This is a genomic window from Bacillus sp. GbtcB14 (genome assembly GCF_019091205.1).
Taxonomy (GTDB): domain Bacteria; phylum Bacillota; class Bacilli; order Bacillales; family Bacillaceae_G; genus Bacillus_A; species Bacillus_A cereus_AG.
In genome coordinates this window covers 302,264-359,934 of sequence record NZ_JAGXJT010000006.1, presented here as the reverse complement: position 1 = coordinate 359,934, position 57,671 = coordinate 302,264, and the positions used below count along the sequence as shown (strand labels likewise).

The window sequence follows — 57,671 nt, the reverse complement described above, 5'->3', positions numbered from 1 at the left end:
TTGTTTTTGTTTTAATAAATAAAAGTAAATTGATTTGGAGTGAAATACATTGGGACAAAATCAGTTTAGATGGAGTAACGAACAATTACGAGAACATGTTGAAATAATAGACGGTACAAGAAGCCCGCACATGTTATTAAAGAATGCAACATACTTAAATTCCTATATGCGTGAGTGGATGCAAGCGAATATTTGGATCTATGATGATCGCATTGTATATGTAGGAGAAAAATTGCCAGCACCACTACATGAATGTGAAGTCATTGATTGTGATGGAAAGTATGTAGTTCCTAGTTACATAGAACCGCATGCACATCCATATCAATTATATAATCCGGAGACTTTGGCAAATTATGCGATGCAATTTGGAACGACGACATTTATTAATGATAATTTAACTTTATTTTTCACATTACAACGTGAAGACGCATTTCGTTTATTAGATGAGTTTGAAAAGATTCCAGCAAGTATGTATTGGTGGTGCCGTTTTGATGGTCAGACTGAATTGCAAGACGGGGAATCTTTGTTTAATAGTGAAGAAATAATAGAGTGGCTTAAGCATGAAGCAGTTCTTCAAGGTGGCGAGCTAACAGCGTGGCCAAAGTTATTACATGGCGATGATGAAATGTTACAGTGGGTGCAGGAAACAAAACGATTACATAAAAAAGTGGAAGGGCATTTTCCAGGAGCATCTGAAGCAACGTTAGCGAAATTAAAACTGTTAGGTACAGATTGTGATCATGAAGCGATGACAGGGCAGGAAGCTCTCACTCGTCTTATGCAAGGTTACACGGTTTCCCTAAGAAATTCTTCAATTCGTCCAGATTTAGAAGTGTTACTGAAAGAATTGTTGGAACTAGGAGTAAAGCAGTTTGATAGATTCATTCTTACTACAGACGGCTCACATCCTTCGTTTTATGAAAATGGAATGACAAACGTAATGATAGCTACCGCGATAAAACAAGGAGTGCCAATAATAGATGCTTATCATATGGCAAGCTATAATATCGCTCGTTATTATAATATGGAATATCTACATGGTTCAATTGCGACAGGTAGAATAGCTAATATTAATATTTTGGAAAGTAAAGAAAACCCGGTTCCAATAAGCGTAATTGCAAAGGGGCAATGGGTGAAGCGTGACGGTGTAAATACACATGAATCATTACATATAGACTGGAGTAAATGTAAAGTAACTTCATTATCATTAGATTGGTCCATAGAAAAAGAGGATATGATTTTCCCTAATAAAACAGGTATACACTTATTAAATAACGTTATAACAAAACCATATACTAGTGAAATAAACATAGACTGTGATGAATTGTCCACAGATCATGATGAATGTTTCCTTATGATGATTGCTCGGGATGGCAGTTGGCGAGTGAATACAGTTGTGAAAGGTTTTGCGAAAGAACTAGGTGGGCTTGCTAGCTCTTATTCTGGTACGGGAGACATCATTCTTATTGGAAAGAGTAAAGAAGATATGCTTACAGCTTTTCATAGAGTAAAAAAGATTGGCGGGGGAATGGTAATAGCTGAAAAAAATGACGTATTACACGAAATAGCATTACCATTGCTCGGGATTATGTCTAATTTAAAAATGAGTGAATTAATACAGAAAGAGAAACAGATGGTGAAATTATTACAAGAGCGTGGCTACGCGTATGACGATCCGGCATTTACCATTTTGTTCTTTTCTGCTACGCACTTGCCATTTATAAGGGTAACGCCAATAGGACTATTTGATGTGAAAAGTAGTAAGGTAATTGCTTCACCGGTGAATTTGATAAAGCAATTTTAATATGAAAGGCCCTATAAAAGTCCAATTTATAGGGCCTTTCACATTGTTAGCATAAGAATATTGTAAACCTCAAATAATATAGTATATAAATTATTTGAGGTGAAACGTAAGTATGAAAAAAATATTGTACATTTTAAGCGTATTTGTATTATGTGTATCTATTCAACACGTTGTACATTCTCAAACGGATGCGCCAGAATTATCTTCTGATTGTCTTGAAAAAAGGAAAATTCGTGATGAGAAGTATGTGAAAAACATTATGAGGGACATTCAATCTACGTTTGATTTAAATATTGATGAACACAGTTTTTGGGAAGTTAGCCAAAGAGACCTGGATGCTGCACATTTAATGTATGGCGGAAGAGAAAATGATTCTTATTATAATTCGTTAACTAAAATTTATGATAGTGGTGGATTTAGAGAGCAGCCTAGTTTATTTGTGGCAGTGCAAGAAGCATTTTTTCTTTATAAAGAAAAAGATAATATCAATGTAATGAAACACTTAAAGCTAGATGGTGAAAAAGGGGAATGGATCGTTATAGAAACGAAAAAGAAGAAAGGGAAAAAAGTGAAATTCAAGCCGTTACAATGTGAAAAAGATTATTTGAAAAAGAGAAATGAGTACCATAATCTAAAATGAAATAACGGAAATTTTGAAGGAGAAAAATTTCGTTAATAATTGTAAATGAAGCGGTAGAAATTCCTAGTAATTTCGCCATAAAAAACGTCATTTTTTATTTTAAAAATGACGTTTTTTTTATATACTTAAAGCTTTTGCATCGCACTTTCAATCCTCTTCACCAAATCAGCAGACACTTTATGAAAATACCCTAAAACGACCTTTCTAATATCATCGGATATAACTTTCAAATCACGAGCTAAGTTTTCAGCAAGATGTTCTTTTTCTATCGGTTGTAAATTCGTATAAAATTCACCAGCCTGCGTAAAGTCATCTTGTTTCGTTATAGAAGTTCTCTCAAGTTTACCTTCAACGTACCTTCCGTCACCGCTTGTTATTTGATTAGCGGGTGTCCAATTTTGTTGCTGGTTAATTGTTAACTTACGAAATTCAGGACCAATTCTTCTTCTTTGTGAATCACTATAAATGTTCGCACGTCCTTGCAACATTTTATCATCTGATAATTCGGCGCCGTCCAGTAAATTAGAAGGGGAGAAGGCGACTTTTTCTACTTGCTCCATATAATTTTCAGGATTTTTATTTAATACCATTTTGCCGACTGGTATGAGAGGATACGCTTTTTCATCCCATACTTTTGTATCATCTAAAGGGTCATAAGTAAGATATGCTTCATCTTTCGGATCCATGAGCTGTACATATAAACCATATTCCACTAGCTTACCATTTGCAATTGCATCATATAAATCTTTCCCGCTATAATCAGGATTTTCGGCAGCGAGTTTATTTGCTTCCTCACTAGTAATGAATTGTACACCTTCAAATGGGTACCAATGATACTTTACATACTTTCGATTACCTTCAGCATTTCTCCAAACATATGTATTTACACTATGCCCTGGAATGTGGCGAAGACTTTTGGCTGTACCAGCATCAGAGTATAAATGGACAACGAAATGAATGGATTCGGGTGCTCTAGCGACAAAGTTCCAAAATCGATTAGGGTCTATTAAGTTATTTTTAGGTGAAGGTAACAATGCTTGAATCGTTTCTGGGAAACGCATCGGATCACGAACAGAAAAGACAGGAATGTGATTACATAGAAGATCGAAAATGCCTTCATTTGTATAAAATTTTGTAGCGAAACCGCGTACATTTCTAGAAGTATCAGGTGTTCCTTTCGTACTGACAGCTAATGAAAACCGCACCATAACAGGAACTTTCTCATTAGAATGTTGTAAAAAATGTAGTCTAGTATGTTCAGACATTGGATAGATCGTTTGAAAATAACCGAACGCACCAAATCCTTTTACATGAACAGGTCTTTCTAAAATTTTTTCGTGAATAAATTCTTGTAACGACTCGTGAAGCACACTATCTTGCTCTAGAACAGGTCCACGTGAACCAACTGTTTGAGAGTGAAGAATAGCTTGTTCATTACGTTCTCCATCTTCGTTAAAGTCTTTCCCTAGTAAAGGTTGCCTCTGTTTATCATAGTTTTCATCCATCGATATAGCCTCCAAATCTTTTTTGTCCATTGTTACTAAATATGATTTTATAGCGTTGATTATGTATGACACGCAAAGTTCAAACTAGTAACAGACCGCTAGATGAAAAAAACGCGTATGTAGTGGACCTGTTGAAATAGAAGAAATTATGGAAAAATGAATATCGAGAAGAAAATTACTATTAAAATTTCAATCTTAAAAATAAATTTATACATGACTTTATAGAGAATGAACAGAAATAAACAGGGAAAATAACTAGGAGGAATTTAACATGTCGGATTGGTTTCAATTAGATAAAGAATATATGATGCCTACGTATTGTCGTACGAAGGTTGCGATAGAAAGAGGAGAAGGTTGTAAACTGTATGATGTGGATGGTAAAGAGTATGTAGATTTATTTTCTGGTGTCGGAGTGAACGTATTAGGATACAATCACCCGAAAATCGTGCAAACAACAATGGATCAAGTTACGAAATCGTTGCATCTACCGTTTCATTTTTTAAATCCAGTTGCGATTGAGTATGCAAAGAAATTAGTTGAGTGCTCTTTAGAAAATGGAAAAGTCTTTTTTACAAACTCTGGTACGGAAGCGACAGAAACAACGTTGAAATTAATTGATAAATATAGAGCTAATACACATGAAGAACGTGAAGGAATCGTAGTGCTGAAGAATAGTTTCCACGGGCGGACGTTAGGGGCACTTCATTTCACGAGACAAGAAAGTGTATATCAAAATTTCCCTAAAACATCGATTCCTGTATATGAAGTAGAGCGCGAGAATATAGAGCAATTAGAAGAAACAATTGTTAAAGAAAATCCAATTGCGATTATGCTAGAGCCTGTATTAGGAAGTGGTGGTATCTACCCTTTATCAGGTGAATATTTACATGGTGTTCAAAACTTATGTGAGAAATATAATGTACTTCTTATCGTTGATGAAGTTCAAAGTGGTATGGGGAGAACTGGTAAACTATTTGCTTATCAAAATTTCAATATTACACCAGATATTATTCAAATTGGTAAGGGAGCAGGAGGCGGGATACCACTAGGTGGAATTATTGTAGGTGAAAAGTTATGTGATGTATTTTCACCGGGAGATCATGGCACAACATTTGCTCATTCATCCATGGGAACAGCTTTAGGTTTAACGGTATTACAAACATTGATTGACGAGGGTTTAATGCAAGATGCGTATGAAAAGTCGCTATATTTAAATGATAAATTGCAAGAAATTCAGAAAGAAAATTCTTATTATATGCAGGAAGTACGTCATGCTGGTATGATGTTTGGAATTAGTTTGAATGATACGAATGAAAATGTGAAGAAATTACAGGCAGAATTAATGGAGAAAGGGATGTTAGTTGACGTTACACAAGGGAATATTATTCGATTACTTCCGCCGTATATTATTACGAAAGAGGAGATTGATACATTTGTCTATGAGTTTATTTCCTGTATTCATAATGTAGCAGCTACAAGAGTTTAAAAACCGTTATAAAAAAACACCTTATTTACAACTCAAATAGGAGGAAAATAGGGGTGGGAAAAATAAATTTGCATATTAAAATAAAAAGCTGAAAAAGGTACTCGTATAGCGCCTTCTTCAGCTTTTTTAAAATAGTAAATTACTTAACCTAAAGAGCATCTCATTGGACAAATAATTAATTATGTGAAACAATAATAACAGATAAGGAGACATTAATTTTCCTTAAGTGCTTCGAATTAATTTTATTCAATAAGAGAAGGTGTGCTTAAAGAAGTTAAATTAAATAAGGAGCTGTTTTATTATATGCAACAAAATAATGATTTAAATTTTGAACCTCAAGACGTTAATATTGTCAATCCTAAACAAGCCAGGAAAGCAGTTGTTGCTACTGGTATAGGAAATGCAATGGAGTGGTTTGACTTCGGATTATACGCGTATTTAGCGGTTATCTTAAGTCAATTATTCTTCTCAGGTGTTGATAATAGTGGATTGCAACTTGTACTTACATTTGCTACTTTTGCAGTGGCCTTTCTCGTTCGACCAATCGGAGGTGTATTCTTTGGTAGAATAGGAGATAAGTACGGCCGAAAAATCGTGTTAAGTACTACTATTATTTTAATGGCACTTTCTACATTATTCATCGCATTACTACCAACCTATGAACAAATTGGTGTATGGGCACCAATACTACTTTTAGTTGCCCGAATGATTCAAGGCTTCTCTACAGGCGGCGAATATTCAGGTGCAATGGTTTATATCGCAGAATCTTCTCCAGATAAAAAGCGTGGTATACTCGGTAGTGGTCTTGAAATTGGAACACTCTCAGGTTACATTGCTGCATCGGTAATTGTTACCATTTTGACGTTATTGTTAACAGATGAGCAAATGCTCAGCTGGGGCTGGCGTATTCCTTTCTTAATAGCTGCACCAATTGGTTTGGTCGGTTTATACTTACGCCGTCATTTAGATGAATCTCCCATCTTTGAAGAGATGGAAAAAGCACAAGAGGAATCTGAAGACAACGAACAATTTTCATTTATGGACATATTAAAATATCACAAAAAAGACTTCTTATTAAGCACAGTAATTGTCGCCTTCTTTAATATTACAAACTATATGATCCTTTCGTATATTCCTTCTTATCTAACTCAAGTACTTAAAGTCAAAGAAACAACTGGCTTATTAATTATTTCTATTACGATGGCACTTATGATTCCGCTAGCCCTTTATTTTGGTAAATTAAGTGATAAAATTGGTAATAAACGCGTCGTGCAAATTGGTTTACTTGGTTTAACAGTATTTGCAATTCCAGCATTTTTACTAATAGGTAACGGACATATTGCAGCTATATTTGCAGGTATTTTCGTTTTAGGATTCTTCCTAAGCGTATATGAGGGAACATTACCTTCATTATTACCATCACTATTTTTCACCGATGTACGTTATCGAGCACTTTCGATCTCATTTAATATTTCTGTATCGATATTCGGTGGAACAACACCGCTCGTATGTTCATACTTAGTTCATGCAACCGGTAACCCGCTAGCACCGGCATTTTATTTAGCAGGTGTAAGTATTATTGGGTTAGTCGTATTTAGTGTATTATTCGTTACAACTTCAGGACGCGCACTAAAAGGTTCATATCCTACAGTAGAAACGAAAAAAGAAGCACACCAGATTGCTAAAGAAGACCCTGAAGAAACACTTTGGTGGCATGAAGAGTCATTAGAAATAGAAGCAGGGAAAAACGCTTCAATTTAAAAAATAACGTAGAAGTATAGAAAGACTCCTATGAAAATAGGAGTCTTTTTGTTGTGTTATTTCTTTCTTTTCTTTAAACTCTTCTGATACACATAAAGCTTATGAACCTCTTCCTTAAATTCCTGAAGTAGCATCATATCCTCACCATTTGAATAACGCACTGTATTATAAGCATCTATAACAATATGACTCTCAATATTTACATCTTCTTCACGATTTATTCTTCCTAGCCATGCTTCAACAGTTTCTCCTCGTTTTCTATTTAAAGGAGGAATTAACTTACTTTCAAGCTTAAAAATTTCTTTTCGAATTTCGTTATGTGGCGGTATGTTTCGTTTCAAACGTTTTTGATTCATTCCTTCTTTATCAGTGATGATAGTAGATTCGAAGACAGGCATATTTGGTAAACTTAAATATTTTCGTTTTTTTATTATTTTCCAAACGACGTAAATAGCGATAGATGCACAGGCTATTATTGTAATGCTATTTATGAGTGTTGGATCAAAAGAGTGTTGCCCCAATTCATCTTTAATTTGAGGATCCTTTAAATTCCCTTTATTAGACCAAAAATCGTCAGTTTCTTTTGATTCAGCTGCCGAAAATAACGGATTAATGGCGTATCCAAATCCTAAAGCAACTACTTGTACGATATAAGAAAAAAGAAGCCGAATGTATGGGAAAATAGGAATAAGGAAAGCACTAATTATTCCAATCGTGATAAGAGAAGCGAAACGTAATAACTGTTGATTACGATTTGCACCAGTTAACCAAAAAGTAATCATAATGTGTAAAACTAAAAGTAATAGTTTCCACAAAGGTGGAAAGGGCGTATAAAATATAGCTGAAATACCAAACCAGACAATACCACCTAATGACTTTTGAACTGGATATCCAGGCCCAACTACATGTACGATAAAGAAGAAAAGCGGTAACATAATTGTGCCAAACAGAGAGAAAGAGAGAAAGATAGAACAACCGATTATTTGAGTCATTAACAGAATGACAAAACCTGTCGTTTTTTTCTTCATTAGTTTATGGATAAGAAATAATCCAGTATAGCCTGTTGCTAAAAATATAGTAATACCGATGAGTTCATCTCTTTCCGTTAATAACGAAAGGAGGAGCAGCAGAATAAAGTCATTAACGTGATAGAGCCAAGTTTTCAAGCTTTTCTACCATCCCTTCGTTATTAATGAGAAACGTAGGCTGAGAGAGAAGAGGGAGTTCATTTCTCTGTAAACCAATGTATATCATTGTAGACGATCGTTCCCTTTTTCTCGCTACATAATGAAGGAATCCTTGTTTCGGAAGTAACGTACTATCATCTGAAATACGCGCTAATTCCTCTAAAGCCACTCCATAATGTGTTTGTCCTTCGTTTAATGGTAAGTGCAGAGGACCACCTTCAGCTAATACACTAATAAATAGTTCAAATGGTATTTGATGCTTCGTTGCGTATTGACAAATGTATGTTGCAAATGAAATAAGGTCTTCTATATTATCCTTCCAACCAAATCCGCGATCAGCAGCTAAAGAAAGACAAATCGTCCAACTATAATTTTTAACAGGTTCATATTGCTTCGCCTGTAATTCCTGCATTTTAGCAGATGCTTTCCAATGAATAGAACGGAAAGATTCACGCTCATATCGTTTAACACCGATAATAGATGTTTCATCATTGTAAAAAGAAAAATTCGTTCGATAAGAACCATTTAAAAGTTGCTGAAGTTCTTGTAAACCTGCTACTTCTTTAGGTGATGGATACACAATAATTTCAGTTCTTAATTTATCAAATACAGGTAAATGTACAGATAATAAATGAAAAGGATCTTTCAAAACGCATTCGAACTGTTCAATTTGAAATACGCCACGCTTCGTAGCGGTTAATGTTAAATCCCATTTTTGTGCCGAATGAGCAGGCTGTGAAAACGGACAAGAGAATAACGTTTTTGATATTTGATCAATTCCTTGCTCTTTTTGCGGTAGTAGGGACGGGTCTAAATGAAAATAACAAACGCCATTAACGAGTGGTATGTTTGCACCGTTTTTCAAATGAATAAAAAATTGTCCAGATTCATTAGGGAATAGCCGAGTTGTTTGTTTCTCATTTACCACTTCAAATGTTTTCTCTATGTAAGCGACATATTTATAAATAAAAATCGCAAATAAATAGTAGAAGAAAAAGAAAAACATAATGATTCGTTGTGGCATAAAAAAAGTAAATAGTATAGCGCCTGGCACACTTAATTGAATAATATGAAGTTGGAAAAATAAAGGTACAGTTACAACGCGCTGTCCATTCATGTTTGTTCAATCTCCACTGGTACGTCAACTTCTTTTAAAATCCTTTGCATAATTTCATTTTTTGTCGTACGTAATGCGCCTTCCATTGATAAGACGATACGGTGATTCCAAACAGAAGGAATTAAAAATTGTATATCTTCAGGCGTACAATATTCTCTCCCGCGTAAAAAGGCTAATGCCTGTACTGCACGCACTAAAGCAAGTGTGGCACGTGGACTTACACCGTTAGCGATGTAATCATGATTCCTTGTAGCATGAGTAAGTTTAATAATGTAATGTTCTAACGGTTCTGATACGAAAATTTCTTTTACTCGTTTCTGTGCTTCTAAAATATTTTCTAAAGAAATAACAGGTTTGACGCTTTCTAGTGGTACATCCCTACGAAAACGTCGCATCATTTGTAGTTCATCTTCTGGAGATGGATAACCAATTGAAATTGTCATTAAAAAACGATCAAGCTGTGCATCTGGTAGAGGGAAAGTTCCTTGTGATTCAATTGGATTTTGCGTCGCAATAACAAAGAACGGTTTCGGAAGAGGAGTAGATTGCTTTTCAAGCGTTACTTGTCGTTCTTCCATCGATTCTAATAAACTAGACTGTGTTCTAGGCATAGCGCGGTTAATTTCATCCGCAAGCAAAATATTAGTCATAACTGGTCCAAGTCTTAACTCAAATTCACTCGTTTTCGGATTGAAATATTCAATACCTGTTACATCACTTGGAAGTACATCCGGTGTAAATTGGACGCGAGAAAAATTACCACCAATACTTTTAGAAAGTGTTTTTGCGAGGAGTGTTTTCCCAGTACCAGGCACATCTTCAAGAAGCACATGACCGTCAGCAAGCAAGGAAACGATTAATAGATCTATAACATGTTCTTTACCTACAAAAACTGATCCTATATTTTCTTTTAATTTATGTATCATATGTATCATTCCTTTCAAAATATAAACGGATATTTCTATATTTTAACAAATTATTCAGAAAATTGGTATGATTTTTCAATCCAAAGAAATAAATATTTAATTATTAAATTATACTTGCATATTTTGGAATGTGATTATACAATATCGATATACGATGTATCGTTAGTCGATATATCAGGAAACGATGTATCGGAGGTAGTTATAATGAATGAGAAAGTACAAAAGTATATTCCGTTAACAGAGGCGACATATTACATTCTGTTGTCACTAGTGAAGCCAATGCACGGTTATGGAATTATGCAAATGGTAGAAGAGATGACAAATGGGGAAGTAAAGCTCGGCCCTGGTACTTTATACGGGAATACGACGAAATTATTAAAAGAGAAGTTAATAGTTGAAGTTGCCTCTACAGACAGAAAGAAGTGCTATGAGTTAACAACGTTTGGGAGAGAAGTGTTAGAGCTAGAGTATAACAGGTTGCAGAGATCTGTAAGAAATGGAAACAGTATATTAGGGGAGTGAATGGGTGATGGAGACAAAGAAGATATTTAAATTTTTCGCTGGATGGAGTTTGGAAAAAGAGGAAGCCTTTTTAAGAAAAATGCATCAACAGGGCTGGGCACTGCAAAAGTATAATGTAATGTATACGTTTAATAGAACCGAGCCGAAAGATGTAATATATAAAGCGGATTTTAGGTTAGATTATAAAGATACAAAAGAAAAACAAAAAGAGTATATTGAAATATATGAAATGTGTGGTTGGAAACATGTAACGAGTTTTGCGAAATGGAATTATTTTTGTAAAGAAGTAGAAGAGGAAAATGAGTTACCTGATATATATTCAGATAAGGAAACGAGGATACAAAAACTCACTGAGTTATTACAGGTCTTTGCATTTATGTTTGTGACGTTAATGCCAGCGCTTTACTTATGTTTTCTTGGAATATCAGAATCTGGATTATATAAAGGTATGGTAGGGTTTTTCAGTTTCTTGTATTTATATATACTTATTAATTTATATTTGAAGATTAAAAAGTTAAAAAAGGAAATATTGTAACAAAGAGTAGAATTCTTAAAGAAGATTAATTGTATGGGGAATGATGGGGAACAGAACATCTTCTTTAAGTTCTATGTATGTTTATTTTGTTGACTCTTTTTTATATAATAAAAGACTGTATATTTAAGTGGTAAAATGATAAACGAGGACAATACCTGGAAGATAATAAATAAGTAACGATTCATAATAAGGAACTACCAATTAATTTTATTTGAATTTTTATATTTAAAATAGTAACAAAGTAAAAGACTGCAAACAGTAGAAACAATCCATATTGCTAGAATGGAAGGAGTCATTATTTTCTTACAATTGAAGATCCAAAAATAAAAGATAGCTAACAGGTGTGAGGTGTAACATATAATAAGAAAGAAATACGTTTTTTATTGACGTATAAACAGAAAAACCCCTTATAGAAAAACCTATTTCTATAAAGGGTGGTAACAATATTATGAAAAAGACTGATTTTGAGCAGGTTTAATAAATTGCTCCGGGTTTTCAACAAGTCCGCATACAGCGCATTGGACGCGATAAGTCGGTCCTTGATAGGCCATATGAAAAGCATTCATCGTTTCATTTGTGTATTCTTCTTCTACTTGGCCAGTTTGTGGGTTTAACTTGACTGGTTTTACTTGTTGCTCAAGAATATTAAAGCGAGTACGGTTCGTTTTACAACTTGGACATAGCATTGGTTCCATATGTATACACCTCCATTTGTAGCATTTCTTAAACTCTTTAATTTTATGCAAGCAAAAAAACTTTCTCAATATAAATGGGTGTTTAAAGTATTCAAAATTCAGAAAAAATAAAATATAATAAGGGTACGAACTGGTTATGTCCAAACCAAATCTCCTGTTTTATGCCAATAAGCTGGGGGCCGAGAAATCGGCCTCATTTTTTTGTGCTCATTACTATAGAAAACAAGGTTTTTTGAGACTTTTGTCGAAATTTTAGGGATGGATATAAAGGGGGATGTAAAATGAATTTAAAAATGAAGTACATTATTTTATATGTAGAAAAGTTTGAAGAATGTTTAAGGTTTTATAGAGATATTTTACAGTTACCTATAAAAGCAGAGCATGGTACATATATTGAGTTTAATACTGGTTCTACAATTTTAGCGATGAACACGAGGCAAGATGTAAAAGAATTAACAGGACTACCACTTACAGAAGGTGAGTTACAATCTTCTCATTTTGAATTGGGATTCGTTGTTGATCATGTACAAGAAACAATCGAACAGTTTAGGGAGCAAGGTATTAAAATCTTAGTTGAACCAATTGTGAAACCGTGGGGACAAACAATTGCATACATTGCCGATCCAGATGGAAATTATATTGAAATTTGCAGTTCATTAGAATAGAAGGAGAAAAAGAGATGGGGTTTCCGAAACTAGAAACAGAACGTTTACAATTAAGAGAATTAACACTGTTAGATGCAGAAACAATGTTCCGTTATTTTTCAAAAGAATCTGTTATACGTTATTTCGGAATGGATTCTTTTGAAAATATTGAGCAAGCGAAAACAACAATTCAAACGTTTAAAAATCGTTATGAAGAGGGAACAGTATTTCGCTGGGGAATTGAGAAAAAAGGCACGGGCCAATTAATCGGAACGTGCGGATTTCATTTAATAAATAATCATCATAAGCGAGCTGAAATTGGTTATGAATTAGACGATACATATTGGGGCAAAGGGTATGCAACGGAAGCGTTACAGGCAATTTTAATTTACGGATTTGAAACGCTGCAACTGATAAGAATTGCAGCTGTTGTATATGTAGAAAATAAAGCTTCTCAAAAATTATTAAGTAAAGCAGGATTTCAAGAAGAAGGATTACTTCGAAAACATATGATTCAAAATGAAGTTGCTCATGATACGATTTTATATTCTTTATTAAAAGAAGAGTGGAAGAAGTAATGAGTACAAATGAGCTTATAAATATAATGAAGAAACATAAAGAAAATAGGTTTATTCTAGGTATAGATGGTTTAAGTCGATCTGGTAAAACGACATTTGTGGCAAATTTAAAAGAAAACATGAAACAAGAAGGTATTCCGTTCCATATTTTTCATATTGATGATCATATAGTAGAACGTAATAAACGGTATCATACTGGATATGAAGAATGGTATGAGTATTATTATTTACAATGGGATATTGCATACTTGCAGAAGAGATTTTTTCAAAAGTTACAAACTGAAACAAAACTGACATTACCGTTCTATTATGATGAGACAGACTCAAGTGAAATGAAAAAAGTACAGATTCCTATAGTAGGTGTAATTGTAATTGAAGGTGTTTTTCTACAGCGAAAAGAATGGAGAGATTTCTTTCATTATATGGTGTACTTGGATTGTCCAAGAGAGACAAGATTTCTGCGCGAGAGTGAGGAAACGCAGAAAAACCTTTCAAAGTTTGAGAATAGGTATTGGAAAGCAGAGGATTATTACTTAGAAACGGAATTGCCGAAGGACCGGGCGAATTTAGTCATACAATGATTGGAAAATAGAAGGTGAACAGAATGAATATTTTATGGGATTTTGATGGGACGTTATTTGATACGTATCCTGCATATACAATGATGCTATCTGAAATATTAGGTGATAGTGTAGATAAACAAGAAATATACAAAAACTTAAAAATATCATACTCTCATGCAATTCAGTATTATAATATTTCATGCGAACAGGAAGAAAAGATTAAAATTTTGAAGGAGAAATTCACTCCAAAAGATATGAAACCTTTTGCAGGTGTCGAAGAGGTTTTGAAATATGCGGATAAAAATGTGATTATGACCCATAAACATAGGGCGGGGGTTATGGAGATTTTAGAATATTACGGCTGGGAGAAATACTTCGTAGACATGGTTACAATTGACGATGGTTTCCCCCGAAAACCGAACGCTTTATCTTATGATCATTTGCATAAAAAGCACAGTATTGATTTAGCTATTGGTGATAGAGAATTAGATTTATTACCTGCAAAAGAATTAGGTATTTCAACATGTATGTTCCAAGGGAATTGTGATGTAGCGGATTATTCTTTATCGCATTACTCGGAATTTTTTAACGTAGTGATTGATAAAGAGGTTATTTTATAAGTAATTCAAATAAAACCTCTACTTTTTGCTTGAAAGTAGAGGTTATTTTCTATGCTTTATAAAAACGATAGAAAATTAGTACTTTCAAATGTTTAGGAGGGGATTAGTATAACAATTCGAATTACATAGTTATAGATAAATCTATAGATGAAAAGATTTCTATAAAGCGAGTGATCACATGAGTATTTTCATTTTAGAAGATGATGTCATACAAGCACAGCAAATGAAGCGGCTAGTTGAAGAGATTTGTGAGGAGTATATGTTGCCTTTTGATTTTATAGAGGTAACTAGTAAAAGTGAAAACATCATTACTAACATTCCTAAGGCGAAATATGTCCCAATCTATTTTTTAGATATAGAGATTAAAAGAGAGGAACGTAAAGGGTTACAAGTGGCACAAGAGATACGAAAGTATGATACGCAAGGAATTATTGTGTTTGTAACGACGCATTCTGAATTTGCACCTATTTCGTATCAATACATGGTATCAGCTTTAACTTTTATTGATAAAGGTTTGCCATATGAGGATAGGCGTAACATTTTTGAACAATGTTTACTCCAATATGAAGCGCGTAATAAGCATATTATTCCGTCCGATGATTTTATCGTTGAAAATAGTAATGCGACTGTACGGGTTCCGTTTCATGAAGTTGAATATGTTATGACCGATGAACCGCACCGTTTAGCATTAGTGACGTTAGATCGAATCGTTTATTTTTACGGGACTTTAAAAGAAATTGAATTAGTAGATGAACGTTTATTTCGTTGTCATCAATCATATATCGTGAATACGAAGCAACTGTCTTCTTATGATGCGAGGCAAAAAATGATAGTTTTAAAAAGCGGGAAACGTATTCCAGTATCACGTCGTTTATTGAGTAAAGTACGTAACATATTAAAGGGTGAGATGTAATGTATATTTATGATTTATTTGCAATACTGCTTACTAGTATAAGCCATACGTTTTTATACATTCAATTAATCCGGTACAATAGATTGTCATATAGAATGTTAATAGCTTTAAGTGCAGTATTCATTATTTTACTGGCTATTGTCGTAACAGTAACGAGATACCCAGAGTTGAATAGTACGATTGTGTTATTTTTAATAAGTTTAGGATTAATGCAAAATGAATTGAAATTTAAGCATAATGTATATTTTGCACTAGTGAGTATGGTAATTATAACGTTAGTGAAAATGTTGCTTTTCGATTTAGGAATGAAAATCTTTATGTTAACAGCATTCAATTTATATTTATGGACAGGTAGCATGATTCATCTTATCGTATCAACCCTTACTTTTATCGGCATTTTTGTAGCTCGGAAAAGAATCCGAAAAATTGCTCAATATATAGTAGGTAGTCGGCTATACTATGTAACTTATATATTATTAATTGCCGGATTTATTATTGAACTAATTTTAACACAGCCATCTAATGCGTTTTTAGCACAATTAAATCAACAATACAGTGAAGTAAGTTATATTTCAGCGATTATTGTATTTTTATTATTAGTCATTATAGTACTTATAAGTTCACATTTATCGAAAGCAAAGTTACAAGAAGAGCATGAAAAACGCTTAGATAAAGAGTTATTAGATTATGTGGAGAAATTAGAGGATATGCATGACGAGCTTGCTAGTTTCCGTCATGATTATATGAATGTATTATTATCGTTAGAAGAGGGAATACGTACAAAAAATGTGAAAGAAATTGAGCAAGTGTACTATGATGTTATAGCTCCTACCTTAAAAACAATAAATGATCATGAACTTGATATTGCGAAATTATCTCGCGTACATATCCCTGAAGTGAGAAGTGTATTAAGGGCGAAAGTTAGCACTGCCCAGCACCAACAAATAAAAATAATGCTCGATATACCAGAGAATATTGAAAGTGTTTCGATGACGGTTATTTCATTTATTCGCATCATTTCAGTTTTAGTAGACAATGCGATTGAAGAAGCAGTACATAGTGAGGAAAAGATATTACAAATTGCATTTTTTGAAATGGATTCACGACAATATTTTATTGTGCGTAATAGTTCAAAGAGTGAAGCAATTGATTTGCAAAAAATTTATGAGAAAAACCATTCAAGTAAAGAAGGAACTCGAGGATACGGACTATTCTCATTAAAACGGATTATGAATAAAACAAATAACGCGACGTTAGAAACAACTTATGTAAGCCCTTATTTCACGCAAACATTCGTATTAAAAGAGATGAGATGACCGTCTATGATGAAAATGTAACCGAATAGGAAAGAACTACATACTTTCTTCACTCGATTTTATACACTTCAAGTAAGAGGTGAAGCGAGATGAATGGTCTTATTTTTACAACAATGATTTGCTTTGGTTTACCGCTTGTAGCACTTTTATATGCTTTTTGGAAGAAACGCTATATTCCATATATGTTAGGTGTATTGGCTTTTGTTATATCACAAATATTGATTCGCATACCGATACTGAATTATGTAAATGGAACTAGCACAGATTTTCAAATGTTTTCAGTAATGCAGCCTGTATTATTTGTACTTTTGCTTAGTTTATCAGCTGGTATTTTTGAAGAGATAGCTCGTTTTATTGCAATGCGTTATTTTATGAAGCAACGAGATTGGCAGTCTGGCTTTTTATTTGGAGCAGGGCATGGTGGTATTGAGGCAGTGTTGATAGTTGGTATCCCGGTAATATCTCTATTATTTTCACAAACAGTTATTCAAAATGGTGACAGTTACTATTTCGGCGGTATTGAGCGCATTTTTGCGATGGTATTGCATATTGGGCTTTCCCTCATTGTATTGCAAGCTGTCATCCAAAAGAAATTCCGTTATGTTGTCTATGCAATTCTCATCCATGGGACTGCAAATGCATTAGCTGGCATTATATCGCTATATGTACCAGGGAAAAGCGGGATCATTATGTCAGAAGTTTCAATAGCAATTTGTGCTTTAGTCGTTTTTAGCTATAGTTTTATTTTAAAAAGAAAGGGTGTATGAAAATGAGAAGAATATTACTTATTATTATAAGTGCTATCGCGGCGTTCGGGCTTGCAGCATGTACCGGTAATAAAGTAGATGAAAGTACATCAAAAAACTTTATTCCGAAGGCGGAAGAAATTGTATCATTATTAAATGAAGCAAAGTATAAAGAAGTACATGAAAAATTTGATAGTAAAATGAAATCAGCCTTATCAGAAGAGCAAATGAAAGAACTTACTCCTATTATTGAAAAAGCTGGTACATTCGAAAAAATTGAGAAAAAATCGATTGAAGAAAAAGATGGTTTATATACTATTATTCTTGTAGCGAAGTATAGTAAAGAACAACGTACCTTTATCGTAACTTATAACGATAAAGAAGAAATAGCTGGGTTAGTAATTAGGTAGAAATGTAATAGCAGATAAGATGGTTGTGTCCATTTTATCTGCTATTTATTATAACCAAATTATGGTTATTTGTGCTAATATGAACTTATAGCTGTATAGAAGGGGTGGATTAGTATGAAAACTGAAATAGTTCCTAAAAAGAAATACAGCATAATTAGCTACATATCTTTACTCATCGGCATTTTATGTTTTCTGTTCGTTTTTATTACTCCGACAAGGATAGCGAATGTAGGTAATGTAGTGGGAGATTATATTACAGTTGCCCTCACAGTTGCAGGTATCATACTTTCTAGCATTACGATGACCAAACAAACAGAGAAGAAGGGTATTGCTATTATTTCAATAATACTGTCCTTATCATTACTTATATTTTGGATGATCACGATTATATTATTATTTACTGGTCAAATTAGTTTTGCGCCGTAATGTGCAATAAAAAGAGTCCTTCTGGTATGAAGGACTCTTTTTATTCGCTGTCTTCCGGTTGATATTCTAAAATATCCCCTGGTTGGCATTCTAACGCTTTACAAATAGCATCTAAAGTTGTAATTCTAATTGCTTTTGCTTTTCCATTTTTTAATATAGAAAGGTTAGCCATTGTAATTCCAACCTTCTCTGAAAGTTCAGTTACACTCATTTTTCTTTTCGCTAACATTACATCAATATTAATTATTATTGCCATGTCATTCACCTCAGACCGTTAAATCATTTTCTGATTTTATATCTATCGCATCTTTTAAAAGTCTTTGGAGAACGGCAGCAAAGACTGCGATAACCATTGAAGCAAAGATAAGGATCATGCCAATTATTATAATACCTGGTGCATCATCTCTCTCTGCTACAAGATAGAAAAGCGGCATACCTACTACATATAATACACTAATTGTAATAGCACATTGTTTTATCTTCTTTAAAGCTCTAACAGATAATTTCGAGAAGGCGTTCCCCTTATCAATGTAGCTTACAAGTTTAAAGGCTTGATATAGGGCAAAATAAAAAGGTATCACCGTTGCATATAGATTGATTAAAACAAGATATTTTATATATGCGATATCCGGGTATAATTCCGCTGTATAATTCCCGATATTAGGAATTAAAAATATACATAAAGCAAAAACAGGAATACCGATAAGGATGATTGCTGTCTTTAAAAAGAGTGTTGATCCTTGTTTCATATAAAGCACCTCATTTTTAAATTATCTCTTTAATTTAACATGAAATTTATCGTTTAACAATAAATTCTTATTTATTTCAATCGGATTTTTATTGATAAATAAATTTTTGGGAAGAGAATGATAAGACATTTTTATAAAATAGGTGTGGTCCCTAATTATTTGAACATAAAAATCTATGATATGTAGCGTTCGTTTCCTTACTAATAAAAGAAAGTGAAGGTAATGATTGTTAGCTTCATGAAAATGGGGGACTAATAAAACATATATAAATGAATGTAAAACATACGGAGGAACAACAATGTCGAAATTGGGTTTACTGATGAAGAAGTTACTGTTAGTAGGAACAATCACACTAAGTATGTTATGTACGGAAAGCATGATGAATTATTATTCGGTGGAAGCGAAAGTGAAAAAAGTAGAACGTCAACCGAAAAATATAATCATAATGGTTATGGACGGAACGAGTTCTTCAGCAACGACATTATCACGCTTGTATAAAGGGAAACCACTTGCATTAGATGAAATGGTAACAGGAGGAGTTCGTACATATTCGGCTGAATCAGCTATAACAGATTCAGCACCAGCAGCTACAGCTTTAGCGACGGGGAATAAATCGAATTCAGGATATGTAGGCGTATTACCTTCTATTGTAAGTTCACCCGGCGTAAAACCAATAAAAGAAGAGGACAAGTTACGGCCAGTTGCCAATGTTTTAGAAGGTGCCAAACGTACTGGTCGTGCAACTGGAATTATTGCTACAGCTGAAATTCAGCATGCTACTCCGGCCGGGTTCTCTGCTCATCATGTCAACCGCAAATATTTTGACGTAATTGCGGAGCAGCAAGTGTATCAAAATATAGATGTCGTACTAGGCGGGGGAAAAGCGGCACTCCTACCTATAAAAAGAAAAGATGGTGAAGATTTAGTAAAGGTGATTCAAGGTAAAGGATACGACTTTGTTGAAACGAAAGGTGCATTATTGAACTCTAAATCTAATAAAATTTGGGGCTCTTTTTCACATAATGCTTTAGCGTTTGATATGGATCGTGAAGCAACAAATCCGGAGCAACCAACACTTTCGCAAATGACGGAAAAAGCAATTCAAACGTTATCAAAAGATAAAGATGGCTTCTTTTTATTTGTAGAGGGAAGTAAGCCAGACTGGGCAGCTCATGTGAATGATCCAATTGGGATGATTAGCGATGTATTGGCATTTGATGAAGCGGTAGCAAAAGCATTACAATTTGCAAAAAATGATGGGAACACACTGCTCATCGCCTTAACTGACCATGGTAATAGTGGTATTTCTATTGGAAATATGAATACGACAAAGGGGTATAATATAACACCAGTAAATGCTTACATAGAGCCATTAAAAAAAGCGAAAATGACACTTGAAGGGGTAACTGAAAAAATAAATAATGATTTATCGAATATAGTAGAAGTTGCTGCTCTTTACGGTTTAAATAACTTAACTGAAGTTGAAAAGGAAAAATTAAAAGTTGTACAAAAGAAATCGGATATTGGTCCAATACTTACTACATTATTGGCCAATCGTGCGAACATAGGCTTCACAACAGGAGGGCATACAGGTGAGGATGTGTTTTTATATTCTTACGGTCCTCAAAAGCCATACGGTTTGATTCAAAACACAGATATTGCGAAGACGATGGCGAAAGCAATGGGCTTTAACTTAGAAGAAGTAACAAACAATTTATTTGTAGAGAGTGAATCAGCTTTTAAACAAAACGGTGCAACAGTCACTATAGATAATACTGATACAGCAAACCCGGTGCTCATAGTAAAACGTAATCATGTAAAAGCTCAATTATTTGTAAATAAAAATATAATTCGTATTAAGAATAAAGAATATGAATTAGGTAGTGTAGTTGTAGAAAGTAATGGCAAGTTCTATGTACCAGAAGAAGCAATCCGTTTATTCATAAAGCATTCTCGTTAGAAAAATGCCAATTCCTTATCTAGTACTTAGGAATTGGCATTTTTTGTGTAGCTGAAATTTCATTTGAAAACAAGAGTAAAGGGAATCACAACTTCTAAAATGGACTTCTTGTAAATTTATTTATTTTATGTTTTTCACCCTAAAAAATATTTCTCAACATTTTAGCTCTTCAAAAAGATTGAATATTCGTATTATAACGAATATTATGTTCCTATCGGCAAAAAAAACGATAATTTGCAACCACTGGGGAGGAAGAGCATTGAAAAAGAATAAGAAGTTAAAACCATTATCAGTTTTAGCAACAGCGGCAGTGCTAAGTAGTACGTTTGCTTTTGGAAGTCATGCAGCGTATGCTGATACGCCACCATCTCTACCAATAGATGAGCATTTAATACCTGAGGAGCGTTTGGCAGAAGCGCTGAAACAACGGGGAGTAATTGATCAATCTGCATCACAAGCCGAGACATCAAAGGCTGTCGAAAAATATGTTGAGAAAAAGAAAGGGGAAAACCCTGGAAAAGAAATCATGACAGGGGATAATCTTACGCAAGAAGCTTCAGATTTTATGAAAAAAGTAAAAGATGCAAAAATGAAGGAAAATGAACAGGCGCAGCAACCCGAAGTAGGACCGGTAGCTGGACAAGGTGCAGGATTGAACCCTGGAAAATTAAATGGAAAAGTACCGACTACACCAGCGAAGCAAGCTGAGTACAATGGAGCTGTTCGAAAAGATAAAGTACTTGTTTTACTCGTAGAATTTAGCGATTTTAAGCATAATAATATTGATCAAGAACCGGGTTACATGTATTCTAAGGACTTTAATCGTGAACATTATCAAAAAATGTTATTTGGCGATGAGCCATTTACGTTATTTGATGGATCGAAGATTAATACATTTAAACAGTATTATGAAGAACAATCTGGTGGTAGCTACACAGTTGATGGAACTGTAACAGAATGGCTTACTGTTCCAGGAAAAGCGTCAGATTATGGTGCGGATGCGGGAACTGGTCATGATAACAAAGGTCCTTTAGGGCCACGTGATCTTGTAAAAGAAGCATTAAAAGCAGCGGTAGCAAAAGGGATAAATTTAGCAGATTATGACCAATTCGATCAATACGATCAAAATGGTGATGGAAATAAAAACGAGCCAGATGGAATTATTGACCACTTAATGGTTGTACATGCTGGCGTAGGTCAAGAAGCTGGTGGCGGTAAATTGAAAGATGATGCGATTTGGTCTCATCGTTCAAAACTAGGATCAAAGCCATATGCGATTGATGGTACGAAATCTTCTGTATCAAACTGGGGCGGAAAGATGGCTGCATATGATTATACAATTGAGCCTGAAGATGGAGCAGTTGGTGTGTTTGCGCATGAGTACGGTCATGATTTAGGATTACCAGATGAATATGATACAAAGTACTCTGGACAAGGTGAACCTGTTGAATCATGGTCTATTATGAGCGGCGGTAGCTGGGCTGGAAAAATTGCAGGCACAGAGCCAACAAGTTTCTCACCACAAAATAAAGAGTTTTTCCAAAAGAATATGAAGGGGAACTGGGCGAATATCGTTGAGGTAGATTATGATAAACTTCGCACAGGAATCGGTACTGCAACATATTTAGATCAAAGTGTTACAAAATCAAAACGACCAGGAATCGTTCGTGTTAACTTGCCAGACAAAGATATTAAAAATATCGAATCGGCATTTGGTAAGAAGTTTTACTACAGCACAAAAGGAAATGACATTCATACAACACTTGAGACACCAGTATTTGACTTAACAAATGCAACGGATGCTAAGTTCGATTATAAAGCATTCTACGAACTGGAAGCGAAGTATGATTTCCTTGACGTATATGCGATTGCAGAAGATGGAACGAAGACACGCATTGATAGAATGGGCGAAAAAGATGTAAAAGGCGGCGTGGATACAACGGATGGTAAGTGGGTTGATAAATCATACGATTTAAGCCAATTCAAAGGGAAAAAAGTAAAACTGCAATTTGAGTATGTAACAGATATTGCAGTAGCTTATAAAGGATTTGCATTAGATAATGCTGCATTAACTGTAAATGGCAAAGTTGTTTTCTCAGATGATGCAGAAGGCCAACCAGCAATGACATTAAAAGGATTTACGGTGTCTAACGGATTTGAACAGAAGAAACATAACTACTATGTAGAGTGGAGAAATTACGCTGGTTCTGACACGGCGTTACAACATGCGCGTGGTCCAGTATTTAATACAGGAATGGTTGTATGGTATGCGGATCAAAGCTTTACAGATAACTGGGTAGGGGTTCATCCAGGTGAAGGATTCTTAGGAGTAGTAGATTCTCATCCAGAGGCAATCGTAGGGACATTAAACGGACAACCGACTGTGAAGAGCAGTACGCGTTATCAAATTGCTGATGCTGCATTCTCATTCGATCAAACGCCAGCATGGAGAGTAGATTCGCCAACTCGCGGTATCTTTGACTATAAAGGATTACCAGGTGTTGCGAAATTTGATGATTCTAAGCAGTACATCAATAGCATGATTCCAGATGCAGGACGTAAGTTACCGAAACTAGGATTAAAGTTTGAAGTAGTAGGTCAAGCAGAAGACAAGTCTGCAGGTGCAGTTTGGATCCATCGCTAAAATAAAATGAAAAGGAGCTGTCATAAGTCGGTGAAACTTGACTTGTGGCAGCTCTTTTTTTTCTTGTGAAAAAGCTCTCTGTTTTTTATGTATTTATTGGGAAAAATAAGAGTTTCTTTTATAAATGAAATGTTCCATTTGTCCGATTATATAGGCTATTTTGGACGTAAGTAATTTGTAACTAATGAGTAAGAAAAAAGAGATTTTTATATTATATAATATTTATTACATCTACTTTTAACACCTGATACTAATAGTATGCTATAATGTGAATTAGCAACATAAAGGAAAGGAATTAGACCAATGACATTAGAAAATACTAAAAATTTAAAAAAACAAGTTGCTCCTTATGAAAAATCAACGATTAAAAAAAGTGTGTGGCAACTTATTAACACAATCGTACCTTTTATTATTTTATGGTACCTTGCTTATAAAAGTTTGTCCGTTTCTTATTGGTTATCATTAGTTCCATCTCTGTTAGCCGCTGGTTTTATGACTCGGATTTTCATTATTTTTCATGATTGTACCCATTATTCATTCTTTAAAAGTCGACCTGCAAATAGAATAGTAGGGACATGTATGGGTGTGTTAACATTATTCCCGTTTGATCAATGGGGACATGAGCATTCTATTCATCACGCTACAAGTGGTAATTTGGATAAACGAGGTACAGGAGATATTTGGACGCTTACAGTGGATGAATATGTAGCTGCGCCATTTAGACTTCGTTTAGCATATCGTTTATATCGCAATCCATTTGTTATGTTTGGATTAGGTCCAATTTATGTTTTCTTGCTTAAAAATAGATTTAACCGAAAAGGTGCTAGACAGAAAGAACGTATGAATACTTATTTGACGAATATTATAATCGTTGCTTTAATAGCTATACTTTGCTGGGCAATTGGGTGGCAATCGTTTCTGTTAGTGCATGGTACGATATTCTTAATAGCAGGTTCAGTAGGAATTTGGCTGTTTTACGTACAGCACACATTCGAAGATTCTTATTTTGAAGAGGATAAAGATTGGGAATATGTGAAAGCGGCAGTGGAAGGAAGTTCATTTTATAAACTTCCAAAAATCTTGCAATTCCTAACTGGTAATATTGGATTCCATCATGTTCACCATTTAAGCCCAAGAGTACCTAATTATAAGCTAGAAGAGGCACACAATAATACGCTTCCGTTAAAAAATGTACCAACGATTACACTTGCTACAAGCTTGCAATCACTCCGTTTCCGTCTTTGGGATGAGAAAAGTAACAATTTTGTTAGCTTTAAAGAATTCAAAAAAATAATTAAAAACAATGTTTCTGTTCGAGTGAAATCTGAACTATAATTTCATCGTATATAAAAAACTCTCCTTAATCATTTTCGATTTAAGGGGAGTTTTTGTTTAATTATTATATGACCGATATTGAGGAGGGGGAATGCTTATGTGTAGGTATAAATATAAAGAGACAGTAATTATATTATGTAAACAAAATGAATCATTTTAATTTTTTATTATAGTGAAGGATATAGTGCATATATAATGGAAAGCAGAAAGTGGATGATAGTAACTATAAACACATACAACGTAATAAAATAATTTTTTCAAAAGGAAGGGGACATGAAAGATGTTGAAATTACAAGGGAAATACAATGAAGCAAAAGTATTTACGAATAACGTTGATGAGACTGCAACTGGGCAGATTATTGATCTTTGTAACCAAGAATTCGTAAAGGATAGTCAAATTCGTATTATGCCAGATACACATGCAGGAGCAGGTTGTACGATTGGGACAACAATGACAATACAAGATAAAATTGTTCCTAATCTTGTAGGGGTAGACATTGGTTGTGGTATGGAAGTTGTTGTGATTGATAAGAAAAAAGAAGAAATTAATTTCGATTACTTAGACGAAACGATTCGTAAATTTGTTCCAAGTGGTTTTCGTATCCGAAATAAAGAACATCGATTCTCAAAAATGATTGATTTTGATGGTGTGAAGGCCCCATATACATTACAACGAGCCCAAAAAAGTATAGGTACTCTTGGAGGAGGAAATCATTTCATTGAATTAAATGAAGATGATAAAGGAAATGTATATATTGTCATTCATAGTGGTTCTCGTAATTTAGGTAAACAAATAGCAGAGTATTACCAGAACTTCGCATATGAACAACTCATTCATATTACATCAATGAAAGATGAGATTATTAAGAGATTAATTACAGAGGGGAGAGAAAAAGAAATACAAGAAACTTTACGTGGAATTAAGAAGCCTAATATTCGAAAAGAATTAGCTTATTTAGAAGGGCAAGGATTCAAAGATTATATGAATGACATGAATATTGCCCAAAAGTATGCTGAGTTCAATCGTAAAGCAATGATTGATGAAATTGTTACGAAAATGGGATGGAAAATAACGGATCAATTTACTACAATACATAACTATATTGACATGGAAAATATGATTCTACGAAAAGGTGCTATTTCAGCTCAGAAAGATGAACGAGTAATTATTCCAATTAACATGAGAGATGGTTCAATTATTGCATTTGGTAAAGGTAATCCAGACTGGAACTTTTCTGGTCCGCATGGGGCAGGGCGTATCATGAGTCGTAAGAAAGCTAAAGAATTATTGAGTCTAGAGGACTTCCAAAATACGATGACAGAGGTTTGGACTACATCGGTAGTAGAGAGCACAATTGATGAGGCACCAATGGTATATAAGCCAATGGATGAAATTATCGAAAATACAAAAGAAACAATAGATATAAAGCACATTATTAAGCCATTATATAATTTTAAAGCGAATTAGAAGGGAGAAATAAGCAGCCAGAAAAATTATTTTTCGTATCTTTTGTTTGGAAGCAATCTAATCAAGGGAAGTAGTTTCATTTTATGGCGGATGGGATAGAAAAAAGTCGATTTTCAGTGGAGTAAAGAAATCGACTTTTTTATTTATTTTGTTGAATGAAAGCAACCGTTAGCTTAATAGCAAATGATTACAACCCATTATTTCTCCCAAAGCTCGATCAATCGACCTTCAGGATCTTTAATCCAAATAAACTTTCCGAACTCACTAATTTCTTCTTTCTTTTCAAGAGGTACACCAATATGTTCAAGATGCTGAATAGTCTCATTTAAATTATGTACTTCAAAATTTAACATCACTTGCTGTTCTATTGGAAAATAATTATCATTTTCGGTAAAGAAAGAAAAAATAGTCTCATTTCCTAATTGGGGTTTAATCACAGTCCCATTCCAATTTTCTATTTCAATTTTCAACACTTCACTGTACCATTTTTTTATAACATCAAGATTGTTAGTCCTCCAAAATATTCCCCCGAAACCTTTTATCATTGTAGATAACTCCTGTCTTTTTAAAATTTTAAGCAATATATATTCAATATATCAAAACAGTAACAGTAAGGAAAATCAATAACGTATAAAAAGCGGGAAATTCCAATTACTAGTATTGTAGTATTTACCGCATTATGGAAATCGGTATCACTTTTCAAAGAACTTGCAATTCAAGTAAAGGTATATAGTAATATTGACTCGTATGAGGTAATGAATGAAAAGGGAATAAAACAAATGACTATGATAAAAGACCGCATATGAAATGAAAGCCATGTGCGGTCTTTTATATATAAGTATAGTATTACATAGTCTCGCTAATTTTAGTTTCACTACGAGTGTTAGTAGCAATTCTTTTCTTAACTTTAAAGTGATAGTAGGTGTAGCAAAAAATGATAAATGGTACAGTGCAATAGATTCCAAGTCGTTGTTCATGGATAAAGATAAGACTAATTAATATAATGCCATACAATCCAAAACCAAGAATTGGTACAAGTGGATAAAGTGGAGTTTTAAATTTTAAGTTTGCTAATTTTCCACCTTCGGCTAAATAATGTTTACGGAAAAAGAATTGAGAAACGCAAATTGACATCCAAACAATGATTGTAATGACTCCAGAAATTGAAATTAACCATAAGTAAACTGTTTCAGCAGCTACGACGCTTGTTAAAAGGGAAAAAGCAGAAATAGCAATCGTCATAATTAAAGCATTCTTACGTTCACTTCGCTTCCGTCTTTGGAATGAGAAAAGTAACAATTTTGTTAGCTTTAAAGAAGTCAAAAATATAATTAAAAATAATGTTTCTGTTCGGGTGAAATCTGAACTGTAATTTTATCGTTTATAAAAAACTCTCCTTAATTCTTTTTATTTAAGGAGAGCTTTTGTTTAAATAATAGTTTTTATGAGGGGAGTTCAAATCCTAAGTGGAGTTTAATCACAGCCATAGTTTAATTTTCAATACTTCGCTGTACCATTTTTGTATAATATCAGGGTTCATATTCAATTATATTTTTTTAGCTTTACATTCATTGAATAAAGCAATAAACAAAATTCAACAAGTGATGAAAAGGTATCATTGTTTATCTTTTTGTTGTTTATAAAACAGATATTTTAAAGGTCTTCCCACAGGAGGAAAAACTTTTTCTTGTAGGGAGACTTCCTATTGTAAATAGTAAAAAATGAAAAATATAATCTAAAAAATCTACCAATCACGGTTTTAATTATTAGAATATTTTAAGGATAATATAGATTAAACCATATAATAATAAAAGTCCTAAAATATCCATAAACAAATATTTAATAGTTATTGGTTTGAAGATTAAAGTCTTTATAAATAATAGACTAGCCATAATGTATAGTATACTTTGCTCTTTAAAGAAAACATATAAAGAAACTGCTATTGCAATAATACAAATACTAATAGTTTTATCTGTATTGTTAGCATCACTTCTAAACATTTTCACACCACCTTTTGAATTTTTTGGAAAAAAAGTAAAAAAATTATTGATTTCTATAATATTTACTGTAATATATATTATATACAGAAAATTAAGAAAAAGGAAGGTGTAAAAATGTTAAAAAAACTACCTAAAGTTTTAACTGTATTCACTTTACTAACGACAAGTTCCCTTATTTCTATCAATCAATTTGCAAAAGCTGATGAAACGGACCAAATAAATATTACAGAAGAAAACGATTTATCCACATTGATCTATTCAGGTTCAGAAGAAAATGCTCCCTTATTTAAACCAAGTATTCCTCAAGTACAAACTGACAAAGATTCGCCACAAAGAGTTGTGATTAATGACGGTAGTTATAATTGGAGATATTTAAATACATATTATGAAAGTAATGTGTTTTCCAATACGGCTACTAGTTGGTTGATAACAGCTGCTAGTGGTGGAATTGCAGGTTGGGCCGCTAAATTTTTTGTTAAAGAAGTATGGAGAGGTGTTGCAGGTTCTATAATTGGTAAAGCTGCTTCAGATTTAAAGGTAGGTACAAATTATTGGTGGACAGTAAAAAAATATGTAGACAAAGATGCTTATAATGTTTATGTAAAATATGATATTAAAATTTATTCTAATTCAAGTAGAACAAAATTAGTAAAATCATATATTCAAGTTCATAAAGTTTAAAGCTACATTTAAGAAACAACGAAAGAATGAAAAAACAAGAGCGTCCTAAATTTCATTGAGGACGCTCTTGTTTTTTCATATATAATAGCCGTACTAATTCTAGACGGTTTCCTGGATGATTTCGAAAAAACAGTCTCGTAACCTAAGATAATTTATGGGAATTTACGATATTGGTATGCAAAAGATGATATTCTTCGTCACTTTAATTATAAGATAGATTTTTCGTTTGTTTTAGAGTAATTGAAAGCTACATATTTTCTGGATAATGTTCGAAATGAAGTACCTCCTGTCCAAATATTTATTATTAAATTTATTAAACATACTAATGTGCTTTTGCTTTCATCTGATTTGAACCGCCTTAATCGTAATAATATGTAATGCAGTATTACATAGTCTCGCTAATTTTAGTTTCACTACGAGTGTTAGTAGCAATTCTTTTCTTAACTTTAAAGTGATAGTAAGTGTAGCAAAAGATGATAAACGGTACAGTGCAATAGATTCCAAGTCGTTGTTCAGGGATAAAGATAAGACTAATTAATATAATGCCATACAATCCAAAGCCAAGAATTGGTACAAGAGGATAAAGTGGAGTTTTAAATTTTAAGTCTGCTAATTTTCCACCTTCGGCTAAATAATGTTTACGGAAAAAGAATTGAGAAACGCAAATTGACATCCAAACAATGATTGTAATGACTCCAGAAATTGAAATTAACCATAAGTAAACTGTTTCAGCAGCTACGACGCTTGTTAAAAGAGAAAAAGCAGAAATAGAAATTGTCAAAATTAAGGCATTCTTACGTTCACTTCGCTTCCGTCTTTAGAATGAGAAAAGTAACAATTTTGTTAGCTTTAAAGAAGTCAAAAATATAATTAAAAATAATGTTTCTGTTCGGGTGAAATCTGAACTATATAAAAAAGAAAAGTTAATATTTTTTTGATTGCGCTTTCAAATTATTGTTGTTGGTATATTTTTATTTTTAGAAAATTGAATAAACAGATTGATTTCATTTTAAATTTTTGTTAAATTGATAGGTAATTGAGCGAACTAGCATATTACAAGTCAAGCTGAGGTGAGTTATTATGGTGCAGTCCATTGATCGAGCGATAAGTATTATAAAGTTGTTAAATTCTACTAATGAAAAAGAGTATTGGGCTATTTCTGATATAGCGGACAGAACACAGCTCCCAGTTAGTACAGTACATAGATTACTTAACTCTTTAATCGAGCATGGGTTAGTTACGCAAATTTCAGAAACGAAACAGTACAAAATTGGGCCAATGTGGATGGAAATAGGATTACGTCAATTGGAGAAAGTAGACTACAGATCAGTTGCAAGAGAAGTGATGAAGCGGTTAGCCTCTGAAGTGGAAGAAAATGTTTATTTGAACATTCCAAATGGAACACATTCTATTATCATTGAAAGAATGGATAGCCCTTTAAAAATTCGAGTTATTGATAACTTAGGGGAACAAATTCCACTTTCAATTGGTGCCGCAAATAAAACGATGCTTGCCAATATGAAAACGAATGAAATGGAACATATTGTAGAACATTTACTTTCTTCATTACCAGAACAAAAGTACATTCTTTTAGATCAAATAAAGCAAATAAAAACTGAAGGATATGCGGTAAGTTATGGTGAAAAAACAGAAGGGACAGCTTCAGTAGCTGCACCTATTATTGGATTTAATCATAAAGTAGTAGGAGCATTAAGTGTTGGGTTAATTAGTCATCGCATTAATGATGATCGACTATCTTTTCTTATTAGTAAGGTAAAACAAGCAGCTCATGAAATATCAATAAAAATCGGCAGTACATCAGAACTATAATTTTGATAACTGTCGTCATTTTTTATTCATATACTGGAATTCAATTTCATAATGCGGAAAAATAGGGGGATTTATATGTCAAAGTGGCAATCAAAAAAACAATTAGTGCAATTATTAAGCAATCTTGTTGAAATTCCTAGTATTACAGGTACAGAAGCTGAAGTGATATTGCCAGAATTTGTTGTGGAACAATTATCTGATTTACAGTACTTCAAAGAAAACCCGCATCATTTGCAAAAAAATCCGACGAGGGACGGACGATTTTTTGTTACAGCCCTAGTAAAGAAAAGCGATAGTACGAAAAATACAGTAATTCTAGTTAGTCACTTTGATGTTGTAGATGTGCAAGATTACGGAGTTTGGAAAGAAGATGCATTTAATCCTAAAAAGTTAACATCTATGTTTTATTCTCATAAAGATGAATTACCAGACCAAGTACGTGAAGATATAGAACAAGGAGATTGGCTGTTTGGCAGAGGAACAATGGATATGAAATGCGGCCTCGCATTACAAATGGCAATGATTGAGCAAGCCTGTGAAGGAAGGTTTGACGGGAATGTTCTTTTATTAGCCGTTCCAGATGAAGAAGTAAATTCTGTAGGGATGAGGGCTGCTGTTCCAAGACTACTAGAGTTAGCAGGAGAACATAACTTGGATTATAAAACGGTATTAAATTCAGAGCCTATGTTTTCACGACATCCTGGTGACCAAAATAAGTATATTTATACTGGTTCTATTGGTAAAGTGTTACCTGGATTTCTTTGCTACGGAAAAGAGACACATGTAGGTGAACCATTTGCAGGCTTAAATGGGAGTTATATGGCTGCTTTATTAACGGCTGAATTAGAATTGAATACGGACCTTTGTGATGTTGTAGAAGGAGAAGCAAGTCCTCCCCCAACTAACTTACTTCAACGTGATTTAAAGGAGGATTATTCTGTACAAATTCCGCATCGTGCAGTCACATTATTCAATTTGTTTTTACTCGAAAAAACAATGACAGATGTCGTTTCATTGTTACGTCAAAAAGTAACGAAAGTAGCAGAGAAAATAGAAGAATCATACGAGAAGCAAGCATATCGTTTTTCTAAATATAATCCGTTTATACCGCCTAATATGAAAGTAAATATATTAACGTATGAAGAGCTTATCGCTTATGCAATTGAACAACATGGGCAAGAGAAAATAGATGATATTCAATCTAGTATAATAAAAAATAGAGAAGATAAAGATGATCGTGCGGTAACAATTGATTTAGTAGATAAACTAGCTATTTTATGTAAAGAAAAGGCTCCGATGATTGTACTTTTCTTTGCTCCGCCATATTATCCAGCAGTAAGTTCACGCAACAACTCGTTAATTAAAGAAGTAGTTGCAGAAATGGAAAAGTATGCTCACTACAATCATAATATTACATTTGAAAACCAAAACTATTTTGGAGGAATTTCAGATTTGAGCTATGTGGGCTTACAGAATCCACTAGATTCAATGAGTTCACTTGTAGACAATATGCCATTATGGGATAAAGGTTATTCGATTCCACTTCAGGATCTAGAAGAGTTTGACGTTCCGGTATTAAATATGGGGCCGGTAGGAAAAGATGCACATCAATGGACAGAACGTTTAGATGTAAATTACGCATTTGAAACGCTATTAGATATGTTACCGAAATGCATTGAAAAATTATTAGTTTCTAATAAGATTACACAATCATAGTAGGGAATAAGGAAGGGATAAAACTAAAATCTCAAAAGAAGATATAAATAAAATTATTGTAATATAATCAAAAGAACGGACAAACTCAAGTATCTATGAGTTTGTCCATTTATTATTTAGTGAACACCGGAGAGTATGTAATCCACTATTTTCTAGTTGAACTCATGTGAATTTATAGCTAACGTAACCTCTTTTATCGTTTTACTTTTTCGTTTGACCCGACAGTTCAACAGACTTTTGCGTACAACGCTGCATTGCTGAAATAATTGCAGTTCGTAATCCTTTTTCCTCTAATGTTGCTACAGCTTCTATCGTTGTTCCACCAGGAGAACAAACCATATCTTTCAATTCACCTGGATGAATGCCTGTTTCTAGTACCATTTTTGCAGAGCCTAACACAGCTTGAGCAGCGAATTTATATGCTTGATTTCTAGGCATACCATCTAATACAGCTGCATCTGCCATCGCTTCTATAATCATATATACGTATGCTGGTGACGAACCACTTACAGATGTTACAACATCCATTAATTTTTCGCTTACGATTTCTGCTTGACCAAAGCTAGTGAAAATGTTTAGCACATCTTCTAAGTCTTTTTCTGTCACCATTTCATTAGGGCATAAAGCAGACATACCTTCTCCAACGAGAGCAGGGGTATTAGGCATTACTCGTACAACTTTTAACTTTTTATCAAAAGAATCCTCTGTACTTTTGATGTTTTTTCCAGCAGCGATCGTTACGACAATAACGTCATTTTTTATCACATCTTTTATTTCGTTAATTACTGATGCGTATAAGTCTGGTTTAATTGATAAAATTAAAATATCAGCATTTTTAGCTACTTCATTGTTGTCAGTAGTTGTAGTTAGCCTATATTTTTCGTTAGCATGTTTTAAATTCGTAGTGTTTAAATCCGAACAAATAATATTATTTGCAGACACGATCTTTTTGTTTAGCATCCCGCCAATGATAGCCATTCCCATATTCCCACAACCGATAAATCCAATTTGTTTATCCATAATAACTTAATCTTGCTCCTTTTATAATAAATTATATCATTTTGAAATTGCTATCTTAAAATAACAATAACATCTTTATGTAATATAAAGAAACATTCTAAGAGAATATATTCCTTTTTGCAACAGTAAAAGATAAAAATCAATTATATTCGATATTATGTAAATATATACACTTTAATTTGAGGTTTTATATTTAAGTATATGTGTTAGACTTATATCGATTTGTATTTTCATTCATTAGGACAATAATTTCATACAAATAACTTGCGGCTCTATTTATTTTTAAAAATACTACTTGACACCAAATTGAACTATATCGCATAATATAAAAAAATCAGATCGAAAATCGTTGAAGGGAAATAGTACATATGTCTTCTTGCGAAAGAGAGTGGAATTCACCGGCTGAAAGATTCCTCGTATAGAATATATCGAACCTATCCCTGAGTCTTAAATGAAAGTTTAGGCGTTCGCCTGCGTTATAGGCGCCAAGTGGATATCTATGTATATCAATTAAGGTGGTACCGCGGAACAATGACCGTTTCGTCCTTTTTATTTTATTAAGGGCGAAGCGGTCATTTTTATTTTGCCCTTAAATAGGCTAGGTACAGAACTGATGAGAATAGAAGTGTAATTTATAAAAAACTTTGATTTTAGACTTGGGGGATATAAAAGTGAAAAAACAACGCATTGTTGTAAAGATTGGGAGCAGTTCCTTGGCAGATAGTCACGGAGGCATTTCTAAAGAACAACTTTCAGATCACGTTGCCGCATTGGCTCGACTGAAAGAAGAAGGGCATGAAGTTTTGTTAATTACATCTGGGGCCGTCGCTGCAGGTTTTTGTGCTCTAGGGTATCCTAGTAGACCTGTAACAATTAAAGGGAAACAGGCAGCTGCGGCTGTCGGACAAAGTTTGTTAATGCAGGCGTACACGGAAGAATTTCGTAAATATGGTATCGTTACTGCGCAACTATTGCTGACGAGAAGTGATTTTTCTAGAAAAGAACAATATAGTAACGCTTACGCTACGTTAGGAGAGTTACTAAACCGTTCTGCTCTTCCAATCATTAATGAAAATGATTCCATCTCTTTAGAGGAGCTAACGTTTGGTGATAATGATATGCTTTCAGCTTTAGTAAGTGGGCTTGTTTCGGCGGATATGCTTATGATTTTTACGGATGTGAATGGTTTATATGACAAAAATCCTCAGAAAAATGAGGATGCGAAAAAATATTATTTCCTTCCTGAAGTTACAGAAGAAATCGTTTCACTTGCTGGAGATGCTGGTTCAAAACTTGGGACTGGCGGTATGAAATCAAAAATCGATGCTGCGAAGACGGCACTTTCTCTTGGTGTGAGTGTATTTATTGGAACAGGACGTGGACAAGAGAAGTTTGTAGATGTTTTGAAGGGCAAAGGTGATGGAACGTATATCGGTAATGCTCCTCAAAAAGAAATGAAGATGAACAAGCAATGGATCGCCTTGCATTCACTTGTTAGCGGACAAATTGAAATAGACGCAGGAGCAGCTACTGCTATCATTCAGCATGGTAAGAGTCTTCTTCCTGCTGGCGTTACGAATGTGGCAGGATTTTTCAAAGTTGGCGAAGTCGTAGAAGTAATGACGCAACAAGGACGCGTAATAGGGAAAGGCCAATGCACATATAGCGCAGAGGAACTAAGAGATTTAAAAGGTATGCAAAGCCAAGATATTCAAGCAAGAGGCGAAAGGCATAGTTATGAAGTCATCCATAGGGATTATTGGGTTTCATTTTAAGAATAGAGATCAAAAAGGAGGAAATAAAAATGAATGAAGTGTTGGCAAAGGGAAAAAAAGCGAAAGAAATTGCTAGAGAACTTGTACTAAAATCTACAAGTCAAAAAAACGAAGCACTTGCTGCACTTGCTGAAAGGCTAATAGTAGAAACAGCTTATATTTTAGAGGAAAACAAACGGGATATTGAAGAAGGTAAGGCAAGAGGATTTTCCGATTCTCTTCTTGATCGTCTTATGCTGACTGAACAGCGTATCATTGATATGACAGAGGGGATTAAGCAGCTAATTGCTTTACGTGATCCTGTCGGAGAATGTGTAAGTGCATGGGAACGACCAAATGGACTATCTATTCAGGAGATGCGTGTACCACTTGGTGTTGTTGGAATGATTTACGAGGCAAGGCCGAATGTAACAGTAGATGCTGCTACAATTTGTTTGAAAACAGGAAACGCAGTCATTTTACGTGGTAGTTCTTCTGCTATCAATTCTAACAAAGCCATCGTTGCCGTTATTCACCGAGCGCTCAAAGAAACAAGCTTGCCTCCAGAAAGTGTACAGCTTATAGAAGATACAACGCGGGATAGTGCAAAGCAGTTGTTTACAATGAATGATTATCTAGACGTTCTTATTCCAAGAGGAGGCAAACAATTAATTGATACGGTAGTGAGAGAAGCGTCTGTTCCGGTACTTGAAACAGGTGCAGGAAATTGTCATATTTTCATTGATGAAACAGCGAATAAACAAATGGCAATTGATATTATTATTAATGCAAAAACGCAGCGTCCATCTGTATGTAATGCGATTGAAACGATTGTGCTTCATGAGAAGTGGGCGCAGCAATATGGTAGCGAGCTGTTTTCTTCTTTGAAGGAAAGAGGCGTGGAATTACGTGGTGATCAGAAAGCACTGGCAATTGATTCTTCAATTGTACTTGCTTCAGAAGAAGACTGGGAAACAGAATTTTTATCACTCACGCTGGCAGTTAAAGTAGTTTCTTCTATAGAAGAAGCAATTCATCACATAAATACGTATGGATCTATGCATTCTGAAGCGATTATTACAGAGGATGAGGAAAACGTCAATAAGTTCTTCACATCTGTTGATGCGGCTGCACTGTATCATAATGCATCAACTCGTTTTACTGATGGATCTGAATTCGGATTCGGCGCAGAAATTGGCATCAGTACACAAAAACTACACGTAAGGGGACCAATGGGACTTCCTGCATTAACTTCTACAAAATATGTGATTCGTGGAAATGGTCAGATTCGATAATAATAAAAGACACTCAATTTGCTTGGGTGTCTTTTGTTTTAAAGAGTATTTACCATACAAAAAGCCCAACGAGCATAGCGCTTAATAAGGAAACTGCCATTCCGCTAACAAGAAGCTTCCAAACATTTTTACCGATTATGGATGATTTTTCTCCGCCAAATAATGAATTGTAAGTTCCGTAAATCATACCTACTGTACTAAAGTTAGCAAAAGAAGCTAGAAATGTCGTCGCAACCGCGATCGTATGTGGTTGTAAAGATTTTAGGTTCGATTTTAAATCCATCATTGCAACAAATTCATTCGTCGTTATTTTAATCCCCATTAGTTCAGCTACATACATAGCATCACTGCCCGATAAACCGAGTAAAAAAGCGAAAGGACTAAAGATAATGGAGAAGATTTTTTGAATTGTTAAACCTGTTACAAAAAATCCTAAAATCCCATTTAAACATGCTGTTAAAGCTACATATCCAATTACCATAGCTAAAATAACGATAACCATATTCATCCCGACTAACATACTGTTTGAAATAGTAGAAAAGAAATCCTTTTTTTCATGTTTTGAAGGTGTATATACGACATCTTCTTCTTTCGAAACTTCCACAGGATTTAATACATTGGCTAAAATTAATGCGTTAATACAGTTTAATGGAATTGCGCTGAAAATATATGTTGCCGGCACCATTGATAAATAAGCACCGAGAATGGATCCGCTGACGCTACTCATACTCATAATTCCGAAAGTCAGCAAACGATTTTCTTTTAAAACAGATAATTGATCACGAACAACTGCAAGTGCTTCCGTATTTCCTAAAAACATCATTTGAATGGAAAAGAAGCTTTCTAACTTTGGCAAACGAGAAATCTTTGAAATAACTGCACCTACTTTATCAATAATCCAAGTTAAGATTCCGAAATAAGATAAAATATCGAAAAAAGTAATAACAAAAATGATAGGAAGTAATGCACTAAAGAAGAAATCAATGTGTGGACTGTCCATAGCTGAAGGAAATGCAAATCGAATTCCTTCATTCGCACATGCCAGTAGCCAACTGAAAAATGACGCAATTTTATTAATGATAATACTGCCGAGCTTCGTGCCTAACATAAACCATGTAATAAAGAGTTCCAATATGATTAGAATAACGATCGGTCTCCATTTTATATGTTTTTTATTAGGCGAACATAGAAAAACGATTAATATGACAACGAAAATCCCTAACATATTTAATATGAAATGCATCTCAACAACTCCTTGAGAGTTATTATTTGTATATAAAAAAGCTCCTATTCTTCCTAATTTAGAATGAGTGTATTTCAATTTATATTTTTATGAATTCTAAAAAATTAGAAGGGATAATTCGATAAAAATAGAATTTAATTTATAACAAACAAGGAGGGGATGGAATGGAAGTCTTTCACGTAACGAGTAGAAAGAGGGAAACGTACAACGTTCAAATAAAGTATTCGATACTTTTCGAATGTGCACTAGGCATTGCAGCAATTACTCATAAGAGATTAATCGATACTCTTGAAAAGTCTCAAAGTGAATGGGAAGAAATTAGACAATCATTAACAGAAGAAATGAGAGAGCACTTACAGTTTGTTGAAGAGCATAATACGTGGAAAGCATTGCTTCAGTTATTGTATGAAGGAGAATTTCAGGATTTATCACAGTTTCATGCTAAAATCGATTCGATTTCAGAAGAAGATTTGAAGTATATATGTTTACCGTTTTTAGGCGAGAAGTATGAAGAGAAAAGACATTTAGCAGCAAGTGGAGACGTAATTGCAATACATGAACTAATGGAACTGACACATGATCATCCGTTTTTCTCCGCGTATATTCGTTTTATATGTGATGTTCATGTACAATTGCTGAAATCTCATTTAATCGCTGTTATGACAGGGTGGTATGAGAGTGTTATTCAGAGAGAGGAAGAGCAAATACTAACAATATTAAAACGAGATTATGAAGCGAAAAATGAAATGAATAAAAAGATGAGACCAGAAGAGTTTGTCGAGTGGGCGACTGGCGGTGTGAACTATATGCCAGAACCAAGTGTTCACAACGTACTTCTTATCCCACAAATGACATACAGACCGTGGAATATTGAGGCGGATATTGAAGATACGAAAGTATTTCATTACCCAGTAGCAAACGAAAGCATCCATCCTGAAGATCCGTATGAACCGAATTATTTTTTAGTCCAAAAACATAAAGCACTCGGGGACGAAGCGAGATTACGTATTGTAAAAATGTTGTTTGAAAAAGAACGAACATTGCAGGAAATTACAGAAAGACTGCAACTCGGTAAGTCGACTGTACACCATCATTTGAAATTGTTACGTGCTGCGAAGTTAGTTGATATACATGATGGGAAATATGTATTGAGAAAGAAAGCAGTACAGTTGTTAGCGAAAGAATTAGATGCGTTTTTAAATAGATAATATACAACAAGAATGTACATAAAAGGAGGAATATAAAAGAAAAGTTGGTGTATGAAATTGAAAAATATATTGAAAAACCGTTCGTTCTTTTATTTGTGGATTGGCAGTGCAATTTCAGAGTTAGGTGGGGCTTTCGGAACGTTATGTAATTCGATTCTTGTTTACGAATTAACAGGATCAAAAACAGCGTTAAGTAGTATGTGGCTACTATACTTTATTCCATCTCTTATACTACAACTAATAAGTGGCCCATTTATTGATAAATGGAGCCGGAAGTGGATTATGATTTTTTCGCAATGGATGCGGGCTTCGGTTTTCTTACTGCCATTAGTCATGTTACTTACTAACAGTATAGAAGTATGGCATGTGTATGTCGTACAAATAATAATCGGGCTTATTACGCCGCTGTATACACCTGCAAGTCAAGCAATTACACCGAGCATTGTAAGTGAAGAGCAACTTCAAGATGCAAATGCGTATATTGATGGAATGGCTCGTCTTATGATGTTTCTTGGGCCCGTATTAGCCGGAGTAGTCATTCATTTGATTGGAACAGAACTTACATTATCTTTCGTATGTATTTGTCTATTTGTTAGTGGTGCGTTATTACTTAATATAAAAGAAAAGAGAACAAAACAACCTATTCGGAAAACATGGCTAGAACAGTTTCTTCACGGTTTTACATATTTTTTCACAAAACCAGTTATCGTTTGGCTCGGTGTCTTTCTTACTTTCGTGCAATTTGGAGTGGGGGTAACGTTGGTTACAAATCTTCCTTATATAAAAGATGAGCTTTCAGCAGGGTATGCGGAGTTTGGTTATTTTATGGCTGGTTTCCCGTTTGGCTATGTAATTGGATCTATATTAGTTGGTAAAGTAACATATAAAAGCCGGCGTATACTTATGCTTGGTGGATTGTTTATAGGAGGACTAACATACATTTCTCTAGGGTTCAATCATAGTATAGTAATTGCGGTGCTCATTGAAGTAGTTGCAGGCATTTGTATTTCATTTTTCAATGTTCATAACACAACAATATGCCAACAAACAGTACCAAACAATATGATAGGGCAAGTATTTTCAGTGCGTTTATTTTTCATACGATCCGCTATGCCATTAGGTGTGTTATTAGGGGGAATACTGAGTGAAATGTGGGGAGTAAGAGCGCTATTTTTAATCATAGGTGCAATTATATGTGTTACTTCTTTAATAGGAATATTACTTCCGTATTTCAAATTTTTAGATGAGGCAGTTGAAGAGAAAATAGCATAATTCAAATAATTAAAACTTTTTAATTGAAAATAATTATCATAATCAACTATAATAGAAGAATACTAGTATTCGCATTATAAAGAGGGAGTGGGATTATATGTTTATCGAAACGAAAACATTTACAGTAAAAGAAGGTACATCAAATATAGTTGTAGAACGTTTCACTGGAGAAGGTATTATTGAAAAATTTGAAGGCTTTATCGACTTAAGTGTTCTTGTGAAAAAAGTAAGACGCGGCGACGAAGAAGTAGTCATTATGATTCGCTGGGAATCTGAAGAAGCATGGAAAAACTGGGAAACAAGTGAAGAACATTTAGCAGGGCATAGAGCGAGTCGTGGTAAACCAAAACCAGATCATATCATTAACGTTGATCACGCAGTTTACTATGTGAAATCATCGAAAGCGGCTTATCAACAGTCGTAATATATATGTAAAGGTAGAGGATATTTGTTTATTAATAAACAAATATCCTCTTTTTTGATTTATAGTAAAATATGGATGTGATATATGTTTAATTGTTTAGTTATAAATGGTGGTAAATGAAGTGAAAAAAATATTACTAATGACAGTTTTAGCAACGACTTTATTATCAGCATGTAGTAATAATAATGTGAAAGAAGAAGTATCTAAGAATAAGGAAGAAAAACGTGAAAGCAGTGTAAAAATAGTAGAGCGGCAGGAGTATATCATTATTGATCAGAAGTATAATGATATAATTCTAAAAGATGCTAGCTCAAATAAAGAAGATAGTGTAAAAGTAAGTTTAAATGATTTAAATCCAACAAAATGGGAGGCACCTGTAAGAAACGGTATCCTAGATATAGGTGATCATATTTCTTTGGAAAAAGAAGAGGATAAATATACACCTACATTAGTAAAAGATCTTGTTGGTGAAATAAAGTATGATGGTACAATTAAATATAAAATTTTAGAAGCAACTAATAAATCAGTAAAGTGGTTTCCGCTAAATAAAGAGAACAATGGAGGATTTGTTCCGCCAGAGATGGTAAAAGTAGTGAATGCTTCGAAAATAAAAGCTGGAGATATTGTTACGATTCAAGATAAAACAAAAAGTAGTAAAGACGCAATGGTATATAAACTGACAATTGTTGAATAAGTATGTAGAAGATTAAAGGTATGAGAGAAGTAACATATATAGGTAACGAATAGCTCCATAATAATATGTTTGGAGGTTACAAATGTTAGACGCACAAATATTTATTAAACATGAACAACATAAAAAATTAGTGCAAACAATAGTAGCTGAAATTTTATCTATGGATAAGGTAAATGGATGTATGCTTATCGGATCTGTTGCAAGGGGTGATGCATATCCTGATTCGGATTTGGACTTATATATTCTTTTAGAAGATGGGCAAAAGAATAAATTTCATTCTGAAATGAGAGGAAAAATTTTAGTTGAATATAAGTATGCAGACGTTAATCAAATATTAGTAAACTTTAAAAACAATCCGATGGAACTATACTCATTTTTAGAAGGGGAAATTTTATTTGATAAAAGCGGTGAGTTGAAAAGGTTAAAGGAAATAGCTACATATGAATTTGAAAACTATCGTATTTCTAGCGACAAAGTGAAAGGTATTTCTCATTGGTTGCATAGTTCACTCATTAAAATTCAGTCTGCTTTGAAAGAAAATGATGAGTTAAAAGCTTCATACATAGTTCATACGTCAACTTGGACATTATTAGAAGGGATATGGGCTGTTAATAATAAGCCAGTACCGCCAGTTGGTTCTGTTTTAAGGTATATTCAAACGTTACCGAATAAGCCCATTCATTTAGATTCATTACTTAATAAACTATTTTTAGGAGATACAACAGAGCGCATTCCTTCAGCAACTTTCTTGATTGAGTGGGTTTTTCATAATTTAAAAAATAAATAATGTGGACATTTTCTATAGGTAAATTAATATTCTACGTCGAACGTTCTATGTAATTGCAGTCATTAAAAAAACGTTCTAGGCTATAGAAAAAAGTATTAGACTATAAAGCATAGTCTTAGACGGAACGCTTGAATATCTTACCTTACATATTTAAGTGTTATGAAAATGAGTCTACATACCCTCTGCGTAAAAGGAGATGAGTGAATGAAGTTAAATCATTTGAATTTATGTGTTGATGATTTATCAGAAGCGAGACATTTCTTTGAAACATTTTTTGATTTTCAATTTTTGGAGCAAAAGGGAAAGGCACTAGTAGTAATGAGTGATGAGAGTGGATTTATACTTGTGCTAAGCGATCCAAAAGCATTTAAGGGAAATAAGGAAGTGATGTATCCTGAAGCTTTTCACATTGGTTTTTTAGTGGATACTTCAAGTGAAGTTGATCAAGCGTATAATCGTTTAGTAGCTGGTGGCATTGAAATAGACAAGGAACCTTATTCAGTGAGAGGTAGTAGTTATGGTTTTTATTTTACAGTATTTAACGGTTTATTAATTGAAGTGTCCTGCCTTGACTATAAAGATGGTAAGAAAGTTCAATAACAATCAACAAGAGTAATTGTTTGAAGGTGTAAAGCAAGCCCCTTATCCAGTTTGGAAAGGGGCTTGATCATTTTAAGGGACATAAAAGTAAAAATAAACGGATTTTAGTCAGGAAAATGGTTTGTGAGACAGCTTCGTTATTAATCTATCTTAATTTCAAATTCAAGTACAGCTTGATCTTTCCTAAACGGCATATTGAGTTCTTTGAATCGTAAACTTATTCCAGACAAATTATCAGGAAGGGCAGGAGATACAACGAAATGATGATTTAAATGTCCATCTGTGCCACCACCGCCTTCTGGCCAGCAGTCATATGTATCATCTATTGATAATTGGAAGAAGCTATGTGGCTTATTTTCATTAAAAGCCTCATTCGTAGAATCCCAATCGCTATATAAATAAACTACACTAGCATTTGCATATTGCCGAATAAAAGTTACGGTATACATAATGCCTTTATGTTCATAAGCTTTAAAAACAGGTATATGTTTTTTAAAATTAGTTGGTTCAACGCGAGGTTTAAATTCTGTTTCGTCCATCATGGAAGAAAATAATGAATTTAGATAGTCTGGATAAAATCCGTATTGCTTTGCCCATTTATAAATCGCTTCATCATGTGGAAAACCTGGGTCACCACCTGAAAGTTCTTTTCGTTCTTTTAATAGGGCGCAAATTTTTTCATCGATAGTATATAATTTTTCATCGTAATAATCAGTAGGGCGTTCAAAAGATATTCTTTGCATAATCATTCCTCCTTTTCTTTATTTTAACAAAAAAAGAAAGGTCGTTACATTTATAATATAGATATTAAGTGTAAATTTAGTAGAGAACGCTGATTATAGCAGTAAATTATTAGAGATGTATCGTTATATTAAGAAATGGAGGAAAGTGTTTTATAGATTAAGTGAAAATCTAAAATCATTCTTTAGAGAATCAAGTAGGTTTTTCATATGGTACAGTACGAAACTATTATAAATAGTACAGTGATATAAATAGGAGGTTACCGCTATGACAGCTGTTTTTAAAGATATGGCGTTCCAGCTAAAAACGGAACGACTCGACCTGAATATGTGGGAGGAAAATGATGCGGTCTGGCTGAGAAAGTTAATTGGTGAACGTGGTGTAGACATGCCAACCGTTGAATCTGTTCGTAGCGATCTTATTGAGAAGCGCAAGAAAGCAGCTGAAAATGGTATTTCTCTTCTTACTATACGTAGGCGAGACGAAGGGGATTTCATCGGGTACTGTGGCTTAATCATTGGGCGTTCCACGCTTGAAGAGCCGGAGATTGCATACGAATTGTTCCAATATGCTCATCGTAATGGTTATGCAACAGAGGCAGCATCAGCTGTGCTGGAGGCTGCGATTGCTACGGGTCGCCATAGACTTTGGTCTACTGTAGGCGCTTGGAATACTGCGTCTTTCCGGGTATTAGAAAAGATAGGATTTAAGCGGCATCACAGTACGTGGGGTGAGCGCGGTGAAATTGTATGGAACGTACGTGATTTGTAGAAATCTAATCAAATTCGGAACGATAAAAAATATACAAGAAAGCCCATATGTTAGATTACTTAGTAATCTAACATATGGGCTTTTCCTTATAGTAAATATTGATTTTGTTTATATTTTAGCTTAATTTTTTACATCTTCAAATAATTGGAGCGCCTCTTTCACATTCAATCCATTCTTCACAATACCATGTATCGCTTGAATCATCGCAGCAGGATGTTCAGACTGCCATATGTTTCGGCCCATATCTACGCCGATTGCACCTTCTTGCAGCGCATTGTACGTAATGTTTAATGCGTCTTCAATTGAATCTAGTTTTGGTCCACCAGCGATGACGACTGGGGCAGGGCAAGTGCTCGTTATTTTTTCGAATCCTTCGCAGTAATACGTTTTTATAATGTCAGCGCCCATTTCAACACAAACGCGAGAAGCGAGTGCGAGAAAACGAGCTTCACGTTTTTGTAGTTCTTTTGCAACAGCGGTAATGCCGAGAACTGGCAGACCGTAATCGTGAGCTTCTGAAACTACATTTGCGAGATTCGTAACTGTTTGTGTTTCATAGTCTGATCCGACAAAAACAGAAACACCGACGCCAATTGCGTTTTGTTTTACTGCTTCTTTTACAGGTGTAACAATTGTTTCATTCGCTAAGTCTTTACCGACGACTGTAGCTCCGCCTGATACACGCATAACCATTGGCGTGCTGCAGTTTTCTGGAATACAGGAGCTAAGTACACCGCGCGTTAAAAAGAGGGAATCCGTGTAAGGAAGTAAGTTTTTAACAGTCTCAAGTGGTTGTTCTAGCCCGTGAATTGGTCCTAAAAAGTAGCCGTGATCTATCGCTAACATAACCGCTCTGCCATCAGGTAAAATTGTATTTAATCGATTTTTAAATCCCCAAGTCATTTGAAATCACTCCTTCGTTAATGTTGGATTTTTCGTTTGTACCGTATCTTTATTTGGTAAATGTGGTGACTTTATAAAAACTGCTTTAAAAGGTTTGTCAGAATGGTTAATAAGATAGTGAGACTCATGAGGGCGAACTTGCAGGACATCACCTTGTTTAATCGGAACTCTTTCGTTATTTATATAGAAATCTATTTCACCTTCTAATGCATAAAAGACTTCCTCGCACGTCGTATGGTAATGGTTTTGAAACTCTTGTCCAGGCTGAATGACAACAAGACCAAGATCAATATTCGGGCCTTGTATTAAATATTTCGGCCCGTTATCACCGAAGCGATAGGAGAAATCATTTTCATTCGCTTTTAACATACATTTCACTCCTTTATGTAATATGTTACAGTGCACCAGGTGCAATCCACATATGTGTGGTGAGCCCTTTATCAGCTAAAGCGAGCTGACTGACATACACAGTTTTCCATGTTTCATAGAACTCTTTATATAGTTCGTGATTTTCAGTAATTGGCTCGAATGTGTTTTCCCACTGTACAAACTGTTCGGCAGTTTCTTCCATAGATGAATATATGCCAGCGCCAACTCCAGCAGCAATCGCAGTTCCTAAAGCAGCTGCTTCTTTTACAACTGGTACTTTTACAGGGATACCGAGTACGTCTGATAGAATTTGTGGCCATAGTTTTCCTTTAGCGGCACCGCCAGCAAAAATGACTTCAGAAGGGAATGTCCCTGTAAGATTTTCTATTAATTTTAAGTTACCAAGTGTAACGAAGGCGGCATTTTCTTCAATAGCACGGAACAGTTCTTTCTTTCCGCATTTGTCAGCGTCTAAACTTAAATTTAAAAAAGAAGGTGCAGCATGACGCCAAGAAATATAGTTCATAACGTTTGAAAAAGTAGGGATAATGCCATGTGAACCGACCGGTACATCTTTCGCTTGTTCTTCTAATAATTCATAAGCATCTACACCGAGTTTGTCAGCAAGTTTCTTTTCCTCTTGGCAAAAAGCGTCTCGAAACCAGCGCATAACAAGGCCTGGGAAAAAGGCAATCGTTTCATATTGCCATAGGTTAGGTGCGACGTGACAATTTACGCGAATTAAAGCATGTGGATCTATTATTGGTTCTGTAACATTCACTTCTTGTTGCCAAAAACTACCTCCGCATATGAATGTTTGATTAGGCTTCACGACTCCCGTTCCGAGTGATGCCATTTGAGCATCTCCGCCCCCGGCGACGACAGGAATTCCTTCACGTAATCCAGTTAATGCTGCAGACTCTTTTGTAACGTTGCCAATTACTGTACCGGCTTCATTTACTGTTGGTGAAAATGGTAAAGTTAGACCGCACTCCTTAGCGATATCGTTATCCCACAATCTATTTTGTAAGTCGAAAATACCGGACGTACATCCGTTTGAGGGATCAATTTGCAGTACGCCGCTTAATTTATATAAAATCCAATCGTTTAACATCGTAAAAGAATGAATATTGCTATAAACGTCTGGTTCATGTTTTTTAATCCAAAGTAGGCGGGGTAAAGCACCTAATGAAAAAGTTTGCCCAGATTTTCTGTATAAATCTTCTTCAAGATGTGAGCGGATTTCTTTTAGCTCACTAACTTCAGCGGATGCACGGCCATCAACATTTGCACATGCCCATATTTCTTGCCCATTTTTATCATATAAAACAAAACCTTCCCGCATACTAGTAGCACTAATAGCTTGAATAGAAGAGGGAGAGACATTACTTCTTTGTAAAACTTCTTTCGTGCACTGTTGTACTAGCTTCCAGTTTTCTATTACATCAAAATTCATAGAACCTGGGTAACGAGGATCCGTTTTATGAACCCATTCTTTTTGACTGACCGCAATTTGATTGCCATGTAAATCAAAAAGAACAGCTCGAATGCTTCCTGTACCAGCATCGAAAGCTAATAAATGAGACATATTAACAATCACCATCCTTTCGTAATAAGGAGAGGGCCGTTTCCTCATCGGTAATTAATGTATGAATGAACTTTCCTTGTAAGGCGCCATAAATTGCATCTATCTTTTCTGTGCCTCCAGCAACACCGACGACATGCTTCATTTTGCGTAGAATCGAGAGCGGTGTACCAATAAGGCGGCTGTGATGCGGGAGGTTTAATAAATCACCATCCGTATTATAAAACTGCCCTAAAATATCGCCCGCCCCGTTTTGACTACGAATATATGTCATTTCTCGTAGCGTTAACTTTTCTTCTTTTACAATAGTTGCATCTAGAGATAAGCCGCCAATACCAACAACTGCTGTATGAGCAAGTGAAGCGACATGAAGCATATCTTTTACACTCGGTTCTGATAGAATACTTTGTGCCATTTCGGTTGTAGATGCTAGAAACGGCGTAGGGATAATGTGAAGATCGCCTTGCATGTGGTGTAAATAGTTTTGTTTTCTCGGGAGATAGTGATTTACTCCGCCTGTTAGCGTTATGATTGAAAGATTAATAGAACTATCAAAATGAATGTTTTCTAGCATTTTGCTAATTGTTTCTCCCCAGCCAATGCCAAGTAAATCGCCTTGTTGGAGCTGAGTCTCTAAATATTGTGCAGCAGCTTTTCCGAGAGAAGCGTGATAATTGTCTATTGGAGTAGGGATAATAAAAGCATCTTTTAAGTGGAATTTTTTCATTAGGTCACGCTCGATACTTAAACAGTGTAAACCAGTCCCTTTTACGTGAAATGTAACGATACCTTCACTGCGCGCCTTATCTAATAACCGGACGACTTTATTTCTTGAAATATGAAGAAGTGAAGCGATCTCCTGTTGTGTTAATTGGTCTTTATAATAGTACCAAGCTACTTTCGTTAATAAATTCTCTTCAAAGTTTAGCTGTGTCATACTCTTCATCCCTTTCAACAATTGACCACTGCTTAAACATATGTGCCGTATATTTTGTTTATTCCAGTTGAAACTTTACTCCGTGGAGTTTTTATTCATCCCCGCTGATTATTAGTCCGACTCTCACCTAACTTCTTTGTTCAAGCCGAATATTGTGATGGGAATCTTACTGCACATTACTGCTGGATAAATAGTTGGGTGAAAAGAATGTGCAAACTCTTTATCAGTAGGGGAAAGCTTCGCAGTAAGGAGATTGGGAAACATGAATGTAGAGGGAAGTTCTCCCGATAAGGAAAATGTTTAGCTGAAAGTTAATATTGGATTGTCGTTTTTGGTCGTTAAGTCGATATTCATTGTCGAATCGCTGATATAATTTCATTCACAATAATTCTTTGTCAGAGAAATAAAAAAACGTCCGAATATATCGGACGTTTTTTTATTTCTTCATTAATTATGAACCGTTTCTTTTTCGTTTAATCCAAGCGTACGACCTGTAGAAGTGTGAAGGTCTTGGAACAATCGTGGATTCTCTGTTAGCGAAATGCCATAAGAAGGAATCATTTCTTTTATTTTTTCTTCCCATTCTACCATGCGGCTTGGGAAACATTTTTCTAATACTTCAAGCATGACGTGAACGGCAGTAGAAGCACCTGGTGATGCACCTAGTAATGCAGCGATTGAGCCGTCAGCGGCACTTACAACTTCTGTACCGAATTGAAGTGTACCTTTACCACCAGCATCAGTATCTTTAATGACTTGCACACGTTGCCCAGCAACTACAATATCCCAATCTTCACTTTTCGCGTTCGGAATGAATTCGCGTAATTCTTCCATACGTTTTTCATGTGATAACATAACTTGCTGAATTAAGTATTTTGTTAATCCCATTTCTTTTACACCAGCAGCTAACATTGTTAAGACGTTATTTGGTTTTACAGAACCAATTAGGTCAAGGTTTGAGCCAGTTTTTAAGAATTTAGGTGAGAATCCTGCGAACGGTCCAAAGAGTAAAGCTTTTTTATTGTCTATATATCTCGTATCAAGGTGAGGTACAGACATTGGCGGAGCGCCAACTTTAGCTTTACCGTATACTTTCGCATGATGTTGCTCTACAACTTTTTGGTTTTTACATACCATAAATAGTCCACTTACTGGGAATCCACCGATATGTTTTGATTCAGGGATACCGGTCTTTTGTAGTAGAGGTAGGCTACCGCCACCGCCGCCAATAAAGACGAATTTTGCAGTATGATGCTCAATTTTACCACTATTCATATCGTGTACTTTTACTTCCCATAAACCATTTTTCGTGCGTTTAATATTTTCCACACTATGTTTGTAATTTAGTTCAACATTTTTCGTTTGTAAGTAATCAAACAACATACGTGTTAATGCACCGAAGTTAACATCTGTTCCAGAGTCAATTTTCGTTGCGGCCATCGGTTCGTTTGGTGTACGACCATCCATAATGAGTGGAAGCCATTTTTTTAATGTTTCAGGAGCATCGGAAAATTCCATACCTTGAAACAGTGGATTTTTTGAAAGCGCTTCAAAACGGTTTTTTAGAAACTCAACATTTTTATCACCTTGTACTAAACTCATATGAGGTAGAGGCATAATGAAATCTTGTGGATTACGAATTAATTTGCTTTTTACAAGATATGCCCAAAATTGTCTTGAAAGCTGGAATTGCTCATTCACTTTTACAGCCTTACTAATATCTATAGATCCGTCAGATTTTTCGGAAGTATAGTTCAGTTCGCATAGCGCAGAATGCCCTGTACCTGCATTATTCCATTCATTAGAGCTTTCTTCCCCGGCACTTGCGAGTTTTTCAAAAACTTTAATTTCCCATTCAGGTGCTAATTCTTTTAGTAATGAGCCTAACGTTGCACTCATAATTCCTGCACCAATTAAGATAACGTCTGTTTTTTGCTGCATGTTGCTCATGATAATCTCTCCATCCCCTATATTGGCAAAAAAGAGTAGGTGTTTACTTGTATCTAAGCCGTAAAAAGAAAACACCGCCTAGGCCCCACCTAGGTATTTACCTTTTTTGTCTCAATTGTATAACCATCTCATACTCTATTATAATAATTAATAGACTAAAATATCTAGTGTTATCTGATAATTTTAAACTATTTAACGTTTTATTTGCCAAAATTCTTATTTAACAAGCACTTTTCAGTTAATGAATAGAAAAAAATTACAGTTTGAAATTATCTCGAAAAAGCTTACGTATCCTGAATTGGATAGAAAAGATTCCTTTTTATGGAATTTTTGTGTTATTAATTGTATGATTATTCTGTTAAATTAAAAGGAGGGATACCAATGCGTACACAAGAACAAATCGCAAACTTATTTCGAAATTTTTCAATAACGGAATGTAAAGGGTCAAGTAACTTGTATGAATACTTATCTATAAAAATTGCTGAAGATGATGAAGTGCTTACACTATCTTCCTACGCTCAAGTAGGCCAACCAGTTCCAAACTTATTATTAGGCGCAGTACATTATTTATTACTAGCAGGGAAAGAACATCATTTAAAAACGTATTATAGAAGCTTAGTTGAAAATGTTAATACGGATTTAGATCAAGCTTTTGATCACTTTAAAGATTTCTGTAAAATGTACCGAGAAAAAATTATTACTTTGTTACAAACGAAACTTGTTCAAACGAATGAAGTAAGACGATGTGCGTACTTATACCCAAGTTTCTGTTACATATTTAATAAAGTGAAAAAGCCGTTAGCGTTAATCGAAATTGGTACAAGTTCTGGATTACAACTCTTCTGGGATCAATATAGCTATTCGTACGGAACAGATGAAATATACGGAAATATAAATTCGAACGTACAATTAAGTTCTGAAATAAGAGGGAAGAAGATGCCTCATTTTCTAAAAGAAAGTCCATCTGTCGTAGAAAGAATCGGACTAGACTTACATGTAAATGATTTACATAGTGATGAAGATTATTTATGGCTACGTGCACTCATTTGGCCGGAACATAAAGAAAGACTTGAAATGTTTGATCAAGCCGCATCTTTAGTGAAAAATGAATCTGTCCAATTAATAGAAGGAGACGGTGTTGAGCTATTACCATCTATTATTGAACAAATAAGTGAAGATGCGATAATCTGTATTTTCCATACACACGTCGCAAATCAAATACCTGAACAAGTAAAACGTAAGCTAGAAAAACAAATACAAGAAATCGGCGCAAAACGTGATGTATTCCACCTATATAACAACATGTGGGACCGGGACCTTCATATTGATTATTATATTAACGGAAACGAATATCGTGAAACGGTTGGAGAAACAGAAGGGCATGGGAGATGGTTTAGCTGGAAACTTGGGAATGAGACACTTTGTTAATATTTGAGAAATTTTTATTTTCAAGAAATTAGATAATGAAATTCCAGAAAAATGAAAGTAACTAGTTACTTTCATTTTTCTTTTGTGATAATATGTTAGTAATTACTTACTAACATATTGGATGGAGGAATAAAGATGGGGAAATTAACAGCACGAGAAAAAGTTATGGAAGCTGCTACGTTATTATTCGGGGAAAAGGGGTATACAGCGACAACAATTCGTGAAGTGGCAGAAAAAGCTGGGGTAAGCGAGTTAACGATATTCCGTAATTTTAAAAATAAGGAAAATTTATTTAGAGAGAGTATTATTTTACGGACGACACCAGTGGCTTTGTTAGAGGAAATTGAAGAACAATTTACTGGTGATTTACATAAGGACCTTACGAAAGTGGCAGAAACATATATTCAAACCAATTTGCCAAAGCTGAACTATATTTGGGCTGCATTAATAGAATCAAGACAAAATAGTGAAATGAAAACATTACTACACGAGTTGAATTCACATTTAGTAGATCACCTAGAAAATTATTTAAAGCAACTTGGAGAGAAAGGACACATTTCCCCGTGTAATTACCGTGTAATAGCGAATATGTTTTACGGACAACTGTTTTTATACATTATGAACGTTAGTATAACGGAAGAAGAAATTCAGTTAGAAGAATATATAGAGACGTGTGTAAATTTATTTATGAATGGAATTTCAAATAAAGAAAACGAATAGGGGTGGGAGAATTGCGGAATACATTTGCATTAATAGCTTTAATTGCAGGTTTTTTTATGGCAATTTTAGATTCAAATATTGTGAATATCGCATTACCAGAAATGACAAAGACATTTCATTCGTCAATTGATACAATTTCATGGATTGCTAATAGTTATAACGTCGCCTTTGTATCGTGTTTATTAATTGCAGCACGTCTTGCGGACCAGTTTGGTCGCAAGAAGCTGTATATTATTGGTTTATTGGGGTTTTCTGTTAGTTCGTTTATGTGTGGTATAGCCACTTCTTTTCATACATTAGTAGCTTTTAGGGTAATACAAGGAATTTCAGCCGCAGTTATCGTACCAGTTGCTATGCCATTAGGCCTTAATTTAGTACCGAAAGAGAAACAAGGTATGATAGGAGGTATCATGGGAGCTTTTGGGGGATTAGCAGCGGCAATTGGCCCTTCACTTGGAGGTATTTTAACTCACAAATTGAATTGGAGTTGGGTGTTTTTTATTAATATACCAGTTGGTATTTTATCTTTCATCTTCGTGATTCTTTGTATTAAGGAATCCTATGATCATGCTGCAAGCTCTAAAATAGATTGGGCAGGTATGATTACTTCTGCATCTGCACTATGCTTACTCGTATATGCACTCATACAAGTAAATACAAATCATTTAAGCATGATAAGCTTAATACTTCTTTTTATGCTCTCACTCATAGGTTTTATATTATTTTTTATTATTGAAAAGAAAAGTGAAAATCCAATGTTGCCATTAAAGTTATTCACAAATAAAGAGTTTTCAATCTCGAATTTTTCTTTATTCTTTGTTGGAATGGGATTAATGAACTTTTTGTTTATACTTGCTTTTTATTTCGTTCAAGTAGGAGGTATGACTGAATTACAGTCAGGTTTAATAATTAGCACGCTAGCGATAGTTTCAATGATTGTTACATCAGTAGTGACACCAATTGCAGCAAAGCGGGGAAGTTCATTAATAGGTAGTGTAGGACTACTAATATTTATCATAGCATCATATTTATTTAGTCAAATAGACTCCACCTTTACTACATGGGATTATATTTGGCGATTAATGATTGTGGGGATTGGAACTGGCTGTACAATAGCACCGTATACAACAACGGCAGTTTTAAGTGTGCCAATTGAAAATTCAGGCGTTGCTACAAGTGTATGTAATATTTCTAGAACAGTTGGAGGTATTGTTGGGGTAGCGATTCTGGTGATGTTTTTGAATCATCAGTTGTTAGTTGAAAAAGAGAAGATAAATAAGGAAGTAGTGACTATGATTAAAAATAGTGATTTGTCAAATTTAGAAAAGGTACAAGTAGTGCAAGCGATAAATAAAAAACAGCAAATCGACTTAAAAACTGATGAGGAGGGCAAAATTTACAAACAACTAAATGCGGAATATAAGAAAGGAACTATTCGTAGTTATAATTTAGCATTTTTAATCGGAGCTACTATATTTTGTCTCGCATTGATTTTTAATATAGTAAGAGTCTTAATAGATAAGAAAATAAGTAAAGAAGTAAAATCTTATGTTTTGTAAATATTATTATATAAATTAAAAGATATTGTTCAAACTGCTAAATATAACATGAATGTTTATTTAGCAGTTTGAACAATATTAAAACAGTTAAAAAGGCGGAATACTTTGCGGGAAGTTAAAAACATTTTTCGGATCATATTTTGCTTTTACTTCCATTAATCGGTCAAAGTTGCAACTGAAGTATGCATCTGGCCAATATTTAATGGATAGGTCGGGAGTATTAACGTATACACCTTTTGTAAATGGCAGCATTGCTAAGCGAAAGTCTTCCACCCATCGAATACTTGCAGCAGCACCTTCTGGTTGCCCCCAAGTGGCGAAGATTGACATATTTGATAGTGCTTTTCGGTAATAATAAGCAGTCGCTTCATTTGGTACTTCAGCAACAGCCCCGCCTAATCCGTGGAAAAATACGGAGGTGGTGGCATGGGGAGGTGAATTTTTAATAAAGTGATCAATTATGGATAGGCCTTCTTCTGGTAGGAGTTCATATACATATGGACCAACACTTTTAAAGGGTAAAGGTGTTGCAGGTTGCTTTTCGGCTATTTTCGCTGCTGCTTCTGCCCATGGTATTTCTTCTATAGTTACTTGTAATGGTGAACCGGCGTTTAATAATGGCTGTAGCAGTACCTGCAATTCTTGAACAGAGCCGAGAAATACACCTTGCATTAATAAAGATGGTTCGAACTCTGCAGACATGAAAAGAGTAGTTGTAAGTCGTTTATCAGCGCAAGGTAGTGTGTAAGTTTGCCAAGTGTTTATTACGTCTTTTAAATCGGATATTCCCCAGCTTATTTCTGCAAAGCCTACCGTATTAATTTTATGTGTTCGAAATTTGAACGAAGTACATATGCCAAAGTTTCCACCACCAGCACCTCGTGAAGCCCAAAAGAGGTCAGAGTTACACTTTGTATTAGCACGTATTACACAGCCGTTTGCGTCTACCATTTCAAATTCAATTAAATGATCGAGAGTTAATCCAAACGGACGGGAGAGAATGCTATGTCCGCCTCCTAAAGTAACACCTGCAATACCAGGTGTCGGACAAACTCCACTTGGCACAACTAATCCTTCAGCTGCAAGTGTTTCAATTAAAGAAATGTTCCTCCAGCCTGTTCCGATTGTTACAGTCTCACTTTTGTGATCTATTTCTAATTGTTTCATTTCACTTACATCAATTACAAGGCCAGCATTACTAACGGATAATGCCTCATAATTATGACGTCCAGAGCGCATACGCATAGGGATGTTATGTAGCCTCGACCAGCGAACAGCATTCACTACATCTTGCGTATTTTGAGCAAAGACAATGATTAACGGGAATTTGTTAAAGAATGTGTTGAACTCCTCACGAGCTGAATTATAGTCCGGATCATTAGATGTAACGATACGACCAGTAAGTTCGATTTTTGGATTACTCATTTTCTCTTTCTCTCCTTGTTACAAAATAAAATGCTTACAATTTGGAAAAGCAGTAAGTAAACAATGACTATACTTTAAGATTAAATGAAGAAAGGAAGGGGAATATTCCGATAAAGAAAAAGGCAGTGCTTCATATATGTAGCACTGCCTTTTTGTAATTATATATATGTACTCAAAATCTCCCCAGGCAATACATCAATCTCCCAAACTTTTTCAAATATAAAAACTACATTTATAAAAGATTAACAAAAGTAATTGTTAATCTTTGGTTAGTATCGTACATACAATATGTAATTAAGTAAGTGTACTATAGAGCGAATACAGAAAAGGGTGAATGAAGCATATGAATTCATTTGAGCAAATGATGTACGTTGGTGTCATTATGTCTATTGTACTATCCGTATTGATTTTGGGCTCTTTATATTATAATCCTCGTCTTTCGTTAACTGATTATCCAAAAGATATTCAAAAGGTAGTTTTTCCAAAATCGATTCATGAAAAAAAGCAAACGATTTACTTTAATATCATATATAATGCTATTCTTTTCGGTACTCCTTTCGTTTCTACATATATACTGCATAAACATGAAAAATTATTATATGTTGATGCCTATTTACATAGTTTTGGTATTTTAATGATTTTTAATTTAGTAGATTTATTTATAATTGATTGGCTAATATTTTGCTGGATTACCCCGAGATTTGTTGTTATTCCTAGTACAGAAGGGATGAAGGGATATAAAGATTACAAGTTCCATTTAAGAGGGGCTATAGTAGGTACTCAATTTTTGGCAATTGTAAGTTTGTTTTTGGCTGGAATTGCAACAACTATTTAGTGTGAAGAAGGGCATAAAACGTTTATAGAAAATAAGGAGACTTATAATATATAGAATTAAAAATAAGAATTTGATAGTATTGGAGTGAGGAGTTTTAATAGCAGTATATTAAGTGGTATTGATATACTGTTGCAAATGTTTTGATATTCCATAAAACTTTATAGTTTTATGGAAGCATTTGATAGAATTCAAAAAAATATAATGGAGGCTAATATGAAAAAAGTAATTGGCGCAGCAACAGCAACTATTTTTGGATTGGGAGCTTTTACGACAACTGCTACCGCAGAAACGATCGTAACAGCAGATGTACTCAACGTACGTGAAAAACCGACTACGGAATCAAAAGTTATCGAAAAGGTAAAGGAGGGACAAGAGTTAAAAGTAATAAATACCGAAGATGGATGGTCAAAAATTGATTTAAACGGTAAAGAAGTGTTTGTAAGCTCAGAGTTTACAAAAGATGTGTATCATGTAACAGCGAATTTGTTAAATGTACGCTCTGATGCAAATACAGAATCAGAAATTCTAGGCAGACTGAAAAAAGATGATGTAATTGAATCAACACATCAAGTAAAAGACGGTTGGCTACAATTTGAGTATAAAGGAAAAACAGCTTATGCAAATGTTTCTTTCCTATCAAGTACAGCACCAGTTGAAAAAAAAGCTGAAGAGAAAATGAAGCGAGTAGCAAAAGTACAAAAAACGGTTAAAGCTAAGGAAGAAGTTAAAGCACAAAAAGTAGCAAAGCCTAAGGAAGAAGTGAAAGTACAAGAAGTAGTAAAGCTTAAGGAAGAAGCGAAAGTACAAGAAGTAGTAAAGCCTAAGGAAGAAGCGAAAGTACAAGAAGTAGTAAAGCCTAAGGAAGAAGCGAAAGTACAGGAAGTAGTAAAGCCTAAGGAAGAAGCGAAAGTACAGGAAGTAGTAAAGCCTAAGGAAGAAGTGAAAGTACAAGAAGTAGCAAAGCCTAAGGAAGAAGTGAAAGTACAAGAAGTAGCAAAGGCTAAGGAAGAAGCGAAAGCGCAAGAAATAGCCAAAGCTAAGGAAGAAGCAAAAGCACAAGAAGAAGCAAAAGCCCAAGAAATAGCCAAAGCTAAGGAAGAAGCGAAAGCCCAAGAAATAGCCAAAGCTAAGGAAGAAGCGAAAGCGCAAGAAATAGCGAAGGCAAAAGAAGAAGCGAAAGCCCAAGAAATAGCGAAGGCAAAAGAAGAAGCGAAAGCCCAAGAAATAGCGAAGGCAAAGGAAGAAGCGAAAGCGCAAGAAATAGCGAAGGCAAAAGAAGAAGCGAAAGCCCAAGAAATAGCGAAGGCTAAGGAAGAAGCAAAAGCCCAAGAAATAGCGAAGGCTAAGGAAGAAGCGAAAGCCCAAGAAATAGCG

53 protein-coding genes, 3 pseudogenes and 1 other annotated feature are annotated in these 57,671 nt (G+C 34.6%); of the genes and pseudogenes, 37 read left to right on the top strand and 19 right to left on the bottom strand.

All coding sequences use genetic code 11. The annotated features are described in order from the left end of the window. Positions 1-49 precede the first annotated feature (49 nt). Both KVT31_RS20170 and KVT31_RS20165 read left to right on the top strand, forming a co-directional pair. Positions 50-1,804 carry an adenine deaminase C-terminal domain-containing protein gene (locus tag KVT31_RS20170; RefSeq protein WP_088096807.1) on the top strand — a complete coding sequence of 585 codons (1,755 nt, stop codon included), beginning with the start codon at positions 50-52 and terminating at the stop codon, positions 1,802-1,804. Between the two features lie 112 nt (positions 1,805-1,916). Then, a complete protein-coding gene (locus KVT31_RS20165; RefSeq protein WP_088096806.1) occupies positions 1,917-2,444 on the top strand; it encodes a hypothetical protein in 528 nt (175 codons plus the stop codon). Positions 2,445-2,569: 125 nt separating this feature from the next. Here the strand turns inward: KVT31_RS20165 and KVT31_RS20160 are convergent, their stop codons facing one another. Further along, entirely contained in the window at positions 2,570-3,979 is a 1,410-nt protein-coding gene (locus KVT31_RS20160; RefSeq protein ID WP_140392491.1) for a catalase, read from the bottom strand. Between the two features lie 241 nt (positions 3,980-4,220). Here KVT31_RS20160 and KVT31_RS20155 point away from each other — a divergent pair, with 241 nt between their 5' ends. Together KVT31_RS20155 and KVT31_RS20150 are read left to right on the top strand one after the other, a co-directional pair. Then, on the top strand, positions 4,221-5,435 hold the full coding sequence (locus tag KVT31_RS20155; protein WP_088096804.1) for an aspartate aminotransferase family protein: 1,215 nt from the start codon (positions 4,221-4,223) through the stop codon (positions 5,433-5,435). A 303-nt stretch (positions 5,436-5,738) separates the two neighbouring features. Then, a complete protein-coding gene (locus KVT31_RS20150; protein ID WP_088096803.1) occupies positions 5,739-7,196 on the top strand; it encodes an MFS transporter in 1,458 nt (485 codons plus the stop codon). 56 nt (positions 7,197-7,252) lie between these two features. On the opposite strand, the gene KVT31_RS20145 is transcribed toward KVT31_RS20150, so the two are convergent. From KVT31_RS20145 to KVT31_RS20135, 3 genes are read right to left on the bottom strand one after another with little or no spacing between them, the layout of a single operon-like run. Further along, entirely contained in the window at positions 7,253-8,362 is a 1,110-nt protein-coding gene (locus tag KVT31_RS20145; protein ID WP_088096802.1) for a DUF4018 domain-containing protein, read from the bottom strand. Continuing rightward, the gene (locus KVT31_RS20140) at positions 8,337-9,500 is read right to left on the bottom strand and encodes a DUF58 domain-containing protein (RefSeq protein WP_088096801.1); all 1,164 of its coding nucleotides are present in this window, start codon (positions 9,498-9,500) and stop codon (positions 8,337-8,339) included. Before KVT31_RS20140 ends, KVT31_RS20145 begins: the two co-directional genes overlap by 26 nt. Continuing rightward, complete coding sequence (locus KVT31_RS20135; RefSeq protein ID WP_088096800.1) at positions 9,497-10,426, bottom strand: AAA family ATPase; 930 nt, start codon at positions 10,424-10,426, stop codon at positions 9,497-9,499. Before KVT31_RS20135 ends, KVT31_RS20140 begins: the two co-directional genes overlap by 4 nt. A 204-nt stretch (positions 10,427-10,630) precedes the next feature. Here KVT31_RS20135 and KVT31_RS20130 point away from each other — a divergent pair, with 204 nt between their 5' ends. Both KVT31_RS20130 and KVT31_RS20125 read left to right on the top strand, forming a co-directional pair. Then, a complete protein-coding gene (locus KVT31_RS20130; protein WP_088096799.1) occupies positions 10,631-10,948 on the top strand; it encodes a PadR family transcriptional regulator in 318 nt (105 codons plus the stop codon). 7 nt (positions 10,949-10,955) lie between these two features. Next, positions 10,956-11,483: a DUF2812 domain-containing protein gene (locus KVT31_RS20125; RefSeq protein ID WP_088096798.1), complete on the top strand. Its 528-nt coding sequence runs from the start codon at positions 10,956-10,958 to the stop codon at positions 11,481-11,483. 446 nt (positions 11,484-11,929) lie between these two features. On the opposite strand, the gene KVT31_RS20120 is transcribed toward KVT31_RS20125, so the two are convergent. Continuing rightward, complete coding sequence (locus KVT31_RS20120) at positions 11,930-12,178, bottom strand: hypothetical protein (RefSeq protein WP_000433610.1); 249 nt, start codon at positions 12,176-12,178, stop codon at positions 11,930-11,932. Between the two features lie 281 nt (positions 12,179-12,459). On the opposite strand from KVT31_RS20120, the gene KVT31_RS20115 reads away from it, so the two are divergent. The 9 genes from KVT31_RS20115 (at position 12,460) to KVT31_RS20075 (ending at position 18,394) form a co-directional block, all read left to right on the top strand. After that, complete coding sequence (locus KVT31_RS20115) at positions 12,460-12,843, top strand: VOC family protein (protein ID WP_088096797.1); 384 nt, start codon at positions 12,460-12,462, stop codon at positions 12,841-12,843. Positions 12,844-12,857: 14 nt separating this feature from the next. Continuing rightward, complete coding sequence (locus KVT31_RS20110) at positions 12,858-13,400, top strand: GNAT family N-acetyltransferase (protein ID WP_088096796.1); 543 nt, start codon at positions 12,858-12,860, stop codon at positions 13,398-13,400. Next, positions 13,400-13,981, top strand: a complete 582-nt coding sequence (locus KVT31_RS20105; RefSeq protein WP_088096795.1) for a kinase — start codon at positions 13,400-13,402, stop codon at positions 13,979-13,981. Before KVT31_RS20110 ends, KVT31_RS20105 begins: the two co-directional genes overlap by 1 nt. A 23-nt stretch (positions 13,982-14,004) precedes the next feature. Further along, positions 14,005-14,583 (top strand): HAD-IA family hydrolase, encoded by a 579-nt coding sequence (locus KVT31_RS20100; RefSeq protein ID WP_088096794.1) that lies wholly within the window; start codon positions 14,005-14,007, stop codon positions 14,581-14,583. A gap of 178 nt (positions 14,584-14,761) precedes the next feature. Further along, positions 14,762-15,496: a LytR/AlgR family response regulator transcription factor gene (locus KVT31_RS20095; protein ID WP_088096793.1), complete on the top strand. Its 735-nt coding sequence runs from the start codon at positions 14,762-14,764 to the stop codon at positions 15,494-15,496. Then, entirely contained in the window at positions 15,496-16,812 is a 1,317-nt protein-coding gene (locus tag KVT31_RS20090; RefSeq protein WP_088096792.1) for a GHKL domain-containing protein, read from the top strand. Before KVT31_RS20095 ends, KVT31_RS20090 begins: the two co-directional genes overlap by 1 nt. An 89-nt stretch (positions 16,813-16,901) precedes the next feature. Then, entirely contained in the window at positions 16,902-17,579 is a 678-nt protein-coding gene (locus KVT31_RS20085) for a YhfC family glutamic-type intramembrane protease (RefSeq protein WP_088096791.1), read from the top strand. Between the two features lie 2 nt (positions 17,580-17,581). Beyond that, a complete protein-coding gene (locus tag KVT31_RS20080; protein WP_088096790.1) occupies positions 17,582-17,968 on the top strand; it encodes a DUF3887 domain-containing protein in 387 nt (128 codons plus the stop codon). Positions 17,969-18,082: 114 nt separating this feature from the next. After that, complete coding sequence (locus KVT31_RS20075; protein ID WP_061676889.1) at positions 18,083-18,394, top strand: hypothetical protein; 312 nt, start codon at positions 18,083-18,085, stop codon at positions 18,392-18,394. A gap of 40 nt (positions 18,395-18,434) precedes the next feature. On the opposite strand, the gene KVT31_RS20070 is transcribed toward KVT31_RS20075, so the two are convergent. Beyond that, entirely contained in the window at positions 18,435-18,650 is a 216-nt protein-coding gene (locus KVT31_RS20070) for a helix-turn-helix domain-containing protein (RefSeq protein ID WP_002084833.1), read from the bottom strand. A gap of 10 nt (positions 18,651-18,660) precedes the next feature. Next, positions 18,661-19,143, bottom strand: coding sequence for a DUF2975 domain-containing protein (locus KVT31_RS20065; RefSeq protein WP_088096789.1), 483 nt, complete (start codon positions 19,141-19,143; stop codon positions 18,661-18,663). 298 nt (positions 19,144-19,441) lie between these two features. Between KVT31_RS20065 and KVT31_RS20060 the strand changes: the two genes are divergently transcribed. From KVT31_RS20060 to KVT31_RS20045, 4 genes are all read left to right on the top strand, one after another. Next, positions 19,442-21,103 (top strand): alkaline phosphatase, encoded by a 1,662-nt coding sequence (locus KVT31_RS20060; RefSeq protein WP_088096788.1) that lies wholly within the window; start codon positions 19,442-19,444, stop codon positions 21,101-21,103. 259 nt (positions 21,104-21,362) lie between these two features. Continuing rightward, on the top strand, positions 21,363-23,747 hold the full coding sequence (locus KVT31_RS20055; protein ID WP_088096787.1) for an immune inhibitor A domain-containing protein: 2,385 nt from the start codon (positions 21,363-21,365) through the stop codon (positions 23,745-23,747). Between the two features lie 303 nt (positions 23,748-24,050). After that, on the top strand, positions 24,051-25,082 hold the full coding sequence (gene desA, locus KVT31_RS20050; protein WP_140392480.1) for a Delta(5) desaturase DesA: 1,032 nt from the start codon (positions 24,051-24,053) through the stop codon (positions 25,080-25,082). A 280-nt stretch (positions 25,083-25,362) separates the two neighbouring features. Further along, complete coding sequence (locus tag KVT31_RS20045; protein ID WP_088096786.1) at positions 25,363-26,550, top strand: RtcB family protein; 1,188 nt, start codon at positions 25,363-25,365, stop codon at positions 26,548-26,550. Positions 26,551-26,747: 197 nt separating this feature from the next. On the opposite strand, the gene KVT31_RS20040 is transcribed toward KVT31_RS20045, so the two are convergent. Both KVT31_RS20040 and KVT31_RS20035 read right to left on the bottom strand, forming a co-directional pair. Then, positions 26,748-27,095 (bottom strand): VOC family protein, encoded by a 348-nt coding sequence (locus KVT31_RS20040; RefSeq protein ID WP_087981015.1) that lies wholly within the window; start codon positions 27,093-27,095, stop codon positions 26,748-26,750. A 301-nt stretch (positions 27,096-27,396) separates the two neighbouring features. Continuing rightward, a pseudogene (locus KVT31_RS20035) lies at positions 27,397-27,804 on the bottom strand (amino acid permease); the annotation flags it as partial. 1 nt (position 27,805) lies between these two features. Here KVT31_RS20035 and KVT31_RS20030 point away from each other — a divergent pair. After that, positions 27,806-27,922: pseudogene (locus KVT31_RS20030) on the top strand (fatty acid desaturase); the annotation flags it as partial. Positions 27,923-28,664: 742 nt separating this feature from the next. Next, positions 28,665-29,231: a hypothetical protein gene (locus KVT31_RS20025; RefSeq protein ID WP_029442642.1), complete on the top strand. Its 567-nt coding sequence runs from the start codon at positions 28,665-28,667 to the stop codon at positions 29,229-29,231. A gap of 385 nt (positions 29,232-29,616) precedes the next feature. Here the strand turns inward: KVT31_RS20025 and KVT31_RS20020 are convergent. Continuing rightward, positions 29,617-30,024 (bottom strand): annotated as a pseudogene (locus KVT31_RS20020) (amino acid permease); the annotation flags it as partial. A gap of 287 nt (positions 30,025-30,311) precedes the next feature. Between KVT31_RS20020 and KVT31_RS20015 the strand changes: the two are divergent. Together KVT31_RS20015 and KVT31_RS20010 are read left to right on the top strand one after the other, a co-directional pair. Continuing rightward, positions 30,312-31,061, top strand: a complete 750-nt coding sequence (locus KVT31_RS20015) for an IclR family transcriptional regulator (protein ID WP_088096785.1) — start codon at positions 30,312-30,314, stop codon at positions 31,059-31,061. Between the two features lie 51 nt (positions 31,062-31,112). Beyond that, a complete protein-coding gene (locus KVT31_RS20010) occupies positions 31,113-32,777 on the top strand; it encodes a M20/M25/M40 family metallo-hydrolase (protein ID WP_140392479.1) in 1,665 nt (554 codons plus the stop codon). A gap of 201 nt (positions 32,778-32,978) precedes the next feature. Here KVT31_RS20010 and proC read toward each other — a convergent pair whose 3' ends face one another. Then, positions 32,979-33,797, bottom strand: a complete 819-nt coding sequence (proC, locus tag KVT31_RS20005) for a pyrroline-5-carboxylate reductase (protein ID WP_088096783.1) — start codon at positions 33,795-33,797, stop codon at positions 32,979-32,981. 340 nt (positions 33,798-34,137) lie between these two features. Then, positions 34,138-34,348: a binding site (T-box leader), on the top strand. A gap of 120 nt (positions 34,349-34,468) precedes the next feature. Between proC and proB the strand changes: the two genes are divergently transcribed. Continuing rightward, positions 34,469-35,572 (top strand): glutamate 5-kinase, encoded by a 1,104-nt coding sequence (proB, locus tag KVT31_RS20000; protein ID WP_098341705.1) that lies wholly within the window; start codon positions 34,469-34,471, stop codon positions 35,570-35,572. 29 nt (positions 35,573-35,601) lie between these two features. After that, a complete protein-coding gene (locus KVT31_RS19995; RefSeq protein WP_088096781.1) occupies positions 35,602-36,846 on the top strand; it encodes a glutamate-5-semialdehyde dehydrogenase in 1,245 nt (414 codons plus the stop codon). 49 nt (positions 36,847-36,895) lie between these two features. Here the strand turns inward: KVT31_RS19995 and KVT31_RS19990 are convergent, their stop codons facing one another. Beyond that, positions 36,896-38,089 carry a NupC/NupG family nucleoside CNT transporter gene (locus tag KVT31_RS19990; RefSeq protein WP_088096780.1) on the bottom strand — a complete coding sequence of 398 codons (1,194 nt, stop codon included), beginning with the start codon at positions 38,087-38,089 and terminating at the stop codon, positions 36,896-36,898. A 164-nt stretch (positions 38,090-38,253) separates the two neighbouring features. Here KVT31_RS19990 and KVT31_RS19985 point away from each other — a divergent pair, with 164 nt between their 5' ends. The 6 genes from KVT31_RS19985 (at position 38,254) to KVT31_RS19960 (ending at position 43,074) form a co-directional block, all read left to right on the top strand. Then, entirely contained in the window at positions 38,254-39,297 is a 1,044-nt protein-coding gene (locus KVT31_RS19985; RefSeq protein WP_088096779.1) for an ArsR/SmtB family transcription factor, read from the top strand. A gap of 51 nt (positions 39,298-39,348) precedes the next feature. Further along, positions 39,349-40,569 (top strand): MFS transporter, encoded by a 1,221-nt coding sequence (locus tag KVT31_RS19980; protein ID WP_088096778.1) that lies wholly within the window; start codon positions 39,349-39,351, stop codon positions 40,567-40,569. Positions 40,570-40,666: 97 nt separating this feature from the next. Next, entirely contained in the window at positions 40,667-40,993 is a 327-nt protein-coding gene (gene hmoA / locus KVT31_RS19975; RefSeq protein WP_088096777.1) for a heme-degrading monooxygenase HmoA, read from the top strand. A 106-nt stretch (positions 40,994-41,099) separates the two neighbouring features. Beyond that, on the top strand, positions 41,100-41,687 hold the full coding sequence (locus tag KVT31_RS19970; protein ID WP_088096776.1) for a hypothetical protein: 588 nt from the start codon (positions 41,100-41,102) through the stop codon (positions 41,685-41,687). An 82-nt stretch (positions 41,688-41,769) separates the two neighbouring features. Continuing rightward, positions 41,770-42,474 carry a nucleotidyltransferase domain-containing protein gene (locus KVT31_RS19965; RefSeq protein WP_088096775.1) on the top strand — a complete coding sequence of 235 codons (705 nt, stop codon included), beginning with the start codon at positions 41,770-41,772 and terminating at the stop codon, positions 42,472-42,474. Positions 42,475-42,678: 204 nt separating this feature from the next. After that, entirely contained in the window at positions 42,679-43,074 is a 396-nt protein-coding gene (locus tag KVT31_RS19960) for a VOC family protein (RefSeq protein ID WP_088096774.1), read from the top strand. A 140-nt stretch (positions 43,075-43,214) separates the two neighbouring features. On the opposite strand, the gene KVT31_RS19955 is transcribed toward KVT31_RS19960, so the two are convergent. Next, the gene (locus KVT31_RS19955; RefSeq protein ID WP_098341712.1) at positions 43,215-43,817 is read right to left on the bottom strand and encodes a hypothetical protein; all 603 of its coding nucleotides are present in this window, start codon (positions 43,815-43,817) and stop codon (positions 43,215-43,217) included. Positions 43,818-44,082: 265 nt separating this feature from the next. Between KVT31_RS19955 and KVT31_RS19950 the strand changes: the two genes are divergently transcribed. Beyond that, positions 44,083-44,586 carry a GNAT family N-acetyltransferase gene (locus KVT31_RS19950; protein ID WP_088096772.1) on the top strand — a complete coding sequence of 168 codons (504 nt, stop codon included), beginning with the start codon at positions 44,083-44,085 and terminating at the stop codon, positions 44,584-44,586. Between the two features lie 120 nt (positions 44,587-44,706). Here the strand turns inward: KVT31_RS19950 and lsrF are convergent, their stop codons facing one another. From lsrF to KVT31_RS19925, 5 genes are all read right to left on the bottom strand, one after another. Then, complete coding sequence (gene lsrF / locus KVT31_RS19945) at positions 44,707-45,489, bottom strand: 3-hydroxy-5-phosphonooxypentane-2,4-dione thiolase (protein WP_000219784.1); 783 nt, start codon at positions 45,487-45,489, stop codon at positions 44,707-44,709. Positions 45,490-45,495: 6 nt separating this feature from the next. Then, positions 45,496-45,858, bottom strand: coding sequence for a cupin domain-containing protein (locus KVT31_RS19940; protein ID WP_088096771.1), 363 nt, complete (start codon positions 45,856-45,858; stop codon positions 45,496-45,498). Positions 45,859-45,883: 25 nt separating this feature from the next. Next, positions 45,884-47,446, bottom strand: coding sequence for an autoinducer-2 kinase (lsrK, locus tag KVT31_RS19935; protein ID WP_088096770.1), 1,563 nt, complete (start codon positions 47,444-47,446; stop codon positions 45,884-45,886). Between the two features lies 1 nt (position 47,447). Further along, a complete protein-coding gene (locus tag KVT31_RS19930; protein WP_088096769.1) occupies positions 47,448-48,380 on the bottom strand; it encodes a sugar-binding transcriptional regulator in 933 nt (310 codons plus the stop codon). 447 nt (positions 48,381-48,827) lie between these two features. Next, positions 48,828-50,330 carry a malate:quinone oxidoreductase gene (locus KVT31_RS19925; protein ID WP_088096943.1) on the bottom strand — a complete coding sequence of 501 codons (1,503 nt, stop codon included), beginning with the start codon at positions 50,328-50,330 and terminating at the stop codon, positions 48,828-48,830. Positions 50,331-50,711: 381 nt separating this feature from the next. Between KVT31_RS19925 and KVT31_RS19920 the strand changes: the two genes are divergently transcribed. The 3 genes from KVT31_RS19920 (at position 50,712) to KVT31_RS19910 (ending at position 54,037) form a co-directional block, all read left to right on the top strand. Continuing rightward, complete coding sequence (locus KVT31_RS19920; protein ID WP_088096942.1) at positions 50,712-51,758, top strand: DUF2332 domain-containing protein; 1,047 nt, start codon at positions 50,712-50,714, stop codon at positions 51,756-51,758. Positions 51,759-51,893: 135 nt separating this feature from the next. Continuing rightward, complete coding sequence (locus KVT31_RS19915; protein WP_073515438.1) at positions 51,894-52,478, top strand: TetR/AcrR family transcriptional regulator; 585 nt, start codon at positions 51,894-51,896, stop codon at positions 52,476-52,478. An 11-nt stretch (positions 52,479-52,489) separates the two neighbouring features. After that, the gene (locus tag KVT31_RS19910; protein ID WP_088096768.1) at positions 52,490-54,037 is read left to right on the top strand and encodes an MFS transporter; all 1,548 of its coding nucleotides are present in this window, start codon (positions 52,490-52,492) and stop codon (positions 54,035-54,037) included. A gap of 87 nt (positions 54,038-54,124) precedes the next feature. Here the strand turns inward: KVT31_RS19910 and KVT31_RS19905 are convergent, their stop codons facing one another. Then, complete coding sequence (locus KVT31_RS19905; protein ID WP_088096767.1) at positions 54,125-55,462, bottom strand: FAD-binding oxidoreductase; 1,338 nt, start codon at positions 55,460-55,462, stop codon at positions 54,125-54,127. A gap of 343 nt (positions 55,463-55,805) precedes the next feature. Here KVT31_RS19905 and KVT31_RS19900 point away from each other — a divergent pair, with 343 nt between their 5' ends. Next, positions 55,806-56,297 (top strand): nitroreductase, encoded by a 492-nt coding sequence (locus KVT31_RS19900; RefSeq protein WP_140392478.1) that lies wholly within the window; start codon positions 55,806-55,808, stop codon positions 56,295-56,297. A gap of 213 nt (positions 56,298-56,510) precedes the next feature. Then, positions 56,511-57,671: SH3 domain-containing protein (locus KVT31_RS19895; protein WP_217613541.1), on the top strand; the 1,161-nt coding region annotated here is incomplete at its 3' end.

Excerpts from the sequence above, each read along its gene's own strand:
- KVT31_RS20125 (WP_088096798.1), top strand. The coding sequence starts at position 10,956 with ATGGAGACAAAGAAGATATTTAAATTTTTCGCTGGATGGAGTTTGGAA.
- KVT31_RS19915 (WP_073515438.1), top strand. The coding sequence starts at position 51,894 with ATGGGGAAATTAACAGCACGAGAAAAAGTTATGGAAGCTGCTACGTTA.
- KVT31_RS20015 (WP_088096785.1), top strand. The coding sequence starts at position 30,312 with ATGGTGCAGTCCATTGATCGAGCGATAAGTATTATAAAGTTGTTAAAT.
- KVT31_RS20040 (WP_087981015.1), bottom strand. The coding sequence starts at position 27,095 with ATGATAAAAGGTTTCGGGGGAATATTTTGGAGGACTAACAATCTTGAT.
- KVT31_RS20160 (WP_140392491.1), bottom strand. The coding sequence starts at position 3,979 with ATGGACAAAAAAGATTTGGAGGCTATATCGATGGATGAAAACTATGAT.
- KVT31_RS19900 (WP_140392478.1), top strand. The coding sequence starts at position 55,806 with ATGAATTCATTTGAGCAAATGATGTACGTTGGTGTCATTATGTCTATT.
- KVT31_RS19995 (WP_088096781.1), top strand. The coding sequence starts at position 35,602 with ATGAATGAAGTGTTGGCAAAGGGAAAAAAAGCGAAAGAAATTGCTAGA.
- KVT31_RS20105 (WP_088096795.1), top strand. The coding sequence starts at position 13,400 with ATGAGTACAAATGAGCTTATAAATATAATGAAGAAACATAAAGAAAAT.
- KVT31_RS20075 (WP_061676889.1), top strand. The coding sequence starts at position 18,083 with ATGAAAACTGAAATAGTTCCTAAAAAGAAATACAGCATAATTAGCTAC.
- KVT31_RS19950 (WP_088096772.1), top strand. The coding sequence starts at position 44,083 with ATGACAGCTGTTTTTAAAGATATGGCGTTCCAGCTAAAAACGGAACGA.
- KVT31_RS20115 (WP_088096797.1), top strand. The coding sequence starts at position 12,460 with ATGAATTTAAAAATGAAGTACATTATTTTATATGTAGAAAAGTTTGAA.
- KVT31_RS19985 (WP_088096779.1), top strand. The coding sequence starts at position 38,254 with ATGGAAGTCTTTCACGTAACGAGTAGAAAGAGGGAAACGTACAACGTT.
- KVT31_RS20130 (WP_088096799.1), top strand. The coding sequence starts at position 10,631 with ATGAATGAGAAAGTACAAAAGTATATTCCGTTAACAGAGGCGACATAT.
- KVT31_RS20090 (WP_088096792.1), top strand. The coding sequence starts at position 15,496 with ATGTATATTTATGATTTATTTGCAATACTGCTTACTAGTATAAGCCAT.
- KVT31_RS20010 (WP_140392479.1), top strand. The coding sequence starts at position 31,113 with ATGCGGAAAAATAGGGGGATTTATATGTCAAAGTGGCAATCAAAAAAA.
- desA (WP_140392480.1), top strand. The coding sequence starts at position 24,051 with ATGACATTAGAAAATACTAAAAATTTAAAAAAACAAGTTGCTCCTTAT.
- KVT31_RS20150 (WP_088096803.1), top strand. The coding sequence starts at position 5,739 with ATGCAACAAAATAATGATTTAAATTTTGAACCTCAAGACGTTAATATT.
- KVT31_RS20135 (WP_088096800.1), bottom strand. The coding sequence starts at position 10,426 with ATGATACATAAATTAAAAGAAAATATAGGATCAGTTTTTGTAGGTAAA.
- KVT31_RS19920 (WP_088096942.1), top strand. The coding sequence starts at position 50,712 with ATGCGTACACAAGAACAAATCGCAAACTTATTTCGAAATTTTTCAATA.
- KVT31_RS19955 (WP_098341712.1), bottom strand. The coding sequence starts at position 43,817 with ATGCAAAGAATATCTTTTGAACGCCCTACTGATTATTACGATGAAAAA.
- KVT31_RS19990 (WP_088096780.1), bottom strand. The coding sequence starts at position 38,089 with ATGCATTTCATATTAAATATGTTAGGGATTTTCGTTGTCATATTAATC.
- KVT31_RS20120 (WP_000433610.1), bottom strand. The coding sequence starts at position 12,178 with ATGGAACCAATGCTATGTCCAAGTTGTAAAACGAACCGTACTCGCTTT.
- KVT31_RS19965 (WP_088096775.1), top strand. The coding sequence starts at position 41,770 with ATGTTAGACGCACAAATATTTATTAAACATGAACAACATAAAAAATTA.
- KVT31_RS20140 (WP_088096801.1), bottom strand. The coding sequence starts at position 9,500 with ATGAATGGACAGCGCGTTGTAACTGTACCTTTATTTTTCCAACTTCAT.
- KVT31_RS19980 (WP_088096778.1), top strand. The coding sequence starts at position 39,349 with ATGAAATTGAAAAATATATTGAAAAACCGTTCGTTCTTTTATTTGTGG.
- KVT31_RS19970 (WP_088096776.1), top strand. The coding sequence starts at position 41,100 with ATGGTGGTAAATGAAGTGAAAAAAATATTACTAATGACAGTTTTAGCA.
- lsrF (WP_000219784.1), bottom strand. The coding sequence starts at position 45,489 with ATGACTTGGGGATTTAAAAATCGATTAAATACAATTTTACCTGATGGC.
- KVT31_RS19940 (WP_088096771.1), bottom strand. The coding sequence starts at position 45,858 with ATGTTAAAAGCGAATGAAAATGATTTCTCCTATCGCTTCGGTGATAAC.
- KVT31_RS20025 (WP_029442642.1), top strand. The coding sequence starts at position 28,665 with ATGTTAAAAAAACTACCTAAAGTTTTAACTGTATTCACTTTACTAACG.
- KVT31_RS19930 (WP_088096769.1), bottom strand. The coding sequence starts at position 48,380 with ATGACACAGCTAAACTTTGAAGAGAATTTATTAACGAAAGTAGCTTGG.
- KVT31_RS20060 (WP_088096788.1), top strand. The coding sequence starts at position 19,442 with ATGTCGAAATTGGGTTTACTGATGAAGAAGTTACTGTTAGTAGGAACA.
- KVT31_RS20155 (WP_088096804.1), top strand. The coding sequence starts at position 4,221 with ATGTCGGATTGGTTTCAATTAGATAAAGAATATATGATGCCTACGTAT.
- lsrK (WP_088096770.1), bottom strand. The coding sequence starts at position 47,446 with ATGTCTCATTTATTAGCTTTCGATGCTGGTACAGGAAGCATTCGAGCT.
- KVT31_RS20110 (WP_088096796.1), top strand. The coding sequence starts at position 12,858 with ATGGGGTTTCCGAAACTAGAAACAGAACGTTTACAATTAAGAGAATTA.
- hmoA (WP_088096777.1), top strand. The coding sequence starts at position 40,667 with ATGTTTATCGAAACGAAAACATTTACAGTAAAAGAAGGTACATCAAAT.
- KVT31_RS20080 (WP_088096790.1), top strand. The coding sequence starts at position 17,582 with ATGAGAAGAATATTACTTATTATTATAAGTGCTATCGCGGCGTTCGGG.
- KVT31_RS19960 (WP_088096774.1), top strand. The coding sequence starts at position 42,679 with ATGAAGTTAAATCATTTGAATTTATGTGTTGATGATTTATCAGAAGCG.
- KVT31_RS20045 (WP_088096786.1), top strand. The coding sequence starts at position 25,363 with ATGTTGAAATTACAAGGGAAATACAATGAAGCAAAAGTATTTACGAAT.
- KVT31_RS20165 (WP_088096806.1), top strand. The coding sequence starts at position 1,917 with ATGAAAAAAATATTGTACATTTTAAGCGTATTTGTATTATGTGTATCT.
- KVT31_RS20065 (WP_088096789.1), bottom strand. The coding sequence starts at position 19,143 with ATGAAACAAGGATCAACACTCTTTTTAAAGACAGCAATCATCCTTATC.
- KVT31_RS19905 (WP_088096767.1), bottom strand. The coding sequence starts at position 55,462 with ATGAGTAATCCAAAAATCGAACTTACTGGTCGTATCGTTACATCTAAT.
- KVT31_RS20095 (WP_088096793.1), top strand. The coding sequence starts at position 14,762 with ATGAGTATTTTCATTTTAGAAGATGATGTCATACAAGCACAGCAAATG.
- KVT31_RS20085 (WP_088096791.1), top strand. The coding sequence starts at position 16,902 with ATGAATGGTCTTATTTTTACAACAATGATTTGCTTTGGTTTACCGCTT.
- KVT31_RS20070 (WP_002084833.1), bottom strand. The coding sequence starts at position 18,650 with ATGGCAATAATAATTAATATTGATGTAATGTTAGCGAAAAGAAAAATG.
- KVT31_RS20100 (WP_088096794.1), top strand. The coding sequence starts at position 14,005 with ATGAATATTTTATGGGATTTTGATGGGACGTTATTTGATACGTATCCT.
- KVT31_RS19925 (WP_088096943.1), bottom strand. The coding sequence starts at position 50,330 with ATGAGCAACATGCAGCAAAAAACAGACGTTATCTTAATTGGTGCAGGA.
- proC (WP_088096783.1), bottom strand. The coding sequence starts at position 33,797 with ATGGATAAACAAATTGGATTTATCGGTTGTGGGAATATGGGAATGGCT.